This is a genomic window from Kitasatospora sp. NPDC048298 (assembly GCF_043201465.1).
Lineage (GTDB): Bacteria > Actinomycetota > Actinomycetes > Streptomycetales > Streptomycetaceae > Kitasatospora.
On the sequence record NZ_JBICYZ010000022.1, the window covers coordinates 1 to 53,926 of the forward strand.

The 53,926-nt window shown below is 73.1% G+C and carries 59 protein-coding genes and 1 pseudogene (1 of these 60 cut by a window edge); 33 read left to right on the forward strand and 27 right to left on the reverse strand.

What is annotated here, in order from left to right; all coding sequences use genetic code 11:
• Window positions 1–626: 626 nt before the first annotated feature.
• Window positions 627–770, reverse strand: coding sequence for a hypothetical protein (locus ACGF0D_RS18015; RefSeq protein ID WP_392917216.1), 144 nt, complete (start codon window positions 768–770; stop codon window positions 627–629).
• Between the two features lie 324 nt (window positions 771–1,094).
• Between ACGF0D_RS18015 and ACGF0D_RS18020 the strand changes: the two genes are divergently transcribed.
• From ACGF0D_RS18020 to ACGF0D_RS18040, 5 genes and pseudogenes are all read left to right on the forward strand, one after another.
• On the forward strand, window positions 1,095–2,624 hold the full coding sequence (locus ACGF0D_RS18020; protein ID WP_392917218.1) for an APC family permease: 1,530 nt from the start codon (window positions 1,095–1,097) through the stop codon (window positions 2,622–2,624).
• Complete coding sequence (locus ACGF0D_RS18025; protein ID WP_392917221.1) at window positions 2,624–3,061, forward strand: hypothetical protein; 438 nt, start codon at window positions 2,624–2,626, stop codon at window positions 3,059–3,061. The genes ACGF0D_RS18020 and ACGF0D_RS18025 overlap by 1 nt, the downstream gene beginning before the upstream one ends.
• 90 nt (window positions 3,062–3,151) lie before the next feature.
• A complete protein-coding gene (locus tag ACGF0D_RS18030; RefSeq protein WP_392917223.1) occupies window positions 3,152–4,528 on the forward strand; it encodes a dipeptidase in 1,377 nt (458 codons plus the stop codon).
• Window positions 4,529–4,663: 135 nt separating this feature from the next.
• A pseudogene (locus tag ACGF0D_RS18035) lies at window positions 4,664–4,783 on the forward strand (DUF1214 domain-containing protein); the annotation flags it as partial.
• Window positions 4,784–4,882: 99 nt separating this feature from the next.
• Window positions 4,883–5,983 carry a D-TA family PLP-dependent enzyme gene (locus ACGF0D_RS18040; protein ID WP_392917226.1) on the forward strand — a complete coding sequence of 367 codons (1,101 nt, stop codon included), beginning with the start codon at window positions 4,883–4,885 and terminating at the stop codon, window positions 5,981–5,983.
• A gap of 71 nt (window positions 5,984–6,054) precedes the next feature.
• On the opposite strand, the gene tgmC is transcribed toward ACGF0D_RS18040, so the two are convergent.
• The 3 genes from tgmC to tgmA are packed head-to-tail and all read right to left on the reverse strand — an operon-like array spanning window position 6,055 to window position 8,434.
• Window positions 6,055–7,197: an ATP-grasp peptide maturase system methyltransferase gene (gene tgmC / locus ACGF0D_RS18045; protein WP_392917228.1), complete on the reverse strand. Its 1,143-nt coding sequence runs from the start codon at window positions 7,195–7,197 to the stop codon at window positions 6,055–6,057.
• The gene (tgmB, locus tag ACGF0D_RS18050; RefSeq protein WP_392917230.1) at window positions 7,194–8,162 is read right to left on the reverse strand and encodes an ATP-grasp ribosomal peptide maturase; all 969 of its coding nucleotides are present in this window, start codon (window positions 8,160–8,162) and stop codon (window positions 7,194–7,196) included. Before tgmB ends, tgmC begins: the two co-directional genes overlap by 4 nt.
• Window positions 8,159–8,434: a putative ATP-grasp-modified RiPP gene (gene tgmA, locus ACGF0D_RS18055; protein WP_392879022.1), complete on the reverse strand. Its 276-nt coding sequence runs from the start codon at window positions 8,432–8,434 to the stop codon at window positions 8,159–8,161. Before tgmA ends, tgmB begins: the two co-directional genes overlap by 4 nt.
• 462 nt (window positions 8,435–8,896) lie before the next feature.
• Here tgmA and ACGF0D_RS18060 point away from each other — a divergent pair, with 462 nt between their 5' ends.
• On the forward strand, window positions 8,897–9,940 hold the full coding sequence (locus ACGF0D_RS18060; protein WP_392879025.1) for a zinc-dependent alcohol dehydrogenase family protein: 1,044 nt from the start codon (window positions 8,897–8,899) through the stop codon (window positions 9,938–9,940).
• 5 nt (window positions 9,941–9,945) lie between these two features.
• On the forward strand, window positions 9,946–10,620 hold the full coding sequence (locus ACGF0D_RS18065) for a pyridoxamine 5'-phosphate oxidase family protein (RefSeq protein ID WP_392879027.1): 675 nt from the start codon (window positions 9,946–9,948) through the stop codon (window positions 10,618–10,620).
• Between the two features lie 120 nt (window positions 10,621–10,740).
• Here the strand turns inward: ACGF0D_RS18065 and ACGF0D_RS18070 are convergent, their stop codons facing one another.
• Entirely contained in the window at window positions 10,741–11,034 is a 294-nt protein-coding gene (locus tag ACGF0D_RS18070) for a DUF1330 domain-containing protein (protein WP_392917233.1), read from the reverse strand.
• A gap of 258 nt (window positions 11,035–11,292) precedes the next feature.
• On the opposite strand from ACGF0D_RS18070, the gene ACGF0D_RS18075 reads away from it, so the two are divergent.
• The 5 genes from ACGF0D_RS18075 (at window position 11,293) to ACGF0D_RS18095 (ending at window position 14,985) form a co-directional block, all read left to right on the forward strand.
• Window positions 11,293–11,655, forward strand: a complete 363-nt coding sequence (locus ACGF0D_RS18075) for a MarR family winged helix-turn-helix transcriptional regulator (protein ID WP_392879033.1) — start codon at window positions 11,293–11,295, stop codon at window positions 11,653–11,655.
• A gap of 50 nt (window positions 11,656–11,705) precedes the next feature.
• Entirely contained in the window at window positions 11,706–13,100 is a 1,395-nt protein-coding gene (locus tag ACGF0D_RS18080; protein ID WP_392917487.1) for an MFS transporter, read from the forward strand.
• Between the two features lie 633 nt (window positions 13,101–13,733).
• Window positions 13,734–14,099 carry a DUF488 domain-containing protein gene (locus ACGF0D_RS18085; RefSeq protein WP_392879036.1) on the forward strand — a complete coding sequence of 122 codons (366 nt, stop codon included), beginning with the start codon at window positions 13,734–13,736 and terminating at the stop codon, window positions 14,097–14,099.
• Window positions 14,100–14,269: 170 nt separating this feature from the next.
• Window positions 14,270–14,530 carry a hypothetical protein gene (locus tag ACGF0D_RS18090; protein WP_392917234.1) on the forward strand — a complete coding sequence of 87 codons (261 nt, stop codon included), beginning with the start codon at window positions 14,270–14,272 and terminating at the stop codon, window positions 14,528–14,530.
• Entirely contained in the window at window positions 14,518–14,985 is a 468-nt protein-coding gene (locus ACGF0D_RS18095; protein WP_392917237.1) for a hypothetical protein, read from the forward strand. The genes ACGF0D_RS18090 and ACGF0D_RS18095 overlap by 13 nt, the downstream gene beginning before the upstream one ends.
• 71 nt (window positions 14,986–15,056) lie before the next feature.
• Here the strand turns inward: ACGF0D_RS18095 and ACGF0D_RS18100 are convergent, their stop codons facing one another.
• A complete protein-coding gene (locus tag ACGF0D_RS18100) occupies window positions 15,057–15,746 on the reverse strand; it encodes a TetR/AcrR family transcriptional regulator (protein ID WP_392917239.1) in 690 nt (229 codons plus the stop codon).
• A 247-nt stretch (window positions 15,747–15,993) separates the two neighbouring features.
• Here ACGF0D_RS18100 and ACGF0D_RS18105 point away from each other — a divergent pair, with 247 nt between their 5' ends.
• Window positions 15,994–17,400, forward strand: coding sequence for an MFS transporter (locus ACGF0D_RS18105; RefSeq protein WP_392917242.1), 1,407 nt, complete (start codon window positions 15,994–15,996; stop codon window positions 17,398–17,400).
• Window positions 17,401–17,576: 176 nt separating this feature from the next.
• On the opposite strand, the gene ACGF0D_RS18110 is transcribed toward ACGF0D_RS18105, so the two are convergent.
• The 4 genes from ACGF0D_RS18110 to ACGF0D_RS18125 form a co-directional block, all read right to left on the reverse strand.
• A complete protein-coding gene (locus tag ACGF0D_RS18110; RefSeq protein WP_392917244.1) occupies window positions 17,577–18,824 on the reverse strand; it encodes a cytochrome P450 in 1,248 nt (415 codons plus the stop codon).
• An 86-nt stretch (window positions 18,825–18,910) separates the two neighbouring features.
• On the reverse strand, window positions 18,911–20,134 hold the full coding sequence (locus tag ACGF0D_RS18115; RefSeq protein ID WP_392917247.1) for a cytochrome P450: 1,224 nt from the start codon (window positions 20,132–20,134) through the stop codon (window positions 18,911–18,913).
• A gap of 43 nt (window positions 20,135–20,177) precedes the next feature.
• Entirely contained in the window at window positions 20,178–23,234 is a 3,057-nt protein-coding gene (locus ACGF0D_RS18120) for an amino acid adenylation domain-containing protein (RefSeq protein WP_392917250.1), read from the reverse strand.
• 44 nt (window positions 23,235–23,278) lie between these two features.
• Window positions 23,279–23,722: a pyridoxamine 5'-phosphate oxidase family protein gene (locus ACGF0D_RS18125; protein ID WP_392917253.1), complete on the reverse strand. Its 444-nt coding sequence runs from the start codon at window positions 23,720–23,722 to the stop codon at window positions 23,279–23,281.
• 389 nt (window positions 23,723–24,111) lie between these two features.
• Here ACGF0D_RS18125 and ACGF0D_RS18130 point away from each other — a divergent pair, with 389 nt between their 5' ends.
• Both ACGF0D_RS18130 and ACGF0D_RS18135 read left to right on the forward strand, forming a co-directional pair.
• A complete protein-coding gene (locus ACGF0D_RS18130; RefSeq protein ID WP_392879058.1) occupies window positions 24,112–25,077 on the forward strand; it encodes an ATP-binding cassette domain-containing protein in 966 nt (321 codons plus the stop codon).
• A gap of 17 nt (window positions 25,078–25,094) precedes the next feature.
• Window positions 25,095–25,916, forward strand: a complete 822-nt coding sequence (locus tag ACGF0D_RS18135) for an ABC transporter permease (protein WP_392917489.1) — start codon at window positions 25,095–25,097, stop codon at window positions 25,914–25,916.
• A gap of 1,093 nt (window positions 25,917–27,009) precedes the next feature.
• Here the strand turns inward: ACGF0D_RS18135 and ACGF0D_RS18140 are convergent.
• A complete protein-coding gene (locus ACGF0D_RS18140; RefSeq protein ID WP_392879061.1) occupies window positions 27,010–27,372 on the reverse strand; it encodes a hypothetical protein in 363 nt (120 codons plus the stop codon).
• A 1,136-nt stretch (window positions 27,373–28,508) separates the two neighbouring features.
• Between ACGF0D_RS18140 and ACGF0D_RS18145 the strand changes: the two genes are divergently transcribed.
• The gene (locus ACGF0D_RS18145) at window positions 28,509–28,829 is read left to right on the forward strand and encodes an ArsR/SmtB family transcription factor (protein ID WP_392879064.1); all 321 of its coding nucleotides are present in this window, start codon (window positions 28,509–28,511) and stop codon (window positions 28,827–28,829) included.
• 294 nt (window positions 28,830–29,123) lie between these two features.
• The gene (locus tag ACGF0D_RS18150) at window positions 29,124–30,290 is read left to right on the forward strand and encodes an MFS transporter (protein ID WP_392917255.1); all 1,167 of its coding nucleotides are present in this window, start codon (window positions 29,124–29,126) and stop codon (window positions 30,288–30,290) included.
• 682 nt (window positions 30,291–30,972) lie between these two features.
• Here the strand turns inward: ACGF0D_RS18150 and ACGF0D_RS18155 are convergent.
• Complete coding sequence (locus ACGF0D_RS18155) at window positions 30,973–31,947, reverse strand: phosphotransferase family protein (protein ID WP_392917258.1); 975 nt, start codon at window positions 31,945–31,947, stop codon at window positions 30,973–30,975.
• A gap of 484 nt (window positions 31,948–32,431) precedes the next feature.
• Here ACGF0D_RS18155 and ACGF0D_RS18160 point away from each other — a divergent pair, with 484 nt between their 5' ends.
• Window positions 32,432–33,427 (forward strand): zinc-dependent alcohol dehydrogenase family protein, encoded by a 996-nt coding sequence (locus tag ACGF0D_RS18160; RefSeq protein ID WP_392917260.1) that lies wholly within the window; start codon window positions 32,432–32,434, stop codon window positions 33,425–33,427.
• A gap of 37 nt (window positions 33,428–33,464) precedes the next feature.
• On the opposite strand, the gene ACGF0D_RS18165 is transcribed toward ACGF0D_RS18160, so the two are convergent.
• A complete protein-coding gene (locus ACGF0D_RS18165; protein WP_392917263.1) occupies window positions 33,465–33,836 on the reverse strand; it encodes an ArsR/SmtB family transcription factor in 372 nt (123 codons plus the stop codon).
• Window positions 33,837–34,230: 394 nt separating this feature from the next.
• Between ACGF0D_RS18165 and ACGF0D_RS18170 the strand changes: the two genes are divergently transcribed.
• Window positions 34,231–35,025, forward strand: a complete 795-nt coding sequence (locus ACGF0D_RS18170; protein ID WP_392917266.1) for an MBL fold metallo-hydrolase — start codon at window positions 34,231–34,233, stop codon at window positions 35,023–35,025.
• A 184-nt stretch (window positions 35,026–35,209) separates the two neighbouring features.
• Here ACGF0D_RS18170 and ACGF0D_RS18175 read toward each other — a convergent pair whose 3' ends face one another.
• Together ACGF0D_RS18175 and ACGF0D_RS18180 are read right to left on the reverse strand one after the other, a co-directional pair.
• Entirely contained in the window at window positions 35,210–35,665 is a 456-nt protein-coding gene (locus ACGF0D_RS18175; protein WP_392917269.1) for a hypothetical protein, read from the reverse strand.
• A 163-nt stretch (window positions 35,666–35,828) separates the two neighbouring features.
• A complete protein-coding gene (locus ACGF0D_RS18180) occupies window positions 35,829–36,131 on the reverse strand; it encodes a hypothetical protein (protein WP_392879080.1) in 303 nt (100 codons plus the stop codon).
• A 435-nt stretch (window positions 36,132–36,566) separates the two neighbouring features.
• On the opposite strand from ACGF0D_RS18180, the gene ACGF0D_RS18185 reads away from it, so the two are divergent.
• Window positions 36,567–37,178, forward strand: coding sequence for an AraC family transcriptional regulator (locus tag ACGF0D_RS18185; RefSeq protein WP_392917272.1), 612 nt, complete (start codon window positions 36,567–36,569; stop codon window positions 37,176–37,178).
• 227 nt (window positions 37,179–37,405) lie between these two features.
• Here the strand turns inward: ACGF0D_RS18185 and ACGF0D_RS18190 are convergent, their stop codons facing one another.
• Entirely contained in the window at window positions 37,406–38,341 is a 936-nt protein-coding gene (locus tag ACGF0D_RS18190; RefSeq protein ID WP_392917275.1) for an alpha/beta fold hydrolase, read from the reverse strand.
• Between the two features lie 279 nt (window positions 38,342–38,620).
• On the opposite strand from ACGF0D_RS18190, the gene ACGF0D_RS18195 reads away from it, so the two are divergent.
• The 3 genes from ACGF0D_RS18195 (at window position 38,621) to ACGF0D_RS18205 (ending at window position 41,873) form a co-directional block, all read left to right on the forward strand.
• Window positions 38,621–40,108 (forward strand): hypothetical protein, encoded by a 1,488-nt coding sequence (locus ACGF0D_RS18195; RefSeq protein ID WP_392917278.1) that lies wholly within the window; start codon window positions 38,621–38,623, stop codon window positions 40,106–40,108.
• A 455-nt stretch (window positions 40,109–40,563) separates the two neighbouring features.
• On the forward strand, window positions 40,564–41,484 hold the full coding sequence (locus ACGF0D_RS18200) for a hypothetical protein (protein WP_392917280.1): 921 nt from the start codon (window positions 40,564–40,566) through the stop codon (window positions 41,482–41,484).
• 32 nt (window positions 41,485–41,516) lie between these two features.
• A complete protein-coding gene (locus ACGF0D_RS18205) occupies window positions 41,517–41,873 on the forward strand; it encodes a hypothetical protein (RefSeq protein WP_392917283.1) in 357 nt (118 codons plus the stop codon).
• Between the two features lie 75 nt (window positions 41,874–41,948).
• Here ACGF0D_RS18205 and ACGF0D_RS18210 read toward each other — a convergent pair whose 3' ends face one another.
• The 9 genes from ACGF0D_RS18210 to ACGF0D_RS18250 all read right to left on the reverse strand — a co-directional run bounded on the left by ACGF0D_RS18210 (window position 41,949) and on the right by ACGF0D_RS18250 (window position 46,675).
• Window positions 41,949–42,212 carry a DUF397 domain-containing protein gene (locus ACGF0D_RS18210; RefSeq protein ID WP_392917286.1) on the reverse strand — a complete coding sequence of 88 codons (264 nt, stop codon included), beginning with the start codon at window positions 42,210–42,212 and terminating at the stop codon, window positions 41,949–41,951.
• Between the two features lie 100 nt (window positions 42,213–42,312).
• Complete coding sequence (locus ACGF0D_RS18215) at window positions 42,313–42,510, reverse strand: DUF397 domain-containing protein (protein WP_392917289.1); 198 nt, start codon at window positions 42,508–42,510, stop codon at window positions 42,313–42,315.
• Window positions 42,511–42,668: 158 nt separating this feature from the next.
• The gene (locus tag ACGF0D_RS18220) at window positions 42,669–42,995 is read right to left on the reverse strand and encodes a hypothetical protein (RefSeq protein ID WP_392917292.1); all 327 of its coding nucleotides are present in this window, start codon (window positions 42,993–42,995) and stop codon (window positions 42,669–42,671) included.
• A 13-nt stretch (window positions 42,996–43,008) separates the two neighbouring features.
• Window positions 43,009–44,262, reverse strand: a complete 1,254-nt coding sequence (locus tag ACGF0D_RS18225; RefSeq protein ID WP_392917293.1) for an IS256 family transposase — start codon at window positions 44,260–44,262, stop codon at window positions 43,009–43,011.
• Between the two features lie 159 nt (window positions 44,263–44,421).
• Window positions 44,422–44,625: a DUF397 domain-containing protein gene (locus tag ACGF0D_RS18230; RefSeq protein ID WP_392917296.1), complete on the reverse strand. Its 204-nt coding sequence runs from the start codon at window positions 44,623–44,625 to the stop codon at window positions 44,422–44,424.
• Between the two features lie 81 nt (window positions 44,626–44,706).
• Entirely contained in the window at window positions 44,707–44,904 is a 198-nt protein-coding gene (locus tag ACGF0D_RS18235; RefSeq protein WP_392917299.1) for a DUF397 domain-containing protein, read from the reverse strand.
• Window positions 44,905–44,957: 53 nt separating this feature from the next.
• Window positions 44,958–45,554 carry a DUF5919 domain-containing protein gene (locus ACGF0D_RS18240; protein WP_392917302.1) on the reverse strand — a complete coding sequence of 199 codons (597 nt, stop codon included), beginning with the start codon at window positions 45,552–45,554 and terminating at the stop codon, window positions 44,958–44,960.
• A gap of 85 nt (window positions 45,555–45,639) precedes the next feature.
• The gene (locus ACGF0D_RS18245; RefSeq protein ID WP_392879102.1) at window positions 45,640–45,846 is read right to left on the reverse strand and encodes a DUF397 domain-containing protein; all 207 of its coding nucleotides are present in this window, start codon (window positions 45,844–45,846) and stop codon (window positions 45,640–45,642) included.
• On the reverse strand, window positions 45,836–46,675 hold the full coding sequence (locus tag ACGF0D_RS18250; RefSeq protein ID WP_392879104.1) for a Scr1 family TA system antitoxin-like transcriptional regulator: 840 nt from the start codon (window positions 46,673–46,675) through the stop codon (window positions 45,836–45,838). Before ACGF0D_RS18250 ends, ACGF0D_RS18245 begins: the two co-directional genes overlap by 11 nt.
• A gap of 117 nt (window positions 46,676–46,792) precedes the next feature.
• On the opposite strand from ACGF0D_RS18250, the gene ACGF0D_RS18255 reads away from it, so the two are divergent.
• From ACGF0D_RS18255 to ACGF0D_RS18280, 6 genes are all read left to right on the forward strand, one after another.
• Window positions 46,793–46,993, forward strand: a complete 201-nt coding sequence (locus tag ACGF0D_RS18255) for a hypothetical protein (protein ID WP_392917304.1) — start codon at window positions 46,793–46,795, stop codon at window positions 46,991–46,993.
• Window positions 46,993–47,250, forward strand: a complete 258-nt coding sequence (locus ACGF0D_RS18260; protein ID WP_392917307.1) for a hypothetical protein — start codon at window positions 46,993–46,995, stop codon at window positions 47,248–47,250. The genes ACGF0D_RS18255 and ACGF0D_RS18260 overlap by 1 nt, the downstream gene beginning before the upstream one ends.
• Before the next feature lie 14 nt (window positions 47,251–47,264).
• A complete protein-coding gene (locus ACGF0D_RS18265) occupies window positions 47,265–47,732 on the forward strand; it encodes an NUDIX domain-containing protein (protein WP_392917310.1) in 468 nt (155 codons plus the stop codon).
• Window positions 47,733–47,803: 71 nt separating this feature from the next.
• Window positions 47,804–48,373, forward strand: a complete 570-nt coding sequence (locus tag ACGF0D_RS18270; protein WP_392917313.1) for a MarR family winged helix-turn-helix transcriptional regulator — start codon at window positions 47,804–47,806, stop codon at window positions 48,371–48,373.
• Window positions 48,370–49,218 carry an ATP-binding cassette domain-containing protein gene (locus ACGF0D_RS18275; protein ID WP_392917316.1) on the forward strand — a complete coding sequence of 283 codons (849 nt, stop codon included), beginning with the start codon at window positions 48,370–48,372 and terminating at the stop codon, window positions 49,216–49,218. Before ACGF0D_RS18270 ends, ACGF0D_RS18275 begins: the two co-directional genes overlap by 4 nt.
• Window positions 49,178–50,071, forward strand: coding sequence for an ABC transporter permease (locus tag ACGF0D_RS18280; protein WP_392917319.1), 894 nt, complete (start codon window positions 49,178–49,180; stop codon window positions 50,069–50,071). The genes ACGF0D_RS18275 and ACGF0D_RS18280 overlap by 41 nt, the downstream gene beginning before the upstream one ends.
• Window positions 50,072–50,090: 19 nt before the next feature.
• Here the strand turns inward: ACGF0D_RS18280 and ACGF0D_RS18285 are convergent, their stop codons facing one another.
• Window positions 50,091–50,561: a hypothetical protein gene (locus tag ACGF0D_RS18285; protein WP_392917322.1), complete on the reverse strand. Its 471-nt coding sequence runs from the start codon at window positions 50,559–50,561 to the stop codon at window positions 50,091–50,093.
• A 267-nt stretch (window positions 50,562–50,828) separates the two neighbouring features.
• Between ACGF0D_RS18285 and ACGF0D_RS18290 the strand changes: the two genes are divergently transcribed.
• Complete coding sequence (locus ACGF0D_RS18290; RefSeq protein ID WP_392917325.1) at window positions 50,829–51,140, forward strand: hypothetical protein; 312 nt, start codon at window positions 50,829–50,831, stop codon at window positions 51,138–51,140.
• Between the two features lie 102 nt (window positions 51,141–51,242).
• Here the strand turns inward: ACGF0D_RS18290 and ACGF0D_RS18295 are convergent, their stop codons facing one another.
• On the reverse strand, window positions 51,243–51,971 hold the full coding sequence (locus ACGF0D_RS18295) for an SDR family oxidoreductase (RefSeq protein ID WP_392917327.1): 729 nt from the start codon (window positions 51,969–51,971) through the stop codon (window positions 51,243–51,245).
• 306 nt (window positions 51,972–52,277) lie between these two features.
• Here ACGF0D_RS18295 and ACGF0D_RS18300 point away from each other — a divergent pair, with 306 nt between their 5' ends.
• The 3 genes from ACGF0D_RS18300 to ACGF0D_RS18310 all read left to right on the forward strand — a co-directional run.
• The gene (locus tag ACGF0D_RS18300; protein ID WP_392917330.1) at window positions 52,278–52,403 is read left to right on the forward strand and encodes a hypothetical protein; all 126 of its coding nucleotides are present in this window, start codon (window positions 52,278–52,280) and stop codon (window positions 52,401–52,403) included.
• Window positions 52,404–52,633: 230 nt separating this feature from the next.
• Window positions 52,634–53,554 (forward strand): hypothetical protein, encoded by a 921-nt coding sequence (locus tag ACGF0D_RS18305; RefSeq protein WP_392917332.1) that lies wholly within the window; start codon window positions 52,634–52,636, stop codon window positions 53,552–53,554.
• Window positions 53,555–53,658: 104 nt separating this feature from the next.
• Window positions 53,659–53,926, forward strand: partial view of a hypothetical protein gene (locus ACGF0D_RS18310; protein ID WP_392917333.1) — the 5' portion only. Its footprint extends 1,232 nt past the window's final position; only the first 268 of its 1,500 coding nucleotides appear in the window; it begins with the start codon at window positions 53,659–53,661; the stop codon falls past the right edge of the window.

Genomic DNA, 53,926 nt, shown 5'->3' on the forward strand with positions numbered 1-53,926 from the left:
GCGAGCTGGTCCGCCGGCACGATCTGGGCGGCGAGGGCCTGCGGGGAGGCGTCGGCGGCCGAGGCGACGGAGGGGACCACGGCGGCACCCAGGGCCGTCACACCGGCGGCGGAGGCGAGGATCGCGGCAGAGGTGCGCATACGGAGCTTGAAAGCGGGCATGTAGAACCAGACCTCAATCGGGTTGGGCCGGTGTCACGCCCCGCCCCGACCGTGGCCGGACAGGGGCCGAACGGTCGCGGGGTGTGACTCGGCGGTAAGCCGCATCCGGCGGGACAGGAGCCGGTGTGGCTGGCGACGAATGCAAAGTTGCCAGACCGCAACGGGCCCCGCCAAGACCCCCTCGCTACGATCCGGCGTCGTAGCGAGGAGGGCGGCTCCGATTCGAAGGAAGGGCCACGCCGAGCGCGCCACCCCCTTCCGACCTGCGCAAACACCACCCACCCCCTAGCGAAAAGCGGGCAAAGCGGACATTCCTAGCCGTCGTCGTGCCCCGCAACCGCATGTGAGCGCACTCACCGTTTGAACCCCGACGGCATCACCACCCGGCCCGCCCCCGTCGCGCTGAGTCACCGCCCACCGGGCCGTCACTGAGACCGCGGTCACACCCCGGCGACGCCCCCCGGCTCAGGCGAGGTCGGTGGCGGGCAGCGCCTGGAGGTTCCGGAAGTATTGCACGTACAGGTTCAGACCCGCTGCCGCGCCGTTCTCGAAGCAGAACAGGGTCTGGACCGCGCCCGCCCCGTCGCCGGTCAGCCCGTAGCGCCGCACCCGCCGGACGCGCGTCGGCGGCAGCGGGGTGGGCCTGGCCTCGGCGCACGGGGATCACCGCCTCCGGAGGGGGTCGGGTCCCCCTCGCGGTAGGAGATGTACGGCCGGGTGGCGCGGTGGCGTCCGGGGCCGGACGCTCCCGTCCCTGCCCCGCCCGCCCCTTCCGGTGATCCGCCCGGGCTGAGCGCCGGTCACCCACACGGCCGCACGCCGCATGCGGCGGTCTCGGCACCCGAGTGAACTGGCCGGGTACGGCCCGCCCCGGGACGCCTTCCGAACGATGCGCCCCCGCACAGCCGACCAGGCCGTACCGGAGGAGGACCGATGAGTTCCACGGACGCGCCCCCACCTGGTCCCGGAGACGACGCCGGCCCCGCCACCCGGGAGCGCGGCGGGGCGGTGGCCGGCCGGCTGGCCACCGCCCCGCTGATGTCCTGGATCACGCTCGCCCTGATGACCACCAGCTCGGTGGCCAGCCTGCGCTCCGCCCCGACCATGGCGGTGTACGGGCTGGCCTGCGTCTTCCTCTATCTCGTCCCGGCGCTGGTGTTCCTGCTGCCGACCGCGCTGGTCTCCGCCGAGCTGGCCTCCGGCTGGGAGGGCGGCGTCTACCGCTGGGTCTCGGAGGGGCTGTCGAAGCCGCTGGGCTTCCTGGCCGTCTGGTGCCAGTTCGCGATGACGATCTTCTACTACCCGTCGCTGCTGGCGTACGTGGCCTCCACCATCGCGTACGTGGTGAACCCGCGGCTGGCCGGCAACGGCCCGTACACCGCGGTCGTGATCATGGTGCTGTACTGGACCGGCGTCTGGGTCTCCTCGCGCGGGACGAAGGCGGTGGCCGGGCTCTCCTCGACGGGCCTGGTGATCGGCACCCTGATTCCCGGCACCCTGCTGGTCGTGCTCGGCCTCGTCTTCCTCGGGCAGGGCAACTCCTCCGCCGCCCCGATGGACGCCGCGCACCTGTTCCCGGAGTGGACCGGGCTGGCCAGCCTGGTGCTGATCGTCAACAACTTCCTCAGCTACTCCGGCATGGAGATGAACGCGGTGCACGTCTCCTCGCTGCGCAACCCGGCCCGGGAGTTCCCGCGGTCGATGTTCACCGCCTCCGCGATGGTGCTGGCGATCTTCATCCTGCCGGCGCTGGCGATCAGCTGGGTGGTGCCGTCCAGCGAACTGAGCCTCACCGCAGGGGTGATGCAGGCCTTCGACGCCTTCTTCCAGTACTTCGGCATCGGCTGGCTCACCCCGGTCATCGCGGTGGCGCTGATCACCGCCTCGCTCGGCGGCATGCTGACCTGGCTGGCCGGGCCCTCCAAGGGCCTGCTGATGATCTCCCGCCAGGAGGGTTACCTGCCGCCGTTCCTGCAGCGGCTCAACCGGGAGGGCGTCCAGCAGAACCTGCTGGTCGCCCAGGGCGTGGTCACCACCGTCATCGCCCTGCTGTATGCGCTGATCCCCAACATCTCCAGCGCCTACTGGATCTTCTCGGTGATCACCACCCAGGTGTACCTGATCGTCTACCTGCTGATGTTCACCGCGGCGATCCGGCTGCGCCGCACCCAGCCGGACCACCCGCGCGGCTATCGGGCCCCGGCTCTGGTGCCGATCTGCCTGATCGGCCTGCTCTCCTCGGCCGCCGCGATGGCGATCGGCTTCGTGCCGTCCTCGCAGTTCGGCAGCGGCAGCGTCTGGACGTACGTCGAGATCGTCGGCGGCGGCCTGCTGCTGCTCGGCCTGGTCACCCCCGCCCTCTTCCTGCGGCTGCGCAAGCCGAGCTGGCGCTCGCCCGAGGCCGAGACCGAGCTGGCCGCCCAGGAGGCGCACGAACGGCGCGGAACGGAAGGGGACGCGTGATGGCCAGGAGTCCGATGGCCTCCCGGCACCGCTGGATCTACCTCGGTTCGGTCGCCCTGCTGGTCGCGATGCTGATCACCGGCCTGCTGTCGTTCGCCCAGCTGCACGGCACCGACCGGGCCGCCGAGAAGGCGAAGCAGCTCTCGGCCAAGTTGAGTGCGGCCGGCTACCCGGTGCCCACCCAGGACCAGATCGTCCACACCCTGGGCGAGGACGGCGGCGCGGTCTGCGCGGACCCGGCGGGCGCGCTCAACCAGGCGCAGTGGACGTACGGGATGTCCAACGGCGCCGACGGGCCCGGCCAGCGCCCGGTGCTGTCCGACCGCGAGGTGGTGCGGGCCGAGGCGATCGTGCTGTCGGTGTACTGCCCGGACCGCCTCGCCGCCGTCCAGGACCGGATCGACGACCTCGACCTGCGCGACACCGTCCGTGAGTAGGAGCCCCGGATGCCCCAGACACCTCAGACACCTCAGACACCTCAGACACCTCAGACACCCCGGACACCCCAGGCGCCTCAGACGTTCCAGATGTCTCAGGCGACCGGCGAACTCGCCCGCCGGATCGACGAGTTGATGCCCAGGGCGCAGGCCGACCTGGCCGAGCTGGTGGCCATCCCGTCCGTCGCCGACCCCCGGCAGTACCCGCCGGAGAAGTGCCGGGAGGCCGCCGAGTGGGTCGCCGCCGCCTTCGCCAGGGTCGGCCTGCGCGACGTCCACCTGGCGGAGACCCCGGACGGCAGCCACGCCGTGCTCGGCCACCGCCCGCCCCCGCCCGGCGCCCCGACCGTCCTGCTCTACAGCCACTACGACGTCCAGCCCCCGCTCGACGCAGCCGCCTGGGCCTCCGAGCCGTTCCGGCTCACCGAGCGCGACGGCCGCTGGTACGGGCGCGGCACCGCCGACTGCAAGGGCAACATCGTCATGCACCTCACCGCGCTGCGCGCGCTCGGCGACGACGTCCCGGTCGGACTCAAGCTGGCGGTCGAGGGCTCCGAGGAGCAGGGCACCGGCGGCCTGGAACAGTACGTGCCCCCGCACGCCGACGAGTTGCACGCGGACGCCCTGCTGATCTGCGACACCGGCAACGCCGCCGTCGGCGTTCCCACCGTCACCACCTCGCTGCGCGGGGTCGTCAACGTCGTGGTCGGCGTCGAGGCGCTCCGGGGCAACGTGCACTCCGGCATGTTCGGCGGCCCCGCCCCGGACGCTCTGGCCGCGCTGATCCGGATGCTGGACTCGCTGCGCGACGCCGACGGCGGCACCCGGATCGACGGCCTGGACTGCACCGGCACCTGGAGCGGCGCCGGCTACGACGAGGGCACCTTCCGGACCGACGCCGGGGTGCTGGACGATGTCCGGCTCACCGGTTCCGGCACCGTCGCCGACCGGCTCTGGTCCCGTCCCGCCGTCACCGTCCTCGGTATCGACTGCCCTCCGGTGGTCGGCTCCGTCGCCGCCGTCCCGGCCGCCGCCCGGGCCCGGGTGAGCTTGCGGGTGCCGCCCGGCACCGACGCCCGCACCGCCCAGGAGGCCCTGGTCGCGCACCTGGAGGCGGCCGCGCCCTGGGGCGTCCGGGTGTCGGTGGAGCGGGAGAGCGCCGGCGCACCGTTCCGGGCCGACACTGGCGGGCCCGCGTACGCCGCGCTCGACCAGGCCATGCGGGAGGTCTACGGCAAGCCGATGTCCTTCCTCGGCCAGGGCGGTTCGATCCCGCTGTGCAACGTCCTCGCCACCACCTTCCCGGAGTCGGAGATCGTGCTGATGGGCGTTGAGGAGCCGCGCTGCCTGATCCACGCGCCGAACGAGAGCGTCGATCCGGAGGAGATCCGGCGGATGGCCCACGTCGAGGCGCTGTTCCTCCGGTACTTCGCCGACAGCCGCTCATCGGGCCGGAGACCGCGCTGACCGTCGCGTTGTCGGTCGGCGGTAGCGGTCGGCGCCCGGGGTCGGTGGCGGCCAGTTCCCGCCCGTCGGCGCCTTCTGGTCGCTGACCGCCTACGACGCTGACAGCTACCTCATCGACAATCCCCCCTCAACCGGACCAACTGGTTGCCCATCCCCGCCGACGGCGCCTTCTCCCTCACCATGCGGCTGTACGCCCCCGACTCCTCGGCCGTCGACGGGACCTGGCAGCCCCCGGCCCTGCAGCCCGCCGACTGACCGGTCCCGGCCCCGAGCCGAGCCGGCGCGCGGGCATGTGGCAGATTTGCCCGTGCCCGCGCGCCCGCACGGGCGTGGTCCGAGACGACGAGGAAGCCGATGACCAGAGTCCCCGAGGACGTCGACACCCCGGACATCGTGGTCGAGCTGGACGTGCTCCGGCGCAACGTCGACCGCATGGCGGCCGGGCTGCGGGCCAAGGGCCTGCGGCTGCGCCCGCACGCCAAGACCCACAAGATGCCGGAGATCGCCGAGTTGCAGCTCGCCGCGGGGGCCGTCGGGCTGACGGTGGCGACCATCGGGGAATCCGAGGTCTTCGCCGAGCACGGCGCCACCGACCTCTTCATCGCCTATCCGCTCTGGATCGGCCCCCGTCAGGCGGAACGGCTGCGGCGGCTCGCCGCCGGGGCCAGGATCGCGATCGGAGCGGACTCCGCGGAAGCCGTCGGGGCAGCCGGTCGGCAGCTGGGCGACGCGGCCGGTGACATCGAGGTCCTGGTGGAGATCGACAGCGGCCACCACCGCAGCGGTGTCCTCCCGGCCGCGGCCGTGGCGGTGGCCCGCGCGGCCGCCGCCGCCGGGTTCCGGGTCGGGGGAGTGTTCACGTTCCCGGGCCACGGCTACGCGCCGGACATGCCCGAGCAGGCGGCGCGGGAGGAGGAGCAGGCCCTCGGGCGGGCCGCCGAACTGCTCACCGCCGCGGGATTCGACGTCACCCGGGTGAGCGGCGGATCCACCCCCACCGCGGAGCTGGCGGGAACCTCGGCGATCACCGAAGTACGGCCGGGCGTCTACGTGTTCGGTGACGCCCAGCAGCTCGAACTCGGACGGTGCGCGATCGAGGACATCGCGCTGACGGTCGCGGCGACCGTCGTCAGCCGTCACGAAGGAGACGGCACCGCACCCCGGCGGATCGTCCTGGACGCGGGCAGCAAGGTCCTCGGCGGCGACCGGCCCGCGTGGGCCACGGGCTTCGGCCGGCTCATGGACGAGCCCGACGCCCGCATCACGGCCCTGTCCGAGCACCACGCCACCGTGGTCTGGCCCGACGGCGGCGACCTGCCCGCCCTCGGCGAGCGGCTGCGGGTGATCCCCAACCACGTCTGCGTGGCGGTCAACCTCGTCGACGACGTCGCGGTCGTCAGCGGCGGCGAGGTCGTGGGCCGCTGGCGCGTCGCCGCACGGGGCCGGAACTCCTAGGGCGTGTCTGACAATTCCCGTCGCACGCCTGGCGCGAATTGTCAGACACGCCCTGGAAGCCCGGCCCCGGCTCAGATCGGCAGGTCCCAGCCCGGGCCGTCCTCCGTACCGATCCACACCCGTTGCCCGGCAGGTGAGACCGTGATCCCGAAGCCCCGCTGGTGCGGCTCGCCGGCCTGCTGCCAGAGGTGTACGGCCTCCTCGACGCGGTCCCACAGCCGCAGTGGGCCCCGCTGGGTGACGGTCCAGCCCCCGTCGGGACGGGGTGTGGTGCGGGCCTGGGAGCCGGTGGCGACGTCGGAGAGGATCTGGGTCGCGCCGCTGCCCATGCGTTCGGCGGAGGGCGCGGCGAGCTGGGCGACCCAGCTGCCGGTCCAGGTGTCGATGACGGCCGGGTCGATCAGGCTCGGCCGTTCGTCGCCGGGCAGCATGGCGACGGTCGAGCGGGGCGGGCGGTCGTGCGGGCGGGCGATCATGAAGCTGGTGTAGCCGGGCAGGAACCGGCCGGCGGCTTCGCCGGGGCCGGTCACGGTGAGCTCCGCCAGGCCCGAGGCGTAGCTCCAGCCGGACAGGGTGACCAGGATGCGCCCGCCCGGCTTCACCTGGTGGAGCCAGGGCATCGGCAGGTAGCGGACCGAGCAGGTGGCGATCAGCCGGTCGTAGGCGCCGCCGTCCGGGTCGCCGCGCAGCCCGTCGCCGACGAGGAGGCGGGGCGCGTGGCCGGCCGTCCGCAGGGCGGCGGCGGCGCGTTCGGCGACCTCGGGGTCGTACTCGATGCTGGTGAGGTTGGCGTCCCCGAGCCGGTGTGCGCCGAGGGCGGTCGAGTAGCCGGTCCCGGTGCCGATCTCGAGGACGCGGTGTCCGGTGTCCGTTCCGAGCCGCTGCCACATTCCGAGGACGAGGGAGGGCAGGGTGGAGGAGGACGACGGGGCGCCGACCACCGGTTGCCCGCCCGCGTCGTCCGCTCCGGTGCGACCGTCGAGTTGGGTGACGAGCGTCTGGTCGGTGTAGATCCCCTCCAGCCAGCCGGGGTCTCCCCGCCGCACCGCCCGGTAGCCGGTCGGGTTGCTGCCTTCGACCGGGAGGAAGTACGCCCCGGCGAAGACCTCGCGGGGAACCGCTTCGGCCGCCTTGATCCATGCCGGGTCGGACAGCGCGCCGTTCTCGGCGAGGCCGGCCGCCAGGGCGGCGCGCAGCTCTTCGGACGTGCTCATGCGTCGGGGCCTCTCAGTAGCTCGTCGGCGAGGGCGTGGGCGATGCCGTCGGTGGTCCCGGGCGGTTGCCATGCCCACTGGCCGTTGGGGTTGCATTCGAGGAAGGACCAGCTGCCGTCACTCGTCACGGCGAAGTCGAACGCCCCGAACGCCAGTCGGAAGTGGCCGAGGTAGCGGACCACGGACCTCGCGACCGGCTCGGGTACGGCGATCGGTGTGCAGGTCATCAGGTCCTGCCGGCGGCGCCAGTCGAGGTCCGGGCTGTCGATCCGCACGCCGAACAGCCGGTCGCCGACGGCGGTCACCCGGACGTCGAACGCCTTGGGAACCCGGGCCTGGAACATGTGCGGGCAGGCCCGGACCGCGTCCGTGATCTCCTGCGACCCGACCTCCCGCACCCACACGGCCCGCGGCTCACCGTCGACGGAGTACGGGGTGTTCCACACGGGCTTGTAGACCGCCCCGGCCGGCCGGCGCGCCACGAAGTCCCGTGCTTCCTGCGGGTCGTTCGTGATCAGGGTGTCCGGGACGGCGAATCCGAAGCGCTGCGCGGCGGCGAGCTGCGCGGGCTTGTGCTCCGCGGCGCGGTTGGCCCACGGGTGGTTGACGTAGTGCGCTCCGGGAAGGGAGGCGAGGATGCCGCCCGCGCCCCACACGGACTGCGAGGCCGCGAAGCGGCGTTCCTGGCCGTCGAGGTCGACCGGCCCCTCGTACGGGGAGGCCCTGCGCACCCACACGGCCCCCACCTCGGTGAGGTCGAGCGTGCGGCTCCGGGTGCGCAGGGTGCCCCGCTGGTCGCCCGTACGGAACGAGGCGGTCAGCGAGGCGCCCGTGTGCAGGTCGGTGCCGGGGTCGAGACGGACCACGGTGGCGCGGCGGTGCGCGAGGATGCGCAGGACCACGTCCGCGGTGACGTCACACGGGTTGGTCAGCACCAGCACCGGCCGGCGGCGGCGATGTGTCAACTGCCGCTCTGGTCCTGGTCGTAGGACTCGGTGCTGTCGGCGTCGGTCGAACCGCCCGGCCCGGCCCCGTCGCCGGGGCGGGTGGTGGTCGGAGTGAGCCCGCTGGTGCTGGTGCCGTGGGAACCCAGTTCCACCGTTCGGCCGTTCTCGTCCACGACGACCGCGATCTGCGTCTCGGGGTCGATCACGGGCGTGAGCGCCGGGAGCGTGGCAGTGGTGGCCGCGTACGGCCTCATCCTGCCGATGCCCCACGGTACGGGCGTCTGCGTCATGCATCCTCCTCGTATCGATGGTGCCGGTTCACTGGCCCATCACTTTGCCGATCCGCGGGGGTGCTTTCAAGTCCGCTCCGGAGGACGGAATATGCCAGGTTGACGGGGCCGGCACTGCTCCTCACCACGGTCAGCTGATCCCCGGTTGTCGCGGAGGCGGGGGTGCCCCCACCATCACGGTGGCCGCGGTCAGCGCCGGCACGGCCGCGCAGGACGCCACCTGCGTCGTACGCCACCGGCGGATCTTCTCGTTCCGGAGGACCTCGGTGGCCCGCCCCGATGCCCGGGGTGCCGGGCGGGGTGATGCCCACCGGCCGGCGTGGGCGTGCCCGCCGAAGGGCAGGGTGCAACGGGGGCCATCGGTCCCTGGCGACGAGCCCGGCCGCGGAGAACGCTGGAAGTACGAGCGGAACCGGTCCGGCTCCGCCCCGGCCAAGCCCTCCGAGAGGAGCGACCGCCGCCATGAAAGCGCTCACCTACCACGGACCAGGCCGCCGTACCTGGGGCGACGTCCCCGACCCGACCGTCCGCGACCCGGAGGACGCCGTCGTCCGGGTGGACGCGGTGACCATCTGCGGCACCGACCTGCACATCCTCAAGGGCGACGTCCCCGAGGTCGGGCCTGGCCGCGTCCTCGGCCACGAGGCCCTCGGCACCGTCACCGAGACCGGCCCCGGCGTGCGCACCGTCGCGGCCGGCGACCGCGTGCTGATCTCCTGCGTCTCCGCCTGCGGCCGGTGCGCCTACTGCCGGGCCGCGAGCTACGGGCAGTGCACCGGCGGTGGCGGCTGGATCCTCGGCCACCTCGTCGACGGCTGCCAGGCCGAGTACGTCCGCACCCCCTTCGCGGACACCTCCCTGCACAGGCTTCCCGAAGGCGTCCGGGACGAGGACGCCCTGCTGCTCGCCGACATCCTGCCCACCTCCTACGAGGTCGGCGTCCGCAACGGCCGCGTCGGCCCCGGCGACACCGTCGCGATCGTCGGCGCCGGACCGGTCGGCCTCGCCGCCGTCCTGACCGCGCGGCTCTACAGCCCCGCCCGCGTCATCGCCGTCGACCTCACCCGAAGCCGCCTCGCCGCCGCCGAGCGCTTCGGCGCCGACACCGTCCTCACCTCCGCCGAGGCCACCCCCGACGCCGTCCGCAAGCTCAGCCGCGACGGGCTCGGCGTGGACGTCGCCATCGAGGCGGTCGGCATGCCCGAGACCTTCGAACTGTGCACCCACCTGGTGCGCCCCGGCGGCCGGGTCGCCAACGTCGGCGTGCACGGGCAGCCGGCGGTGCTGCACCTGGAGGAGCTCTGGATCCGCGACGTCACCATCACCACCGGCCTGGTCGACACCAGCAGCACCCCGATGCTGCTCGACATGCTGGCCGTCGGCCGGCTCGACACCGGCGGGCTGGTCACCCACCGCTTCGGCCTCGACGAGATGCAGGAGGCGTACGACGTCTTCGCCGACGCGGCCGACACCGGCGCCCTCAAGGTCGCGCTGTTCCGGACGTGATCGCCATGTACGCAGGAGTCGCCGGCACCACCGACCGTCCCGACCCGGCCGACATCGCCACCCGGATCGACCGGCGGCGTGAGCAACTCGGCCTGAGCGAGGGAATGCTGGCCCACCGGGCCGCGATGTCGCCCGCCTACCTGAGGCAACTGCTCTGCTCAGGGCCCGAGTTCGACCCGCCCGGGTTCGTCCGGATCACCGCCGTGCTCGGCATGACCTGGCCCGAGCTGCTGTCCGGTCGACGTCCGGACGCCCCGCCGGGCCAGGCCGACGCCGCCCCGCGCGCCGGGCTCCGCCGCCTCACCGAGCCGCAGTGCTGGGAACTGCTCGGCGCCCGGGGCATCGGCCGGATCGGCCTGCCCGGCTCGTCGGCGCCCGTCGTGCTCCCGGTCAACTACGTGGTGGACGCCCGGACGATCGCCTACCGCACCGCTCCCCGGGGCGCGGCCGCTCCCGACGAGGGGGCGCCCGTCTCCTTCGAGGTCGACCACATCGACGAACACCGCCGCCAGGGCTGGAGCGTCCTCGTCCTCGGCGAGGCCCACCACGTCGACACCCCGGAGGAGGAGCAGCACCTCTCCGCCCTCCCGGGCGCCACCCCCTGGGCCGGCGGCCCCCGCCCGCTGTGGGTGCGCGTCCGCCCGGCGGGCGTCACCGGCCGCCGCGTCCAGGCGGGGTGACCCTTCGCCGCGGCGACCGGGCCGCCGCGCCCGCCGGCGGGATCCACCGGAACAGCGCCTACGCCCGGCGGAAGCGCTCCACTCCAGCGTTTCGGATCACCGGAGTGCCGTGCCCGTCGGTCAGTCGATGCCCTCGACGATGCGGAAGTCGCGCTCGACACCGTCGGAGAGGACCACCAGCGCCTTCTGGTAAGCCTCGCTCTCGTATGCCGCGACGGCCTGTTCGAAGCTGTCGAACTCGATCAGAACGACGCGTTGCGTGTTTCCGGCTTCGTGGGCGACGAGTCGACCACCACGGGACAGGACCCGCCCGCCCCCGGCTCGGACGGCCGGACGGGCCAGCTTGTCGTAGGCAGTCAGCCTCTCAGGGTCGGAAATGGCGCGGTAGACACTGACCCAGTAGCCCTTGGCCATGGAAACCTCCTGTGTTCGGCCGGACATGTCCGACTTCGAATCGACGCTCGGATTGCTCGATCCCGGCGGCGGAGCCGTCCGGCACCGCCCTGCGGGTGGTGATGTCGTCCTCGGCGCGGAGAGATGCATAAAGCATTCATATAAATATCGTATGCTTCGCGCATGAGCCGTCAAGACGCCACTCGTGGCGCTTCCACTGCGATCGGGTCGGCCCTCTACGGGCTGGCCACCAGGGCTGTGAGACGCCTTCCGCGCGACATGAGCATCACGTCCGCCGCCACCCTGGCCACCCTGCACAGGACCGGCCCGCGACGCATCACGGATCTGGCCGAGAGCGAGGGTGTCACCCAGCCCGCGATGACCGTGCTGGTCCGGGTGATGGAGGAGTCCGGACTGGTCGAGCGGAGGGGCGACGCGTCCGACAAGCGGGTCACGCTGGTGTGTCTGACCGAGGCCGGCGCGTCGTACGTCCAGGCGCGGCGCCAGGCGGGCGCCGACGCGTTCGCGCGGCTGATCGACGAACTCGCCGACGACGAGGTCGAGGCCCTGGTGGCGGCGCTTCCGGCGCTGGCACACCTGGCAGAAATCGAAAGCCGGGACCGCGAAGGGCCGAAGCGGTGACGGGGCGCACCCCGGAGCGCTCCGAGGTGCGGCTGCTGGTCCCCGCCCTGATGTTCATCGCCCTGGTCGTGGCGGCGGTCGCCAGCCTCGGGGCACCGCTGATCACCAGCGTGGCGACCACGTTCCACGTCTCGCTCGACAGCGCGCAGTGGACGCTGACCGTCGCACTGCTGAGCGGCGCCGTCGCCACGCCCGTCCTCGGCCGGCTCGGAGCCGGCCCGCACCGACGGGCCACGATCCTCGCCACGCTGGCGATCGTCGTCGTCGGCAGTGCGCTGACCGTGCTGCCACTGCCGTTCGCGGGGCTGCTCATCGGCAGGGCGGCCCAAGGCGTCGGGCTCGGTCTGACGGCGCTGATGATGGGCGTGGCCCGGGACCACCTTCCCGAGGAGCGCAGCACGGCGACGATCGCCCTGATCTCGGTGGTCTCGATCATCGGCGCCGGCGTCGGCTACCCGCTCACCGCACTGCTCGCCGAGATCGGCGGCGTACGGGCCGCCTACGGCTTCGGTCTGTTCGTCACCGCCGTCGCCTTCCTGACCGCGTGGCGTTCCATACCCGCGGCTCCCGAAGGCCGCTCCGCTCACGTGACCGTGACGGGCGCGCTCGTCCTCGCGGGTGGACTGTTCCTCGTCCTGTTCCTGGCCGGCCAGCGGAGCCTGTGGAGCCGTCACCTCGCCGTGGCGGTGATCCTCGCCGTCGTCGCCGTGCTCCTGCTGTGCGTATGGACCGCCTCCGAGCTGCGCGGCAAGGCGCCCCTGGTCGATATCCGGGCGGTACGGCACCCGGCGGTCGCCGGAGCGAACATCGCCATGTTCGTCGGCGGTAGCGGCATGTACCTCCTACTCACGCTCATCACGCGGTACGCGCAGACGCCGCACAGCGCCGGCTACGGCTTCGGGCTGACCACCTTCGTCGCCGGGCTGGTCCTCGTCCCGTTCTCGGTGCTGGGGTTCGTCGCCGGCAAGCTCACGCCCCGGGTTCGGAGGCTGATCGACGCACCCCTGCTCCTGGCCGGCAGCGCCGTCATCGTCGGCGGCGGGTTCGTCCTCTTCGCCGCGGCCCGGTCGAACCTGGCCGAACTGCTCGTCGCGATGGGCGTGCTGGGCTTCGGCGTCGGCAGCTTCTCGGCCGCCATGCCCGGCGTCATCCTGGCCGTCACGCCCAAGAGCGAGACGTCGAGCGCGATGAGCTTCAACTACGTCGTCCGCAGCGTCGGGTACTCCCTGGGCAGCGCGATGGGCGGCCTGGTCCTGGCCACCGGCACCGACACCGGTCATCTCTTCCCGAACGACCACGCCTACACCACCGCAGCGCTGGTCGGCATCGCCGCGATGGCGGTCACCGCCCTGACCGCCACCGCTCTCGCCCGCCGACGCCCGCCCGAGACCAACCCCACCACGGCCACGGCCGGCGTGCCGAGTCAGGGCCGGTCGAGCCGATGACCGGCTCGCCGGAAGAGCGGCGGCCCCGTCGCCCTGGTCGGCGCCGAGGAGACTGGACACCGCCCGCGGCGGTGAGCGCCCCCGGGCGGGGGCCTCGCGTACGGGCGGCTCGGCCCCGAAGGCCGAGAGCACCGCGAGGGCGGAGAGCACCCCGAAGGCCGAGGGCACCGCGAGGGCCACCGGCGGGAAGAAGAGCACCTCGCGCTCCCGCAGCGGGGGCGGGAAGCCGGCCGCGAAGAAGCGGGTCTCCGCCGGCGACGAGGACCTGAAGCAGCTCACCAAGGCCGAGCTCTACGAGAGGGCCACGCGGTTGGACATCCCGCACCGTTCGACGATGAACCGCGACGAGCTCCAGAAGGTGGTCGAGAAGGCCTCCGGTGGACGCCGGCTGCGCATCGCGTCGTGAATCGGCTGGTCGTGAATCGGCTGGTCATGGATCGGATGTACGGCGGAGCCACGGCCAGGTGAGGATCCTCCTGATCCGGGCAGACGCCCTGGTGGGACGTCCGCGGTGTCGCGGGCCGTCCCGGCCGGTCACCGGACCGGCGTCCGGCGGCCCGAGCGCTGCCCCGACCCACACCGCCAGGGTCGAAAGCGCTCGTAGTAGCCGATCGACCTGGAAGGAAGCCGCCCATGGCCACACGGATCGCCTACCGGCGGATCTACGAGGAAGCCTCGCCCCAGGACGGGCAGCGCGTGCTCGTCGACCGGGTCTGGCCGCGCGGGATGAAGAAGGAGGACGCCGACCTGGACGAGTGGCTGCGCGACGTCGCCCCGTCGACCGAGCTGCGCCGCTGGTACGGCCATGAGCCGAGCCGGTTCCCCGAGTTCCGCCGCCGCTACCTGGCCGAACTGCGGGATGCGCGACACCACGAAGCGGCCGGGCACCTGCGCGACCTCGCCGCCCACGACAAGCTCACGCTGCTGACCGCCACCAAGGACGCGGACCACAGCCAGGCCGCCGTGCTCGCCGAATGGCTGGCCCGGCGGAGACACTGACCGCCACGGACACCGAGTCCTGCCACGCCCGCGAACCCTGACCACCGGCGCGGGCCCGACGGCGTCCACGCGGCCACGTGCACTGTCCCGGTCGGCCCGGATTGCGCCCGCCGCCGGGTCCGGCCACCGAGGAAGGCCGGGCCCGGCCACCGAGGAAGGAGGCCTCGGCCTTGATCACCGAACTCGCCCTGGAAAGCATGAAGTTCACTTGCGGCCACCGCCGGCGCCAGTGGAGCACCGGCTACGACATCCCGCACTACCACCACGACGACGGGCGGGAGTGGGAGTACTCCTCCCGGGACGGCACGCCGGCGGACCCGCCGTACACCCCCGAGGGCGCGCCGCCCCGCCCGGAGTGCGGACGCCCACCCGCGGTCGCCCGAGCGGGGAGCCGTCCGGCGGGAGGGGGCGCGAGGCGATGGCTGAGCTGACCGTCGAGGGCGGTGACCTGGTGCTCCGGCTCTCCTGGTGGGAGCGGCTGGTGACCGGGACCGCGCCGGTCCGGGTGCCGCTGACGGCGGTCGAGGACGTGGCGGTCCTCCGGGACCCGTGGCGGGTGTTCCGCGGCTTCAGGGAGCGGGGACTGCTGATTCCCGACACGCTGTGCCTGGGAGTCTGGCGGCATCCCGGCGGGCGGGACTTCCTCGCGCTGCGCACGCGTGCCGGCGGCGGCGTCGTCCAGGTCGACCTGCGCCGGCCCTCGCCGTTCGCCCGGATCGCCGTCCGGTCTCCGCGGGCCCAGCAGACGGCGGCCTCGGTACGCGCGGCGGCGCGTCTGACGGCGCCGACGCCTTCGTGGACGAGGGCACCGTCGTCGCCGGAACCTCCGAAGGCGATGCCCCTCATGGACCGGTTCGCCACCGGCTGGTCGACGTACAGGAGATGAACCCGCTCGGCGAACTCTCCTGGCCGGTCCCCGTCCGGGGGCCTGCCCGCTCGGCTACTGCTCGGGTGCGGCTACCGTGCGGAGTCGGCCCGGGACACCAGGCCGTCGATCAGCGCTGCCAGGGCCGGGCGCAGTTCGGCGCAGTGGGCGCCCGGGCCCAGGTAGGGGGCTGCGGTGCGGGCGAGCACCAGGGCGGGGAGGGTCCGCGAGTCGGCGGCGGCGAGCGCGGCGGTCCGCTGACTGGGCTCGCGCGGGCGGCTGACGGGGTGTTCGGAGAGGAGTTCCCCGACCAGGAGCTGCCAGCAGGAGCGGTGGGCGGCTGCCGCCTGCGGGGGCCGGAGCCCGGCGGCCATCAGGTCGGCCAGGCAGGCGTCGGTGAAGGGCAGGGCCCGCTCGGAAGCGAGTTCACCGCGGATGAGGACGTGCAGGACCCAGACGTGCCCGGCGAGGAAGTCGTGGGCGTCGAGGAGCCGGTGGAGAAGCCTGGCGGTGGGGGAGTCGCCCGGGACGTCCACGGGCATCCCGTCGGCGATCTCGTCGAGGACGGCGAGCAGCAGGCTGTCGCGGTCGGCGACGTGCCGGTACAGCGAGGCGGCGGCGGTGTCGAGTTCGGTGGCCACGGCCCGCATGGTGAGCGCGTCGATGCCGTCCCGCTCGATGAGTCGGCGCGCGGCGGCGACGACGGCGTCCGTGGTCAGTCCCGGACGCGGGCGCCGGGGGCCGTAGCGGCCGCGGTCGATCGTCGTTCCTCGTTCTGCCACCTCGTCATCCTGCCACGCCGCCGGACCGGCCTTCACCTGCGGGGCTTGCGAGGCCAATCAAGTAAGGCTTACCTTACGCGAACACTGTTCGCATCTGGAGGTGGCCGTGCCCGGATCAACCGTTCCCGCATCGTCGACGACCGCGCCCGGGAGGTGCTCCGGGGCCGGGAGGCGCTCCGGAGCCGCCCCGGACGGCCCCGGCCGCTCCGGTCCCCGCGCCGGCCGCTCCGATCCCCGCGCCGGCCTGGTGCTCGCCACGGCGAGCCTGTGCCAACTGGTCGTGACGCTCGACGCGAGCATCGTGAACATCGCCCTGCCCGCGACGGGCCACGCCCTGGGATTCGCCGACAGCGCCCTGCCCTGGGTCGTCAACGCCTACGCGCTCGCCTTCGGCGGACTGCTGCTCCTGGGCGGCCGGGTGGCCGACCTGGTGGGACACCGCCGCGCGCTGCTGGCCGGTCTGGCACTGTTCGGGCTCGCCTCCGTGCTCGGCGGATTCGCGCAGACCCCCGCGCAGCTGATCGCCGCCAGGGCCGGGCAGGGCGTGGCCGCCGCGCTCCTCGCGCCCATCAGCCTCACCCTCATCATGGTCACCTTCGCCGAGGGGACGGCCAGGGCCAGGGCCCTGGGCGTCTGGTCGATGGTGACGGCGGCGGGCAGCGCGCTGGGGGTCCTGCTCGGCGGCGTGCTCACGGACCTGCTCGACTGGCGGTGGGTTTTCTTCGTCAACGTCCCGCTGGTGCTGGCGGCCGGCGTCCTGGCCGTCCGTTCGGTCGCCACCGTCCGGCCGGCGCGCACGGGCAGGCTCGACCTGGTCGGTGCGGTGCTCGGGACCGGGGCGATGTGCGCGCTGGTCTACGGGCTGATGGAGACCGACCGGCACCCGTGGACCTCGGCGCGGACCCTGGCCACCCTCGGGGCCGCCGCGCTCGTCGGCATCGCGTTCCTCTACTGGGAGGCCCGCTTCGCCTCCGCGCCGATCGTCCGGCTCGGTGTGCTGAGGGCCCGGACGGCATGGACCGCGAGTGTGATCGTCACCCTGGTCGGGGCGGCGATGCTGGTGGGCTTCTACTTCTGCTCGCTGCACCTCCAGAACGTCCTGCACTACGGCCCGCTCGCGGCCGGTGCGGCCTTCCTGCCGTTCTGCGCCGGGGTGATGGCCGGCAGCATGGCGGCCGGCCGCATCGGTGCCCGCTTCGGGGCGCGGGCCGCGCTCACCGCCGGACTGCTGCTGGCGGGCCTCGGAATGCTCTGGTTCAGCGGACTCGGCGTCGACTCCGGCTACCTGAGCGCGTTCGTGGGCCCGTGCGTGGTCACCAGCACCGGCGTCGGGATCTGCATGGTCGCCAACACCGCGATGGGCACCTCGGGCGTGGCCCCGCACGAGGCCGGACTGGTCAGCGGGCTGCTCAACGCCGGGCGCCAGTGCGGCGGCAGTATCGGCCTGGCCGTGCTCTCCTCGCTCGCGGTGGCCGCGACCCGCAGCGCGGTGCGCGAGGGACACGAGCCGCTGGAGGCGCTCGCGGCCGGCTACGACCGCGCGTTCGTCGTCACGGCCGGGCTGTTGGCGGTGGCGGCCATGATCGCAGTGCTGTTCGTTCCCGGCCCGGCCCCGAAGCCCGGTCCGGCGCCGAAGCCCGCCCCGCGAGCCTGACGGCGCGCACCTCCTCGGGGGCGGACCGGGCTGACGTGATGGGTGAGTGATGGGCGAAATGTGGCTCTGCACCATTGCCGGCGGCGGAGCTTCGGTGGGGCCGCGCCCGTCACCGCTGTGTTCGACGTGAACAACTGACGCGGTCTCCCCGCCGGCATTGCCGAAGCGACGGGACATCACCAGGGCTGCCGCCTACGCGGCGGACTCGGGGCGCTCCAGCTGACGGGCAGAGTGATGGGTGACTTGCTCGGTGACCCGTCCTCCCAGATGGGCTGGCAGCCTTCGGCCAGGCGCAGGTCGGGGAGCCGGTCGAACAGCGACTCCAGGCACACGGTCATCTGGGCCCGTGCCAGGTGGGAGCCGATGCAGTTGTGCGCTCCGCGGCCGAAGGTGAGGTGCGGGTTGTCCGCGCGGCACAGGTCGAGCCGGTCGCCGTCGGCGAACACACTTCCGTCGCGGTTGGCGGAGGCGAGTACGGGCAGCACGGCGTCGCCGGCGCGGATCGTCCGGCCGTGCAGCTCGATGTCCTCGACGGCCTGGAGGACGACGACGCCGTTCATCACCGGTACATAGCGCAGCAGTTCCTCCACCGCACCGGGCATGAGGTCGCGGTTGTCGCGCAGACGTGCGTACTCGCCGGGCACGGTCAGCAGGGTCAGCACGGCGTCGGCCAGGAACATGGTGCTCGTGCGGTATCCGGCGACCAGCATGGAGAGCCCGAAGCTCACCGCGCTCTCATGGTCCAGCGTGCCGTGCTCGCACTCGCGGACCAGTTCGGTGAGCACGTCGTCATCGGGCTCACGCCGCTTCCCGTCGAGCAGCGAGGTGATGTACGCGCGCAATCGGGAGGTGGCCTCGCGGCCCTCCTCCAGGGTGAGCAGGGCCCCGAGCGCGGCGTCCGCCTTGGGCAGGAAGTACTGGCTGTCGTCGTAGGGGATGCCCACCAGGTCGCACATCACCATGACGGGGAAGGGCTCCAGGAACCGGACGACCAGGTCGCCGGGCTGGTCGCCGCCGACGAACGCATCGAGCAACCGGTCGGCCGACTGCCGGAGGTTCGGCAGCCTGCTCCGGATGGACCGGACGCTGAACGGCTCGCTCAACGCCCTGCGCAGGGCGGCGTGCCGGGGGCCTTCCAGTTCCATCATCGTGATCAGGCCCGGCTCGTCACCGGGGGCCCGACCGGGGCGGGGCGGCCAGTCGTTGATGGTCGGCCGGATCAGCCGGGAGTCGGCGATCAGTTCCTTGACGTCGTCGTACCGGGTGGCGTACCAGGCGGTGGCACCGATCGGCAGCCGGACCTTCGCCAGCGGGCACTCCTGGCGCAGCCGGCCGTACTCCTCGGGTGGCCCCATCGTGCCCGGCGGCGGGAGGGGCAGGTCGATGACGGGCACGTCGACGACAGGTTCCGGCGTGGTGTTCACGGCTGGACCTCCCCTTCTCGTGTGCGACCGGGCGCGGGCGCTCGGTCGACTGGGCCCGACCGGGGGCGAGGGACCTGCGGGCCGGTTCACCAGCTGACCGGGAGCGTCAGTGGTGACTTGGTGACGGACTGGTCGTCCCAGAGGGGTTCGCGCCCGTCGGCCGGGCGCAGCCGGGGGAAGCGGTCGAACAACGCCTCCAGTCCGACGGCCAGTTCGGCGCGTGCCAGGTGGGCGCCGACGCAGTTGTGGGTTCCCCGGCCGAAGGTGACGTGCGGGTTGTCCGCGCGGCACGGGTCGAACCGGGCGGCGTCGGCGAACACACTCCCGTCACGGTTGGCGGAAGCCAGTACGGGGATGACGGCGTCGCCCTCGCGGATGCTCTGCCCGCCTGCCTCGATGTCCTCGGTGGCCAGCAGCAACACGGTGCCGTTCATCACCGGCATGTAACGCAGCATCTCCTCCACCGCCACGGGTATGAGGTCGCGGTGGTCGCGCAGGCGGGCCCACAGCTCTGGCCTCTCCAACAGGGTGTGCACCGAGTCGGCCAGGAAGAAGCCGCTGATGCCGAACCCGACGGTGAGCATGGACAGCCCGAAGGCCGTCACCTCGTCATGGGTCAGCGCTCCGCCGTCGCACTGGCCGACCAACCGGGTCAGGACGTCGTCACCGGGTCGGCTCCGCTTCCGTGCGATCAGCTCGGCCGTGTACTCGCGCAGCAGGCCGGTGACCCTGTTCGCCTCCTCGGAGGTCACCATGCCGTCGAGGGCCGCGTCCAGCACCGGAAGGAACCAGTCCCGGTCCTGGAAGGGGATGCCCACCAGGTCGCACAGCACGAGCAGCGGGAACGGTTCGGTGAATCCGGCGACCAGGTCGCCGGGGCGACCGTCCGCCTCGACCTCCTCCAGCAGGTGCTCGGCGAGTTCACGGATGCGCGCCAGCCGGTCCCGGACGGCTCGGAAGCTGAACGCCGAAGCCATGGCCCTGCGCAGCGCCACGTGCCGGGGGCCGTCCAGTTCCGCCATGGTGATCAGGCGCGGCCCGCCGTCCGCGGCCTGCCCGGGGCGGGGCGGCCAGTCGTTGATGCTCGGCCGGATCAGCCGGGGGTCCGCGAGCAGCTCCCGGACGTCCTCGTACCGGGTGGCGTACCAGGCGGTGGCGTCCATCGGTAGCCCGACCCTGGCCATGCGGCGGCTTTCGCGTAGCCGTGCGCACTCCTCGGGCGGCCCCATGGTGCCCGGCGGCGGGAGCGGGAACTCCAGTACGTCCGGCTCGGGGCCGGGTACCGGCGCACTGGTCGGCTGTGAGGTCATGCTCGCTCCTCTTCCGAGGGTGCGGCTCGCGAGGGTGCTGCGGTCACGGGCGCTCGATGTAGCCGGTGGCGTAGAAGTACTCCAGGTAGCGGTCCAGCAGCTCCGCGTCGACCGGAGGGCAGTGCAGGCCCGCGGCGGCCAGGTCGCGCTCGACGTTGGCCCGTCCGACGGTCGGGAAGGTGCCCTCGAAGTACATCTCCTTGACGGACATGTCCGCCTGCTTGCAGCGGTCCACACACAGGGAGACGAACGGGGCCGTGGGGCTCGTGGGGTGCTGCGCGACATGGCGGACGAGTTCGCCCACCCACTCCTCGTAGGGGAGCCGGCTGATCCGGTGACCACCCGCGTCCATCCGGTCGAGCATGTCGTGCAGGCTCGCCGCGCGGGGATTGGTCAGGTGGTAGGTCCGGCGGGTGGTGCGGTGCCCCGTGGCGATGTGCACCACCGCGTCGGCGAGGTAGTCCACCGGAACGAAGTCCAGCGGCAGCGGGATGTCGGGGGCCAGCCCGGTCTCGCTGATCGTCTTGAACAGCGAGCAGATCGCGGTGTCGGTGTTGCAGGCGCCGGTGTGCCGGTCGCCGGTGATCTCGTACGGCCGGTAGACCGCCACCGGCAGGCCTTGGTCCGCGGCGTTGCGCAGCACCTCTTCGGCGACCCACTTGCTCTCGGCGTAGCCCATGGTGAGCCGGTCGGCGTGGTCGAGCGGCAGGTCCTCGTCGACGTGCCGTACACCGGCGGTTCCGAAGCCGGCCAGCACCGCGATGGTGGAGAGGAAGTGCAGCGGTACACCGCGCCCGGCCGCCAGCCGGACGATCTCCCTGGTGCCTTCCACGTTGGTGCGGCGCAGCGCCTCGTACGGGTAGAGGAAGTTGACCTGCGCGGCCGCGTGGATCACCAGGTCGAGGGTGTCGGCGAGCTCGTCGGCGCGGCCTGGTTCCAGACCGAGGCCGGGCTCGGCGAGGTCGGCGGGGAAGCACACGACGCGGTCGGCGGCTTCGACGGTGGCGAGGTCGAAGCGGGCCGAGGTCAGCGCCACCTTCTGCCGGGCGTGGGCACCGTCCCGGCTTCGAACCGGACAGTGCACCCGGGCATCGGTGCGGCGCAGCAGCGCGGCCAGCAGGAACGCGCCGACGAAGCCGGAGGCGCCGGTGAGCAGCACCTCCCCGGGGTGCCGCCAGTCGGGGGCCGATCCGCGTTGCGCCGGCAGGGTGAAGCCCAGTTGTGCTTCGGCGCGGAAGTCCACCGGTCCCGTGTCGGCGCTCGCCTTGCCGGGCCGGTCCCTGATGGCAACGACGGCGGCGGTGAAGTCCTCCAGCGCGGGGGATCGCAGCAGGCTGTGGACCAGGGTGCGGCCGTGCCGGGCGTCGAGGTCGAAGGCGGTCAGCGTACGGGTGACGGCCTCGGCTGCGAGCAGGGAGTCGCCGCCGATGGCGAAGAAGCTGTCGCCCGGTGCCGGGTGCACGCCCAGTACCACCTGCCACACCTGCGCCACTGTGTCCTGCGGACCACCGGGCCCGGGGCCGTCCGCCGCTGCCGGGGTGGCGGCGGTTTCGGTCGCCGCCGGCCTGCGCAGCCGGTGACGGTCGACCTTGCCTCCGGCGGTGACCGGGAACTGTGCGAGTTCGACCAGCCGCGCGGGTACCGCGGCGGCGGGCAGCCAGGTGGCGAGGGAGTTGTGGATGCGGTCCAGGGGCAGCGCCTGGCCGGGGCGAGCCGGTGTCACGTACCCGATCAGTGCGTCGCCGTCCCGTTCGACGACGGCCTCGCCCACCGCGTCGTCCGCCCGCAGCCGGGTCTCTATCTCCTCCGGTTCGATGCGGTGCCCGCGCAGTTTGATCTGCCTGTCGATCCGGGCCCGGTACTCCAGTGCGCCGTCCGCGCGCCGGAGCACCCGGTCGCCCGTGCGGTAGAGGCGTGTACCGGGCTCGACGGGGTTGTCGACGAAGCGCTCCGCGGTCAGCTCGGGGTCGCCGAGGTATCCCAGTGCGAGCCCGTCTCCGCCGACGAGGAGTTCGCCTTCCTCGCCGGTGCCGGCGGGGGTGCCGTCCGCACGCAGTACCTGGCAGGTGGAGTTCTCCAGCGGGCGGCCGATCGGCACGGCCGTCACCTCGGGCGGCAGGTCGTGTATCAGGTGTGCGGTGGAGACGACGGTGTTCTCGGTCGGGCCGTAGAAGTTGACCACGGCGGTGCCCGGGCAGGCCGCCAGTACCGCGCGGGCCAGCTCCGGGTCCATCGCCTCACCGCCGGCCGAGGCGAACCGCAGGGACCGCAGTGCCGACGGCATGGTGCGGGCGACGAGGTGGAACACCCCGGTGGTCAGATAGGCGACGGCGACGTGTTCCGAGCGCAGCAGTGACTCCAGGGCGGCCGGTGACAGCAGTTCCTCCTGGGAGGCGATCACGATGCAGGCGCCGGCGAGCAGCGCGGGCCAGATCTCGATCGTGGAGGCGTCCGAGGAGAGGCCGTAGGCGTGCAGCACCCGCTCACCGGGCCGAGGTCGCTGGCCGACCAGGTCGGAGACCGCCAGCCGCACGACTCCGCGGTGCGGGATCGCCACCGGTTTGGGGCGGCCGGTCGAGCCGGAGGTGAACATCACATAGGCGCAGTCGGTGGGCCGTACCCGGGGCCGCGGTACGGCGGCCCCGGGTACGGCCGGTGCCGGGCCGCCCAGGTCGACACGGGTGCGCACGCGCCGGATGCGGCGGGCGCTGCCGGGCAGCATGACGACGGTGTGCACCCCCGCGTCCTCGGCCATCGCCTGCAGCCGTGCCGGCGGTAAGGCGTCGTCGAGCGGGACGTACGCTGCGCCGGTCTTGAGGATTCCCAGGAAGGCGACCAGCGCTTCCGGGCACCGTACCCCGCACACTCCGACCATGTCGCCGTGCCGCACACCGGAGTCGTGCAGCCGGGTGGCCAGCGCGTCGGATCGGATCCTCAGCTCGCCGTAGCTGATGTCGCGGCCGTGCTGTGTGCAGGCGGTGGCCTGGGGGCCGTGTGCCGCCCAGGCGTCGAACAGCTCGTGGAGACAGCGGTCGCGCGGATAGCCCGCCTTCTCGGCGTCCTGGTCCACCGCCTGGTGCGCTGTCGCGCGGGTGTTCATCGGAATGTCCCGCTCTCTGCTGCATGTCCGGGTGGCACGAGCAGCTAATGCTCGAACTCCTCGGCGAAGGCCGCGAAGTCGGCGGTCCGCCATCTTTCGGGCCTCATGCGGATGAGGAGGTTGTCGGCCAGTTGCCGGCGGTTGGCCGCCAGGTACGCCGTCGCCGTGTCCGGGTCCAGGTACCGGTGGGCCAGTTCCTCGTGTTCGGCCGGCGGGACCGGGTCCTCGACGGCCACCACGGGCCCCTCCACGCTGACGTACCGGTACGGTGCCGTCTCGTTCTGCGTGCACAGGCTGAACCGGCCCGCCCCGCGGATGAGCCGGGCCTTCAGCGTTTCCCGCCCGGTCTGGACCGTCACCAGCCCGCCGGGCCGGTAGGAGTACCAGACCGGGAGCAGTAACGGCCCACCGCCGTCGCGTGGATCGTCCACCCCCAGGATCCCCACGTGCACTCCGGCGAGGAATTCCTCCCGGTCTTCGACCGACATCCTGAGATCCACTGGTACCGCCTCGATTCGGCAGGGGCCGACAGAAAACGCGTCCGGTGTCGACGGTGTTGATCGTGGTGCGGAGGACGGGCCGACGGAGTCACCTCCGACCGGCCGGCGCGCGACCGCCGCAGGTCCGTGCGGCACCGCAGCCGCCCTCGGCCGGTGCACGCGGCCTTCGGGAACCCGGCGGCTCGGCCGCCCCGGCCCCTCTCCCAGACTTCCACCACACCCGGGTGGCTCGCATCCGGGCGGGCCGCCGGACGGGCCACTGCGAACACGGGGCCCGCCAGCGCGTGGGCTACCGGGGCGCTCCCCGCCGGAAAGCAGAATGAGAGGTCCTGTCAGCGCCGGCCGTCAGGTGGTTCACCGGGAGAAGGAGGAGGCGAATGAGGGCGGCCATCCGAGCCGAGGGCCTGGTGAAGACCTTCGGCGACGTACGGGCCCTGGACGGGGTCGATCTGGACGTGCCGGAGGGGACGGTACTGGGCCTGCTCGGCCCCAACGGCTCGGGCAAGAGCACCACGGTACGGGTGCTCACCACTTTGCTGCGGCCCGACGCCGGCAGCGCTTACGTGGCGGGCGTGGACGTGCTCAGGCACCCGGCCCGGGTTCGCAGTCTGATGGGTCTGTGCGGCCAGTACGCGGCGGTCGACGAGTACCTCACCGGCCGGGAGAACCTCCAGATGGTCGGCCGGCTCTACCAGATGCGGACCAGGGCCGCCAAGGCGCGCGCCCGGGAGCTGCTGGAGTGGTTCAACCTCGCCGAGGCGGCCGACCGGCTGGCCAGGACCTACTCCGGCGGCATGCGCCGCCGGCTCGACCTGGCGGCGGCGCTGGTGGTGCGACCCCCGGTGATGTTCCTCGACGAACCCACCACCGGTCTGGACCCGCGCAACCGGCTGGCGCTGTGGGAGGTCATCGAGATGCTGGTGGCGGAGGGCACCACCCTGCTGCTCACCACCCAGCACCTGGAGGAGGCCGACCGACTCGCTCACGACATCGCCGTGGTCGACCGCGGCCGGGTGATCGCACGCGGCTCCGCCGACGACCTCAAGGCCAGGATCGGCGGCGAACGGGTGGAAGTGGTGGTCCACCAGCGCGAGCTGATCGGTGCGGCCGTCGCGGCGCTCACCCCGTACGGCAAGGGCCGGCCCAGTGTGGAGCAGCACACCCGGCGGATCGCCGTGCCGGTGGACGGGGGTGCCCGGGTACTCGCCGACGTCATCCGCGAGCTGGACGGGCGGGGCATCCTCATCGACGACATCGGCCTGCGCAGGCCCACCCTCGACGACGTCTTCCTCTTCCTCACCGGCCACACAGCCGGGGAGACCGTCCCTGGCAAGGAGGCCTGACCGTGGTCGACACGGTGATGAGGGGACAAGCGATCCCGCACCCGCGCGGCGGAGTCGTCCAGATGGCACGCGATTCCTGGGTGGTCGCCCAGCGGAACCTTCGCCGGATGACCCGGATCCCCGAGATCGTGATCCTCGGGCTGCTGCAGCCGGTGATGTTCGTGCTGCTCTTCTCGTACGTGCTGGGCGGCGCGATCAACGTACCGGGCGGCGGCTACCACGAGTTCCTGATGGCCGGGATCTTCGCCCAGACGGTCACCTTCGCGGTGGAGGGGGCCTCCGCCGGCATCGCGGAGGACATGACCAAGGGCCTGATGGACCGCTTCCGCTCGCTGCCCATGACACGCTCGGCGGTGCTCGCCGGGCGGACTCTGGCCGACCTGGCGCAGAGCGCCTTCACCCTGCTGGTGCTGGCGATCGTGGCGATGCTGGTGGGCTGGGGGGCGCACCGCGGGGTGCTCCGGGCACTGGGTGCCTTCCTGCTGCTGCTCGCGCTGGGCTACGCCTTCTCCTGGATCGGGGCGCTGATCGGTCTGTCGGTGCGCAGCCCGGAGGCCGCCAGTTCGGCCGGCCTGATCTGGCTTTTCCCGCTCACGTTTCTCTCCAACGCCTTCGTACCGGTGGACACCATGCCGAAGTGGCTGCAGACGATCGCCTACTGGAACCCGTTCAGCGCCACCGTCCAGGCCTGCCGGAACCTGTTCGGCAACCCCGGGGCCGACGGCGCGCGCGTCTGGCCGATGCAGCATCCGATCGTGGCGTCCGCGCTCTGGTCACTGCTGATCACGGTGCTGTTCTCCTGGCTGGCGGTACGCAAGTACCGCAACGCGACCGACTGACCGGGCTGCCGCCCCTCCGGCGAGCCCGTTCTCGACGACCATCGCCGGTGCGGCGGTGGCGAGTTGGAGCCCGGCAGCGAGGGCGCCGCCGCCCGTGAGCAGGGCGAGCACGGTGAGTGGGCGGCGAGGCGCCGGGGCGGTGCGCCTGAGCGCAAACGCACAAGTTCCTCCGCAAGTCGACAGAATCGAACAGGACCGTGCGCATCGGAGTCTCAGCCCTCTCCCCGCACCTGCGGGTAAGAGCACCGCGGCGGAGCGCGGGGCCTGGATCATCTTCGAGGACGAAGCCGAGCAGTCGATGACTCCGCCGCGCGCCGGAACCTGGGGCCGAATCGGCCAGACCCCGGTCGTGAGGGTGAGAGCCCGGGGCTCCGGGCGGGTATCGCCCGCGCCGGCCCCGCTCCTTCACCGGCCGTGACCCGGCAGCCGGCCTCGCCCCGGACCTGGTGCGGAGCGACTTCACCGCCGTCGCGCCGAACCGGCTGTGGGTCGCCGACATCTCGCTGATCCCGACCGGCGAGGGGCCGTGGTGGCCGGCCACGACCCGCGACGCCTTCTTCCGCCGGATCGTGGGCTGGCACACCTCCGAACGGGCGGATGCCGACCTCGTGCTCACCGCGCTGGAGTACGCCCTGCACGGCCTGCACGCCCTGCACGGCCTGCACGCCCTGCACGGCCTGCACGCCCTGCACGGCCTGCACGCCCTGCACGGCCGGCCCGTCGAGCCCGGCCGGCTGGTCCACCACAGCCGGCTGGTCCACCACAGCGGCCACGGGTGTCGCTGTGGATGTGGTTGTGCGCGGTCCCGTTCAGGTCGGGGTCCTCGGCCCGGTCTGAGCGCACGGCACCCTCTGTGTCCGGCGGCCGGTGCCCGCCCCTGTGCCCGCTTCGGTGTCCGTGTCGGGTGCTGGCGCCGGTTCCCGCCGGTCCCCGTGCCTGCCCTTCTGTCCCCGGTGCCGGTGCCGGCGCCTGCCCCCTGTGTCCGGCGCGCCGGTGTCCGGTGTTCGGGGGAGGTGTTCACCCCGCCGTGTGCGGGTGGTCCGCGGGTGGCGGGGTGAGGGTGGTGGCCGGGTGTGGGTGGGGGTGGGTGTGGTCAGTTGAAGACGAGGATGTCGGTGCGCATCGGGAGGGGGCTGTTCCAGCCGATGTTGATCTTGAAGGTGACGACGCCGTTGCCGGGGGCGATGCTCGAGACCTGGAACGGCGCGGCACCGACGAACCGGTTGCCGTTGGCGTCGATCTCCGAGGCCGTGATGACGACGGTGGAGTTGATCCCGATGACGTTCCACGAGATCTGCAGGTTGAACGTCCCGTTGCCCGGGCTCCAGAACACCCAGCCCCGCCACACGGCGCCGACGTTGCCGCCGATGTCGGCGAGGCGCTGCTCCGTGTCGGTGGACTGCAGGGCGCCGGTGATCTGCGGGACCTGGGAGGCGGTGGGTTCGGCTGCGGCCATGACGGCCCTCCTTGTGCCGGGAGGGCTCCCACGAGCCCTCCGGATACCCAGAGTGTCCGCCCGTGTTCGTAGTGTCACAATCACTCGTGAGGGTGAACGCCCGGCGTGTCACCGCACCACCCGCCTGCCCGCGCTCCCGGGCCGCACGCCACCCGGCGCGCACCCCGCCCCTCCCGCCCGCACGCCCGCCCATTCGCCCGTCCGCCGCCGTGGCCCTGCCTGCCGACCGCGCCCCGGGCGCCTGTCCTCCCGTCAGCCCGTCGCCGCCGTGCCCCGCCGACCCGCCCGCCTGTCCGTCAGGCCTGCCGAGGGTCGCTGCGCCCCGTCCTGCCTGGGCGCGCCGCCGCTTGCCCGGGCCGGGGGCGGGGCTGACGGCGGTGTGTGGAGGTGTCGGCGCACCCCGCTCGTCCGCTTGGTGTCTCGCTCACTGCTGCGCCCGGCTCACCTGGCCTGCCGCGCGTTGCTGCGCCCCGTCTGTCTGTCCGCCTGTCTGCCTGGCGTCCTGCGTGCCGCTGCGCCCCGGCCGCCCTGGGTGCGTCACCGCTTGCCTGTGGTGGGGGTGCGTCCGGTGGCGGTGTGTGGGAGGTGTCGGCGGACTCCGCCTGCTGTCTGGCCTCGGTCGGGCCGGCGTGTCGCGTCGTCGCCGGTCGGCTTGGGCCCGGACTGTCCGGGGGTGTCTTGTGGGGGGTCGGTTCGGCTGGTGTCTTCGTCGGTGGCCGGCGCGGGGTCCCGTGTTCGAGTGCCGGCGTGCCGGGGTTCGTGGGGAGTGGTGGGGTCCCGTTTGCCGGGCGCGGCGGGTTTGCCGTGGTTGCGCTTGCCGGGTGGGGTGGTGGGACCGGGTGGTCCCGGGGGTCGGTGTGGTGCCGTGCTGTCGGGGTGTGTGTCGCGGTCCTCGTCGGTGGCGGGGGTTGCCGCCGTCTGCTGTGGGTGGTGTGTGTCGGGTGCGGGTGCCCGGGGCCGGTCGTTGGCCGGTGCTGTCCTGGGCGGAGTCCACCGGACAGGCCCTGTCCCGTTCTCGCGCCGTCCTGCGGGGGGTGCTTGGTCGTCGGGGTCTGTCTTGACACCCCGGGTCGTATCCAGAATATTAGATACGTCCCGGGGGTCGGGGTGGTGGTCGGTCGCCGGAAGGGGCGTGTGTGGTGGATCTGGATCCGCTGGCCGTGCACAAGGCACTCGCCAATCCGGCGCGTGCGGAGTTCCTGCGCTGGCTCAGGACGCCCGAACGCTATTTCGACGAGGCGTACTACCGTGAGCGCGGTGTCGGTTTCCATATCGGGGTGTGTGTCACCGACTTCTGTGAGCGTTCCGGGCTGGCCCAGTCGGTGGTCTCCGGGTATCTGCAGATCCTGCGTGAGGCAGGGCTGCTGGTGTCCGAGCGTGTCGGCAAGTGGACGTTCTACCGGCGCAACGAGGAGACCATCGCCGCTTTCGCCGCGTACGTGCGCGACGAACTCTGACACCCCCTCGCACCACCCCTCGGCGCACCATTCCCCTGTGTCACCGGCTCCCGCGCCCCCTCCCTCGCGTCACCCGCTCGCGCGTCACCGCCCTCGCGTCACCCGTTCCCGCCGCCGACTCCCGCGCCATTCCCTCCCGCATCACCCGTTCCCGCACTGTCCCCTTCCTGGTGGGGGCGCCCGTTCGGCGTCCCCAGTTTTTTCTTCGGCCAACGCATTCAGTTATCTAGATTTGTGTATCTGTTGGAGGTTGTTGCCGTGCTCCGTACCGCTCCTGCCCGTACCGCTTTGGCCGTGCCCGTCCTGGCTTTGGGTGTGTTCGGCATCATCACGACCGAGATGGGCGTCGTCGGGGTCCTGCCCGCCATGGCCCGGCGCCTGCAGGTGGCTCCTGCCACCGCGGGTTGGCTGGTCGGCGTGTTCGCGCTCACCGTCGCCGTCACCGGTCCCGCCGGTGTGCTCCTTGCTTCCCGTCTGCGCCGGAAAACCGTCCTGGCGGCGGCACTTGCCGTTTTCGCCGCCTCCAACGCGCTCTACGCGCTCAGTGACTCCTTCCCGCTCGTCCTCGCCTTCCGGGTCCTGCCCGCCCTGTTCCATCCGGTCTTCTTCGCCCTCGCTCTCACTGCCGCCACCCGCCTTGCCCCGCCCGGCCGCAGTGCCCGTGCCGCGACCACCGTCTTCGCCGGCGTCAGTGCCGGCTTCGCGTTCGGCGTTCCCCTCACCTCCTACCTCGCCGACCACCTCGGCCTGCCCGCCGCGTTCTGGAGCACCGCAGCTCTCGACCTCCTCGCCTGCGCCGCCGTCCTTGCCTGTTTCCCCGACCTGCCCGAGACCCAGCACCCCACCTACCGCGGACAGTTGGGCATCCTGCGCCGCCCCCGCCTGTGGCTGGCCGTCGCCGCCGTCACCCTTCTGTTCGCCGCGATGTTCAGCGGCTACGGCTACATCGCCGAATACCTCGAACACGTCACCGGTCTCGACACCTCCCTCACCGGCCCCGCCCTGATGGCCTTCGGTGTCGTCATGACCGCCGGCAACCCCGTCTACGGCCGCCTGCTGGAACGCCACCCGCTGCGCACCGTCACCGCCTACCCGCTCCTGTGTCTGGCCCTCTACCTCCTGGTCGACGCCGCCGGCCCCCACCGCGTCCCCATGCTCGCCACCGTCCTGCTCTGGGGCGCCGTCCACTGCGGTGGCCTCGCCGTCGCTCAGTCCTGGCTCGCCCGCGACGCCACCGACGCCCCCGAGTTCGGCAACAGCCTCTTCATCTCCTTCTCCAACCTCGGCATCACCCTCGGCACCGCCCTCGGCGGAACCGTCGTCACCACCGCCGGCCCCCGCCACCTGCCCCTGGTCGGCGCCGCCCTGGCCGCCGCCGCCCTCGCCACCGTCCTCCTGCGCCGCCGCCTCGGCCCCGGCCACCCCCGCCCGCACGAGACCCGCCCCGCCACCACCCCCTGACCCACCCCCGGCCCCGGGCCGGCCTCACCCCCGGGCCGGCACGGTGGCCGAGAGCAGTCCGCGTGTCCCGGCCCGGGCGGTGACGCGGCCACGGACGGCAGCGCCGCCGACTCCCTCCGACACCCCGACCGCCCCAGCCGCAGGAAGCGGAAACACACCCCGGCCCCGGCCCCGGAAGCACGCCCCCGCCCCGTGCCGCGTCCTGCCCCGCGCGGGGCCATGACACGCGCGCCGCCCGGCCCGCAGCCGCTGAAGGCCGGCCAACCGGCGGTGACGCCACGACCGGTGGCGGCGGCGCCTTTGGGAGTGGCCGGTCGAAGACCGGGATGGTGCCACGCATCGGCAGCGGGCTGTTCCGGCCCGTCCGCAGCAGGGCCCCCGCCCCGCCCCGCCCCGGGCCCGGGGCCCCACCCTGCCCCGTCCCGTCCCGTCCCGGCCCGGAGCCCCACCCACGCCCGCACCCCCCGTGCTGCGCACCCCCCGTGCCGCACCCCCCGTGCTGCGCCCCACCACCTGTCCGGGCGCGGGGGCGCGGCGTGTCCGGGAGCTGGGGGCGGCCGGTCGTAGGGGTTTTGGTGGTGGTGGTTGGGCGGGATCCGGATCCGCGGGGCGGGTGAGGCGGGGGGCGGTGTTGGTGGCGGGGTGGTCGCGTTGTGTGGTGGTGGCCTGGCCGGGGGGGTGTTCAGGTGTGGTGGTCGAGGAGGGCTTGGAGGTAGTTTTCGAGGCGGGTGGTCAGGAGGGTGGGGGTGAGGTCGGTGCGGCCGAGGTCGTGCCAGGGTTCGGCGACTTTGCGGGCGTCGGGGGCGAAGGCGAGGGCGTCCAGGAGTCGCCAGTAGAGGTGGGTGGGGCCGGTGGCGAGGGTGCGGCCGCCGGCGGCGGTGTAGCGGTCGGGGAAGGCCAGGGCTGTTTCGGGGCCGTGGAGCAGGGCCAGTGCGGTGGAGCAGTGGGCGACGTCCAGGTCGGCCGGTCCCCAGGAGGTTTCGACCCAGTCGATGACCGCGCTGACCTTCAGGTCCGGGCCGTGGCCGGTGAACAGTACGTTGCCGGGGTGGAAGTCGCGGTGCAGGAAGCACGGCCGGTGTGTGGGCGCGGGGTGGCGGATCGCCTCGATCGCCCGGGCCCACAGTGCGGGGCGTGCCGTGTCGGGGGGTACGGTGACGCGTTCGGGTGCCGTCCACGGCTGCCAGGTGCGCGGTCGGTCCCGTTCGGTGACGGGCAGGGCGTGTACGGCGGCGAGTTGTGCGGCCAGCAGGTCCGTGCGTGCCGCCCGGTCCCGGTCCTGGGCCACGCGTACGGTGCCGGGCAGGTGGGTCATCACCAGTGACGGGTGCTCGCACACCGCCCCCTGCGCGTCCACGGCGACCAGTCGCGCCGCCGGGATGCCGCTGCCCTCCAGCAGGCGCAGCACGCCCGCCTCGCGGGCCAGCAGTGCCGGGGCGTGGCGGCGGTAGAACGGTTTGACGAAGGAGCGCAGTACCAGCGCGTACGGGTCGGCCCCGCCGGGGCGTTCCACGTCCAGGCGGCGCATCCGTGAGGTCCACCCGCCCTTCAGTGCGCTGACCGCGCCGATGCGCTCGCCGGGTGCGAGGTGCCCCTCGACCCACCGGCGCGTGGCGTCCCATCCCTGGCCCCAGTCCCCACCCTCGGTCACGGACACCGAGCCTACGCCCCGGCCCGCCGGACGGACGCGCCCGGCCCCGCCAGGACCCCGGCCCGCCGTACCCGGTCCGCCGTACCCGGCCTCCACCTGGACCCGCCCGGTCCCCGGCCCGCCGCACGCCCGCGCCGGTCCCCGGCCCGCCGCACGCCCGCGCCGGTCCCCGGTCTGCCGTACCCGGTCCGCCGTACCCGGACCCCGGCCCGCCGTACCCGGCCTCCACCTGGACCCGCCCGGTCCCCGGCCTGCCGCACGCCCGCGCCGGTCCCCGGTCTGCCGCACGCGGCACCCGCCCGGTCCCCGGTCTGCCGCACCTGGCCTGCCGGGGCCCTGGGCGGTGCTGACGGCCTGTCAACTTCCGTGCAGCCGTTGCCCGAAGTCCCTTGTTCCGACGGTTGTCGAAGTTTGACAGGTGGGGTGTGTCCGGGTTGGCTGGGCGTGGATCCGCGTCGCCGGCGGTACGTACCAGGGGGAGGGGCTCGTCATGCCCAGGACTGTTGTCTTCGAGAGCGTCGGGGGGCCGGAGGTGCTGGCCGTGTGTGAGTGTGTCCTGCCCGAGCCCGGGCCCGGTGGGTTGCGTCTGCGTGTCGCCGCGATCGGTCTCAACCGTGCCGAGGCCCTCTTCCGTGCCGGTACCTACCTGGAGCGGCCGCGCCTGCCCGCCACCCTCGGCTACGAGGCCTCGGGCACGGTGGAGGCCGTCGGCGAGGGCGTCACCGCCTTCGTGCCCGGCCGGCGCGTCGACACGGTGCCCGCGTTCTCCCAGAACGACTACGGCGTCTACGGCACCCACGTCCTGGTTCCCGCCCGTGCCGCCGTCCCCCACCCCGAACACCTCACGCCCGTTCAGGGCGCCGCCGTGTGGATGGCCTACCTCACCGCCTACGGTGCGCTCGCCGAGGACGGCCACCTGCGCCCGGGCGACCACGTGTTGATCACCGCCGCCGCCTCCGGCGTGGGCCTGGCCGCCATCCGTACCGCCCGCCGCCTGGGAGTCCACCCCATCGCCACCACCCGCACCCGCGTCAAGGCCCGGCACCTGCTGGACGCCGGCGCCGGCGCTGTCGTCGTCACCGGCGAGGAAGATCTCCTCGCCCGCGTCGAGGCCGTGACCGCCGGACGCGGTGTGCGCACCGTCTTCGACCCCGTCGCCGGACCCGGCGTCCTCGCTCTCGCGCGAACCCTCGCCCCCGGCGGACGCCTGATCGTCTACGGCCGTCTCGACCCGCGCGACACCCCGCTGCCCGGCCAGGACACCTTCGCTCCCGTCACCAGCCGCTTCTTCAGCATGCACGAGGTGACCCGCGACGACGAACGCCTGCGCCGTGCCCACGCGTTCGTCACCGCGGGCCTGGCCGACGGCTCGTTCACCCCCGTCATCGACCGTGTCTTCGAGGGCCTGGACGCCGTCGCCGAAGCCCACCGCCACCTCGAATCCGGCACCCGGATCGGCAAGATCGTCCTCACCGTCCGCGACTGACCCGCCCTCACGCCCCCTCCCGGGGCCCGGGTCGCTCTCACGCCCCCGGGGCCCGGGTCGCTCCCGAGGCCCGGCGTGCTTCCGCGTCCGCGGCGGCCACCACCGCCGACAGCAGGCCGGGGAAGCGCCGTTCCAACTCCTCGGCGCGCAGCGCGTTCATCTTGGTGGTGCCCACGTAGTACTGGCGCAGTACGCCCGCCTGGCGCAGCACGCTGAAGTGGTGGCTGGAGGTCGAACGCCCCACCGGCAGGTCGAAGGAGCCGCAGCTGAGGTCGGCTCCGGAGTGCGCGAGTGTGCGCACCACCGTCCTGCGGGCCGGATCAGCGAGCGCCTCCAGCACCTGCTGGACGCTCACGTCCTCCACACCAGGGTGCACGATCACCCGCGCCGCCACGCGTGCCCGTCCCACACCCACCACCCCTTCCCAACACTCGACCCCCGTCCGTCCGATGGCCAAAGACCGCGCGGTGCGCGCGACTTCACGCACACGACGCTACCAGGGCCGATCGCCTGGCCCTCCCGGTGTTCAGTCCGGTGGGTGAAGCCGCCCGCCCCCGCCGTGGCATCCGCGAGCGCGCCCCCGCCCCGCGGTGGGGGCGTGCGACCCGCCGCGAACGACCCGCCGCGAACGACCCGCCGCGAACGGGGACGGGCAGGGCAGGGGAGGGGAGGGGCAGGGTGAGGTGAGGTGGCCCTGCGGTTTTCGGGTGCCGGGGGGAATCCCGTGCCGCCCGGGGTGGTTGCCGTCGAGAGCCCGCGTGTGCGGCGGGCCCATCGACGTACGGTCACGGGAGGGCGCGCGGATGAGGATCGGTGACATCGAGGTTCTGGCGGTCATGGACGGAACGGGCACCGAGAGGGCCGCCGACATCCTCACCCGTCCCGGCGTCGACGATCCGTGGGCCTGCCACCGCCACCACCTCGGACCCGACGGTACCCTCACCCTGCCGCTCGGCGCCTTCCTGGTGCGCGGTGGTGAGCGTACGGTGCTGGTCGATGCCGGGGTCGGCCCGCACGACGACGGCCGTTACCGCGGGGGCGCCCTGCTGGACTCGCTCGCCGCCCACGGCACCGCCCCCGGCGACGTGACCGATGTCGTCTTCACCCACCTCCACTTCGATCACGTCGGCTGGGCCAGCGTCGAGGGCCGGCCCGTCTTCCCCAACGCCGTCTACCGCGCCCACCGCGCCGACTGGCAGCACTTCGTCACCGGTGACATCGCGACCCCCGAAGCCGTCGCCAAACTCAGCCCCGTCGAGGGCCGGTTGGAGCTGTTCGACACCGACTTCACCCTCGCTCCCGGTATCGATGCTCTCCACCTGCCCGGCCACACCCCGGGTACCACCGTCTACGTGCTGTCCGGTGGCGGGCGCCGGGCCCTGTTGCTCGGGGACGTCGTGCACTCCGTCGTCCAGTTCGGTGAACGGGACTGGCAGGTCGTCTGGGACGTCGACCCTGCCGCCGCCTCGGCGGTGCGCAACCGCATCGCCGACCGGGCGGCCGACACCGACGACCTCCTCGTCGCCGCCCACCTGCCCGGTATGCGCTTCGGCCGCATCCTCGCCGCCGACGGCCACCGCCGCTTCGTCGCCGCCTGAACCACCGCCCCCGGCACCGGCACCGCCCCGCCCCCGGCCCGGCCCCGCCCGCTGTGACTGGTCGAGATAGTTGTCACTGAGGGCAGCAGCCGGCCTGGGGTTTTGGGCAGTTGCGGTCGCTGTAGTTGTCACTGTCTGGTCGTTCTAACTGTCACAACCGCGAACGTTCCTGCAGGAGGGACGGTCAGAAGCTCCAGCTGTAGAGGCCGCCACCGGTGTGCACCGCTGACGCCGCGAGCCGGGCAACGGCTTGGAGGACCGCCAGGAGATCGTCGTCCGTCATCTCGTCCCCGTCCTCGGACCAGAGCCGCGCGGTCCAGCGATCGGCGAGCTCCTCGAGTTCGGCGAGGCTCGCTTTGGCCAGCGCATGGGTCAGTCGCTTCGGTAGAGCGATCACCTCAACGCCATCGTTCAAGGGAGGAACGACCCACTCCGGCCATGGCCGCCACGCGTACAGCTGCTCAGACGAGGGGGCCTCTGCCGAGGGCTCCTCGAAGTACATGTCCCACTCGGCAATGGCCGTGTCCGGATCGATGAAGCGGCAGCTCACGGACTCGAAGGCCGCACCAGGTCCCCGCAGGCGCGTGGCAGCTGCAGCTTTGTCGTCGGCAGCGAGGAAGAACAGGATGTCGTGGGCCATCCCAGCATGATCGTGTGACTCAGCACGCTACTTGTCGCCAGGAGCGGTGCTCGGCGTGCGGTTCTGTGGTCGGGTCAGCATGACAACTGTCGCTGAATCGGCGAGGGATCTGACGGCTGGCTGATCGTTCGGCAAGCAAGTTGTCGCCAACTTCGAAGAAGCCTCAGCTCACCGAGGCACCCGGCGCCAGCACCAAACCCGCTGCTGCGAGGAAGTCCTCAAGGCTGATGACACCGCCGTCGGTGCCGTCGTCCCATTCGACGAGGAGCCCCGAGAGGCCCTCGTTCCACGAGTCCGGCGTGTCGGCATCATCCTCAGGCCCAGGGTGCCACTCGACGCAGCCCTCACCATGCCGGTATCGGAGGTACAGGTACTGGCCGTCTGCCGTCCAGGCGTCCCACTGCGACGGGTAGGCAGAACACGTCTGCACAACCCGAACCAGCTTCCGACCCTCACCCGTATCCATCCGACGATGGTCGCGCAGCAGCAGATCTCTGGCAATCGACTTCAGGCCGCCGCCACAGGCGCCTCAAGCAACAGCCAGAGCGCGCCACCAATGATCGGCCGGACAGCTCCTAACGTGTCACGGTTCCCCTCGCCGACGAGATCGACGCTGACCCTGGACGACAGAATCCGCGCTGACACGACAGTTAGCCTGCCGAGTCACAGATCGCAGCCGGCGAACCGGCGCAGCCAGTGACAACTACCGCGGCCAAGTGACAACTATCTCGACCAGTCACACCCGCCCCCGGCACCGCCCGTCCCCGGCCCGGCCCCGCTCACGTGCCGTCCCGGCCCCGGCCCGGCGCCGTCCCGCCCCCGGTACCGGTGCCGTCGTGCCTCGGTTGCGGGGCGCGGCACACTGGGGGCCGGACATGTGACGCCGTATGAGGGAGCAGTGATGGCACAGGTCGCCGTGGTCACCTTCGACGGGTTCAACGAACTCGACAGTTTCATCGCCTCCGCACTGATCAACCGCTGCCGCAGCGACGGTCTGGAGGCCTTCATCACCACACCGACGCCGCAGGTGACCTCGATGAACGGTGTCCAGGTCGCCGGGCAGCGTCCGATCGAGTTCGTCGCCGAGGCCGACGTCGTGCTGATCGGCAGTGGGGTGCGGACCCGCGACGTGGTCGCCGACGCCCCGTTGCTCGCCCGGCTGCCGCTGGACCCCGCCCGGCAGCTGATCGGCTCCCAGTGCTCCGGCGCGCTGGTGCTGGCCCATCTGGGGCTGCTGGGTTCCATGCCGGCCTGTACCGACCCGACGACCCGGCCCTTCCTCAAGGCCCTCGGTGTCACCGTGCCCGACGCGCCGTTCCACGCCGAGGGCAACATCGCCACCGCGGGCGGCTGCCTGGCCTCCCAGTACCTCGCCACCTGGGTGATCACCCGCACCCTGGGCGAGGACGCCGCGCGTGCCGTCCTCGACTACGTCGCCCCGGTCGGCGAGCACCGGGAGACCACCGCCCGCGCCCTGCGCGCCGTCGGCGTGGGGGAGCCCGCCCGCGCCTGACGGGCCCTGCCGGCCGACGGGCACCGATCCGCCCCCGACGCCCCCGGTGTCGCCACTGCGCTCCGGTGCCGTCACTGCACCGCGGTGTCGCCGTACCGGGAGTGGTGGCACCGGGGCGCGGACCGCCACCACCCGTCCGTCCCCCGCCGCCCGTCCGTCCGGGGTTGTTTGCCGTGGGTCCCCGGCCGGTGGTGACGGTCCCCGGGGCCGGTCCGCCGTACGGGGTGTCAGGGGGCCGGGGTGGGCCGGGTGCGGGGGAGGTGGTCGAGGAAGGCGCGGACGTGGTGGGCGAACGCCTGGGGGGCGTCCGCGTACAGCCAGTGTCCGCTGTCCGGGATCTCCACGAGGCGGGTGTTCGGCCGCTCGGTGGCCATCCGTCGGGCGGTGGCGGGGGTGAGCAGGAAGCTGTCGCCTGCGCGCAGGAGCAGCGCGGGTTGGCGGGTGGCGTTCCACACGGCGCTCAGGTCTCCGGTGAGGTGTTCCTGGGAGGCCGTCATGTCGGCGGTGTCGAAGAGGAAGCCCCAGCCGTCGTCGAACTCGGCCGCGCTGTCCATGAGGTAGCCGGTGGGGACGCCGTGTTCGGCCAAGGCGTCTTCCAGGGCCCGGCGGGTGCGGGTGCGGCGGGGCCAGCCGGTCACGTCCAGGACGGGACGGGTCTCGGGTTCGTGGTTGAGTGTCGTCGTGTCGGCGACGACCAGGGCGGGGACGAGGTCGGGGCGGCGGTGGGCGAGGTGGAAGGCGACCGCGCCGCCCATCGAGTGGCCCAGGAGCGCGGCGGGTGCGAGGCCGAGCGTGTCGAGGAACGCCGCCGCGTCGTCCGCGTAGTGCGGGAGGGTGAACTCGCCGCCGTTGTCGGACAGTCCGTGTCCGCGCTGGTCCAGCGCCACCACCCGGTAGCGGCCGGCGAGCGCGGCGGCCAGCGGCGCGAAGATGCGGCCCCGCCCGAAGTGTCCGTGCAGGGCGAGTACGGGCGGCCCGTCGCCGCCGAAGTCCAGGTACGCGAACCGGCGCCCGCCCAGCTCGACGAACGACTCACCGCCGACCGCGCCGCCGCCCGCCCGTCGGCTCCCGGGCCGGCACGGGAGCGGCCCCGGCGCCGCGGCGCCCGTACGCCGCTCGAGCGCGGTCGGCTCTTCCCCGGACAACGGTTCGTCACACGGCATGCCCGGATCCTCCGCCGCCCCCGGCCCGCCTGTCCAGGGCCGGCCCCGCCGCGGGTGCGCCGGCCGGTCGCGCGCGAAGCGACCGCGCCGGGGTGTCAGCAGGCGGTGGTGCCCTCGGGGCGCGGATCCGGGAGTGGAACCCGCGCCCCGGGCTGTCGGGCCCGGGGTCCAGGGGTCGCCGGGTCCAGGGGTCGTCGCGGACGGGCGGACGCCGTGTCGTCCCCGCTGAGGCCCGGCCCGGTGCCGCCGTCCCGGAGCCCGCATGGCATCCTGGCTCGCATGGACGCCGACGCCCCGACCCCGGCCCCGACCCCGGCCCACCTCGACCGGCTGGTGAACGCCCTGGCGGTGAACCCGGCCCTGCCCGCCGCCCTGGTGCGGCGGCTGATCGCCAGGCGCAACGGCCTGGGGAAGGTCGCGGGCCGCCCGGACCTCACCGAGGACACGGTCGCCGAGATCATCGCGACCGACGACCCGTGGCTGCTGCGCGGCCTGGCGCTCAACGACCGCCTGCCGCACCGGTTCCGCCTGGTCCTGGCCGACCACCGGGACAAGGGGGTCCGCGCCGCGCTCGCCCGCCGCGCCGCGAGCGCGCCCCGGCAGGTGCTGGATCGGCTCGTCGGCGATCCCCACCCGACGGTCCGCGAGTACCTGGCCCAGCAGGACGCCACGCCGCCCGACCTGCGCGCGCGCCTGGCCGCCGACCCCGAACCGGCCGTACGGGCCGCGCTGGCCAAGTACTGGACGCAGGCCCCGGAGACGGTGCGCCGCATCCTGCTGACCGATCCCGAGGCCGCCGTCCGCGCCGCCGCCTGCTCGACGTACTACGCGCGCCTGCCGCACCCGGTGCCGCCCGCGGACCTGCTGCCGGCGCTGCTGGCGGACCCGGTGACCCGGGCCGGCGCCGTCGTCCACGCCGTCCTCGACACGCACCTGCTGCGGCGCCTGGCCGACGACCCGGACAGCGCGGTGCGCGCCGAACTCGCCCGCCACCCCGACCTGCCGCCGGCCGTGCGCGAGGCCCTCGCCGACGATCCGGCCCTGAGCGTGCGGGTGAAGGTCTTCGCCCGGCCCGACACGCCGGAGCACCTGCGGGCGCGCATCCACGCCCAGGCCCGGGCGTTCGCGCATGCGGCGGCCGAGCCGGCCCTCGACGCCGACGACGAGACGTTCCTGCGCTGGGTCGAAGACACCGCCGCCAGCGCGGAGTTGAGGACCCTGGGCCTGGCCTGGGTCACCGACGACCCGCTGCCGCACGTCGGCTCGCCCTACGTCGCGTTCCGGGCCTGCGCGGCCCTCAGTACGGCCCTGCCCGCCGACGCGGTGGCCCGCCTGCTCCGCGACGAGGAGGAGACCGTACGCCTCACCATGGCGCACACCGCCCCGCACCTGGTCGACCCCGCGACCGCCGAGGACATCGAACGCCGCTACCGCCCGCGCGCCGACAAGTTCACCTTCTGGTGGGACAAGGCGCAGGTCCTCACCTTCCCCCCGCAGACCCTGCGCCGCTTCGCCACCGACCCCGTGCCCCGGCTGCGCTCCCTCGCGCCCCGCGACCCCGGCCTGCCCGCGCACCTCGCCGAACAGCTGGCCCGCGACCCCGAGGAGCGCGTGCGCCTGGCCGTCGCCCCCCACCGCAACCTGCCCCTGCCGGCGCTGCTGGACCTGCTCGCCGACCCTTCCCCGCGTGTCGCGCAGGCCGCCGCCGCCTCGCCGTTCCTGCCCGTCGAGCACATGGAACGGTTGCTGAGGCGGGCGGGCCTGTAACGGCACCGGGCCCGCCCGGCGCCGAACCCGCCCCCCGGCCCGCGGACGGGCCTGCCACCGGCCCCGGCCCGCCGCTTGCCCCTGCCCGCTGCGTTGCCCGCGCTGCCCGCTTGCCCCTGCCCGCCGCGCCGCCCGCGCTGCCCGCTTGCCCTGGCCCGCTGCGCCGGGGGTGCCGGGGGTACCGGGGGTGTCGGGGCTGAGGTGTGCGACGTGCGGGTGGCGTTGAACCGCTGGGACGACATCCGGTCGCCGCCGCCGCGCGGCGGGGTTCCGGCCTCCGCGGGGGCGTGTAGAAACGGCCGCACCGGGCCGGGCGGCGCACCCCGTGGCGCACGCCGTGGCGTCGCCGTCGTCCCGGCCCCGCGTCGGGACGGGCCCCTGCGGTGGCGGACCGGCCCGCCGGCGCCCGAACCCCCCCCCACCCCAGCCACTCCTCGTCCATGGAGAGCGGACACATGCTGAGAATCACCGCGGACGTCTACTCCGGCCGCCCTAACCCCGTCGCGGACATCACCGACACGGCACAGGCCCGCACCGCCCTGCGGGAGCTGACGCGGGACCGGACACTGTTCACCGACCCGCGCTCCGCCGAACCGCCCGCCGGCCCGCTGGGCCTGCGCGGCTTCTGGCTGGAGACCTTCGACGACGAACTCGCCCACGACTTCGACGTCGACTCCCGCCTGTACCTGCCCGCGGGCCCGCAGGCGCCCGCCGGGCGCGGCGCCGAGGTCGCCGAGCGGCTGGCCACCGTCGCGGACTGGGGCCAGGGCCCCGCCACGCACGCCGGGCCCGCGCTGCCCCTCGACGCGTCCTTCCGCCAGTTCCTGCTCGAACAGCTGGCGAGCGGCGCCCGCACCTCCCTGAAGGACCGGGTCGCCCCGGCCGGCGGCGGGCAGCAGGAGGAGCCGGCGGTCACCTGCACGATCGAGGTCGGGGCGTTCAACCCCGGGTTCTGGAACAACGACCCGACCACCCTGTACAACAACAACTGCTACAACTACGCCAGCAACTGGCGCACGAACACCTTCGCGCAGCCCGGCCGCGGCTGCGGCAACATGTACACCCAGATCACCTGTGACGAAGTGGCCCGCGCGGCGCTGTGCGACGGCATGCACCACCGGTTCGACTGCTTCCCCGACAGCGAGGCGCCGCGCCCGCTGGTCGCCCTGGTCGTCATCCCCGGCGGCGGCGACTACCACTGGTACCGCAAGCAGAAGGAGGGCTTCTGGGGCCACAAGCCGGGCGGGACGGCGGCCCGCAACTACGACAACAGCGGGAACGTGATCTACGACCCGGAGACCGCCGACCGCGGGCCCTACACGATCTTCTGCGGCTACTTCTACGGCTGTCTCAGCCAGCGGCAGAGGATCAACTGACCGGCCCCGCGGGCCCTTCGGCGGTCGTCGAGGTGGACCTCTACAGCGGACGTCCCAACCCTCGCTTCCCCCTGGACGACGCCGCGGCCGACGAACTGGCGCACCGGATCGGCACACTGGCCCCGGCCCCGGCCCCGGCCCCGGTGGCCGGGGGCGGGCCGCCGCACGACGGGCTCGGCTACCGGGGCCTGCGCGTCCTCGCCGGCCCGCACGCCGCCGCCCCCGGGATCACCGTCGGCGGCGGGGCCGTGACCGTGTCCGCCGCGGACGGGCCGCCGCGCCGCCTGCGGGACCCCGGGCGGGCCCTGGAACGCTGGCTCCTCGACCAGGGCGCGGGCGTCCTGGACCCCGCGGTCCTCGCCACGGCCCGCCAAGAGCTCGCGCGGTAGCCCGCAGCGGAGGGGCGCCGGGGGAGGGGGTGCGGCGTCGCCGCCCCGGCCCGGGGCGGCGACGCGCAGGTGCCGTCAGGCGGCGCCGGGTCCGCCGGTGCGGACGGCGGTGACGAAGGCCCGCCAGGCGGGAGGGGAGAAGTCGAGGTGGGGGCCGTCGGGGTCCTTGGAGTCACGCACCGGCGTGAGGCCGGGGACGGCGTCGGCGACCTCCAGGCACCGGCCGCCGCCCCCCCGCTGTGGGTGCTCGTGCGCCAGGCGGTGGGGGTGCCGCGGTTCATGGCGGTTGCCCTCCTGGACGGGCTGCGGAGCGGGAAGTCGGCGGGGTCGACTTCTCATGCGGGGTGTTCGGAGGGGGAGGATGGGTCCTGCCCGTGCGGTACGGGGGAGGGTTCTCCGGCGTCGCCGCCCCGGCCGGGGCGGCGACGCACAAGTGCCGTCAGGCAGTGCGGAGTTCGCCGGTGCGGACGGCGGTGACGAAGGCCTGCCAGGCGGAGGGGGAGAAGTCGAGGCGGGGGCCGTCGGGGTCCTTGCTGTCCCGCACGCGGCCGGGGCGCGCGTCGTCCACCTCGACGCACTGGCCGCCCTGTCCGCTGTGGGTGCTCTTGCGCCAGGTGGTGGGGGTGGTGCGGTTCATGGCGGTGCCTCCTGGTCTGGGTAGGTGGTGGAGCAGGAAGTCGGCGGGGCCGACTTCTCATGTCGAGTGTTCGGACGAGGGCCCTGGCTGTGCGGTGTGGGAAGGGTCTTCGGCGTCGCCGCCCGAGCAATCGTCAATACCTGTGGATCAGTGGTTCCTCAGTTTGCAGAAGATCTGAGCCGGGTGAGTCCTTCGACCGCCGCGAGCTCAGCGTTCAGCGACTCTGCGTCGACTGGTGACGTGACGAGGAGGAGGACCGTCATGTCCGGGTGCTCGTCCTCGTAGAGATCGTCCTCGCCGTCGTCTCCGGGAATAGCGTTCGGCTGGATCTTGAGGCTGGTCGTGTCGGCGAGGGTAGCGAGGAAGTAGCTTCCGATCCAGTAGCTCTCGCGTTCGATGAAGGTCGCCGCGAGTCGGCTGGCCAGCAGGTCGGACAGCTCGCGTGGCGTGTAGGCGCTCGTGCCGTAGGTATCGAAGGCGGTCATGGTGGCATTCTCCTCAGGCCGCGAAGGCTTCGACACGTTCGACCAGTTGGCCGTTTTCGAAGCGAGCGCCGGCGCGGACCAACGCCACCAGGTGGGACCCGGTGATCGCCCGCCAGCGGGCCTGGGCGGACTCGACGAGCTTGAACACCATCGCGAGGGCGGCGGCGGGGCTGCCGGCGCCGCGAGTGACCTTGGTGCGGAGCTTGACCGTCGAGAAGGTGGACTCGATCGGGTTCGTGGTCCGCAGATGGATCCAGTGCTCGGCCGGGAAGTCGTAGAACGCCAGCAGTTCGTCGGCGTCGTCGGTGATCTTCGCGACGGCTTCGGGCCACTTGGCGCCATAGGTTTTGGCGAACGCCTCGATGGCCTTCGCAGCGTGGCCGCGGTCCTCGGCGTTGTAGATCTCCTGCATCGCCTTCGTCGCGCCCGGCTGCGCGGACTTCGGCAGGGCGTTCGTGACATTTCGGGCCTTGTGGACCCAGCACCTTTGATGCCTCGCGGCGGGGAACACCTCGGCCAAGGCCCTCCACAGGCCCATCGCGCCGTCGCCGACGACCAGCTCGGGGTCGCGCATGCCGCGGCGGCGGCAGTCGCGCAACAGGTCGGCCCACGACTCTGTCGACTCCCGCAGCCCTTCCGCGAGCGCGATCAGCTCCTTGGTGCCGTCGACGCGCACGCCGAGCAGGACCAGGACGCACGAGTGCGCCTGGCCGAGCCGGATCTTCGGGTGCACGCCGTCGGCCCACACGTAGACGAAGTCGCGGTCCGCCAGGTCGCGGGCCTGGAAGCCGGCGTGGTCCTCGCCCCACTGCTTCGTCAGCCGGGTCACCGTGGCCGGCGACAGCCCGGCCGTCGAGCCGAGGAACTGCTCCAGCGCGGGCACGAAGTCGCCGGAGGACAGGCCGTGCAGGTAGAGCAGTGGCAGCACCTCGGAGACCTTCGGGGATTTGCGGCACCACGGCGCGAGGATTTTCGAGGAGAACCGCCTGCGCTCGCCGGTGGCCTCGTCGACGCGGCGGTCGTTCACGCGCGGCGCGGTGACCTCGACCGGTCCGGCCGCGGTGGCCACGGTCCGGGGCCGGTGGTGGCCGTTGCGGACCACCAGGCGACGGCCGCGTTCGTCGGTCTCGGCGGCCAACTCGGCTATGTACTGGTTGACTTCCGCCTCCAGAGCGGCGGCGAGCATCCGCCGGGCGCCTTCACGGACGATCTCGTCGATCAGGGAGCCGGACTCGGTGGAACCGTCGGCATTCACTACGCTGAGCACGGGCGTGCCTTCCCGACCCGCGCTGCAACGCGGGCCTACTCGGTGACCATCACAGGATCATTCGGGAAGGTACGCCCTCCGCGTCCCTTCCAGCACCGATCCACAGGTTCCGAGCATTGCTCCGCCGCCCCGGGCCGGGGCAGCGACGCGCAAGTTCCGTCAGGTGGTGCCGAGTTCGCCGGTGCGGACGGCGGTGACGAAGGCCTGCCAGGCGGGGGCGGGGAAGAGGAGGACGGGGCCGTCGGGGTCCTTGGAGTCGCGGACGGGCGTGAGGTCGGGGATGCTGTCGGCGACCTCGACGCATTGGCCACCGCTGCCGCTGTGGGTGCTCTTGCGCCAGGTGGTGATGAGGGCGGGGTCCATGGGGGTTTCCTCCGGGGCGGGACGTGTGGGTGGAGTGGGAAGTCGATGGGGTCGACTTCCCACTCCGGGGGCCAAGTAGGCCTATCGGGCGTCGAACTCGCCGGTGCGGACGGCGGTGACGAAGGCCTGCCAGGCGGAGGGGGAGAAGTCGAGGCGGGGGCCGTCGGGGTCCTTGCTGTCCCGCACACGGCCGGGGCGCGCGTCGTCCACCTCGACGCACTGGCCGCCGCCCCCGCTGTGGGTGCTCTTGCGCCAGGCGGTGGGGGTGCTGCGGTTCATGGCGGTTGCCTCCTGAACGAGCTGCGGAGCAGGAAGTCGGCGGGGCCGACTTCCTATGCGGGGGTGGGGCCGGTGCGGATGACGCTGCCCCGGGACCAGAGCTCCTCGATGTGCTCGGCGAAACGGTCGAACATGCCGTTCTCCTCGCTGCGCCGCAGGTGCATCAGCGGGGAGTCGTGGCCGATGGCACGGGCCAAGTGCGGGGTGACGAGGGCGTGTTCGTCGAAACGGGAGACGGACAGGCCGATGTGGTTCGGGCCGTCCTCCGGGGAGCTGAAGCGGCCCTCGATACCGTCGGTGTCGGGGAGCTCGGCCAGGTGCTCCAGTGTGATGCGGATGCGGGTGGACACCGTGAGGGTCACGTCCTCGATCCGCTCCCGCCGGCGTGTCGTTTCGGAGTCGGGATCGCCGAGGAGGAAGCGGACGCGGCAGCCGCTCTCGGCCTTGCGGCGCAGGGTCCGGAGCAGGGCGGGCTGCTCCAGCCAGACGAAGTAGTTGGTGTACCCGGCGAGGAAGATCTCGCTGCGGGCCTCGGCGAACAGCTGCGCCCACACCGATCGAGGGCAGGCCGACCGGTACGGGTGGACGGCGAGGACTTCACGGTCGTGCCCGGTCTTGAGGACGGACTGGAGGGCGTCGGGCCACGGCACTTGCTCATCAACCCCTCGCGCTGGACCGGCGGTGGGACCGCTGTGCGCCGCCGCCCCGGGCAGGGGCGGCGGCGCACAGTCGGGATCAGCCGGCGTCGAACTCGCCGGTGCGGACGGCGGTGACGAAGGACTGCCAGGCGGCGGAGGGGAAGAGGAGGGCCGGGCCGCTGGGGTCCTTGGAGTCCCGTACGGGCATGACACCGTTGAATCCGTCGGCGACCTCCACGCAGCCGTTCGACCCGCCGCTGTAGGTGCTCTTTCGCCAGCCAGCGTGGGTCAGGTCAACATCCATCCTCATAGTCCTTCCGTACCGCTCGCATCTTCTCCACCGACGCGGCCTGGTTCAGCGCCTCGATCTGAAGCCGATCGTAGCCCCTGGCAAGCGGAAGAACAGCGTTGATATCGCGATCAAGGTACCCGCGCAGCTCGGTTTCCGTGTATCCGAGCAGCTTCCGGTCGGGCATGGTCAGGAGAATCACGGGAAGTGTGAACGGACGGTCCTCGCCCAGGGAGAAGGGGGCTACCTGCAGCAGGATGTTCGGAGACGCGGCGAGCTGTTCAAGGTGCAGCAGCTGTTCGATCATCACCTTCGGCCCGCCGACAGGTCGGCGCAGGCAGCTTTCGTCGAGAACCGCATGAAGCAGCGGCGCCGGCGTGCGGGCCAGGAGTTGCTGGCGCGTCATGAGGAAGTTGACCCGTTCCTCGGCCTGTTCGGGAGTCGCAGTGCCGCGCCTGACGTTCGCCGCTTCCCAGGCGTCGGCGTAGGCACGGGTTTGCAGCAGCCCGGACACGATGTCGATCGAGAACAGCCTGACCTCTGAGGCGCGGTTCTCGTGGTTGGCGTACTCCGGGAAACCCGGCACGAGCGCGGTGTGCTTGTGCTGCCACCACATCAGCATCAAAGTCCCGCCCGTTTCCAGGACTTCGTCGGCCTTGGTAGCAAACTTTTCACTCGGCGGTCGACGCGCAAGTTCAACGAACGAGACGTACGACGCGCTGACTCCGCACTTGCGCGCGAGCTGGTGCTGCTTGAGGCCCTTCGCCCGCCGTGAGTTGCGGAGTTGGATGCCGAAAGGGGCCCAGGGGCTCGACGACGGCTCGATTTCCTTGATGTTGACCATGGGTACTCCGACTTAACGCAGCCTCGAAGTCAAGTTGTTTGCGCTTCCGATGCTAGGGGTTGCCGGGCCACGATGTACACAGAACGTGAAACTCCGATCGCAGAGGGTTCCATTCGTATGCCCCACGACCAAGCCCCCCGCCTCCACGGCTACGGCGTCCGCTTCGACACCGACGCCCAGCGCTACCGGGTCCGCAACGAGCAGACCGGGGAGTGGCTGCGCCAGGCCACCGGCGAACTCGCCGCCTTCGTCTTCTTCGGCGACGCCTACAGCGCCTGGCGCGCCTTCGAGGTCCACAAGCGGCCGGGGGAGCGGTGATGTCCACCCTCTCCCGCGCCACCGCCGAGCAGCGCCGGCAGGCCGCCGACGTCCTGGACGACCTCACCACCGTCCTCGACCTCGGCGGCGTCCGCCTCCCCACCCTCGAAGTCGACTGGGAGGGCGGCCGCCTGACGTGCAGCTACCTGCTGCGCCTCACCGCCCGCCCCCTCGACCTCGTCCGCCTGGTCGACCTGCTGCGCAAGGGCCTGCGCTACGAACGCCTCACCCACGACCACCACGACCGCGACGACTGAAAGCGACCACCCCCATGCAAGACCCCCGCCTGCTCGCCAAGCCCCCCGTCTGCCGGCTCGGCTGCCTCGTCCTCGTCCGCAACCCCCGCGGCGACGTCCTGCTCGTCGACCCCGACTACATGGACGGCATGATCCTCCCGGGCGGCTCCGCCCGCCCCAACGAGCCCCCGCACCTGGCCGCCGCCCGCCACCTGAACGCCGAGACCGGCCTCCACCTGCGCCTGAGCGACATCCTCGCCGTCGACTTCACCCCCGCCGACCGCTACCTCCAGCGCCTCAACCTCGTCTTCGACGGCGGCACCGTCCCCGACACCACCCCCCTCACCGTCCCGCCCCGACACCACAGCGGCCTGCTCGGCGCCCGCTTCGTCCCCGTACGCCAACTGCCCGACACCATGGCCCCCGCCCAGTACGCCCGCACCAGCGAAGCCCTCGCCAACCGCACCCTGCCCGCCCTCGTCCACGGCCAGCGCGCCACCTGACAACCCACCCACCTGAGACCCCCCCCGCACACACCCGACCAATACCTCCCACTCAGAGATAAAATGGCCACATGACCGCGACAGAGCCCGCAACGCTCGACGTCGCGCTGGCCGACGAGTTCTCCACCCTCCTCGTCGGCATCCAGCGCCTGGTCCGCCGCCGCCTGCGCCAGAGCACCACACACGAACCCCGCCTGCGCGGCGCCCAGATCGAACTGCTGCGCCTGGTCCACGACACCCCCGCACTGCGCGTCTGCGAAGCCGCCGACGAGCTGTGCCTGGCCGGCAACTCCGTGTCCACCCTCGTCAACCAGCTCGTCGCCCAGGGCCTGCTGCGCCGTGAGAGCGACCCCGCCGACCGCCGCGCCGCCCTCCTGCACGCCACCCCCGAGGCGGCCGAACGGATCGAGGACTGGCGCCGGCGCCGCCGCGCCCTCATCGGCGACGTCGTCACCGGCCTGCCGCCGGCCGAGCGTGAGGCCCTGGCCGCCGCCCTGCCCGCCCTGCGGCAGGTCGCCGACGCCCTGCGCACCCCACCGGCCGTCCCGCGTATCCCACCCGACGCGCCGCGCACCCCACCGGCCGTCCTGCGCACGCCGTCCGGCGCCCCGCGCACCCCGCCAGGGCAGGGGGAGCGATGAGCACCGACGCCCCCGACGCCGTGGTGTGCCAGGGCCTGACGTACGTCTTCCGCCACGGCCGCGGCAAGGCCACCCGGGCCGTCGACGGCATCGACCTGACCGTGCGCACCGGCGAGGTGTTCGGCCTGCTCGGCCCCAACGGCGCCGGCAAGACCACCACCATCCGCGCGATCACCACCCTGCTGCCCGTCGGCGCCGGCATGGTCCGCGTCTTCGGCCACGACGCCACCCGCCACCCCATGCAGGTACGGCGCCTGCTCGGCTACGTCCCCCAGCAGTTGTCCGCCGACGCCGCCCTGACCGGACGCGAGAACGTCGCCCTGTTCGCCCGCGTCTTCGACGTCCCGCGCGCCGAACGCGCCCGCCGCGTCGACCAGGCCCTGGCGGCCGTCGACCTCACCGACGCCGCCGAACGGATGGCCGCCACCTACTCCGGCGGCATGGTGCGCCGCCTCGAACTCGCCCAGGCCCTGGTCAGCGCCCCGCGCCTGCTCGTCCTCGACGAACCCACCATCGGCCTGGACCCCATCGCCCGCACCGGCGTGTGGGAACGCGTCGACGCCGTGCGCGCCGCCACCGGCATGACCGTCCTGGTCACCACCCACTACATGGACGAGGCCGACCGCCACTGCGACCGCATCGCCCTCATGGACCGCGGCCGCATCCGCGCGCTCGGCACCCCCGCCGAACTCAAGGACCGGGTCCGCCACACCGACCCCGCCCACGACAACCCCACCCTGGACGACGTCTTCCGCCACTTCGCCGGCCGCCAACTGGCCGACGCCACCGAAGGAGACTTCTCCGATGTCCGCCGAACCCGCCGCACCGCGGGCCGCGTCGGCTGAACCCGCCGCACCGCGGGCCGCGTCCGCCGAACCCGCCGACCCGGGCCCGGATCTGTCCCTGCTGCTGGTGCCCCCACGGGCCCGCACCGGCTGGCGCCTGGTACCCGCCCGCGTCGGCGCCATGTGCGCCGTCGAACTGCAGAAGCTGCGCCACGACCGCACCGAGCTCTACACCCGGGCGATCCAGCCGGCACTGTGGCTGCTGATCTTCGGCCAGACCTTCACCCGCCTCAAGGCGATCCCCACCGGCGGCATCCCCTACCTGGACTTCCTCGCGCCCGGCATCATCGCCCAGTCCGCGATGTTCATCGCGATCTTCTACGGCATCATGATCATCTGGGAGCGGGACTCCGGCGTCCTCACCAAACTCCTGGTCACCCCGACCCCGCGCGCCGCCCTCGTCACCGGCAAGGCCTTCGCCGCCGGCGTGAAGGCCGTCCTGCAGGCCGCCGTGGTCGTGCTGATCGCCGCCGCCCTCGGCGTCGCCATGACCTGGAACCCGCTGCGGCTGGCCGGCGTCGTGGCCGTCGTCCTGCTCGGCTCGGCGTTCTTCTCCTGCCTGTCCATGGCCATCGCCGGCATCGTCCTGACCCGCGACCGCCTGATGGGCATCGGCCAGGCCATCACCATGCCACTGTTCTTCGCCTCCAACGCCCTCTACCCCCTCGCCCTGATGCCCGGCTGGCTCCAGGCCGTCAGCAAGGCCAACCCGCTCAGCTACCAGGTCGACGCCCTGCGCGGCCTGCTCATCGGCACCCCCAGCCACCTGCCCCTGGACTTCGCCGTCCTCACCCTCGCCACCCTCCTGGGCATCGGCGCCGCCTCCGCCCTCCTCGGCCGCCTCGCCCGCTGACACCCCGTCCCACGGCCGCTCACTCGACCCGGAACCCGCCGTGGGCCGCCGCACGGGTGAGGTAGTCGACCCACCCCTCCCAGCGCGGCGTCCGGGCGAACGTCCCGGCCCGGGCCGAGGCGGGCTGCGCCGCGAGGGCGGCCAGGGCGGCACGGATCTCGGCGGGCGTCACCAGCCAGCCGTCGTTGGTGCCGCCGATCTTGTAGTCCGGGATACCGGTGGGCCGCTCGGCCTGCCAGTCGCTCACCGCCCGGGAGGCGGCCCGGAAGGCGAGCACGGCCGGCGACACCTCGCCGGCGCGCTCGGCGGCGAAGTCGGCGGCCGTCAGGCCGAAGTCCTCGATCCTCGGCCAGGGCAACGGCTCATGGCCGTGCGACAGCATCCCGAGACGGTCCATGGCCCGCTTCGCCGGACCCATGCTGGAGAGGCTGAACCGGTACTCCGGGTCGCCGGCGCCTTCCGGCCGCTCGATCGTCATGTCCCAGCCCACGCCGCCGCCCCTGTCCGCCCTGTCCGCCCTGTCCGCCGTGCGGCACCCGCGCGATGGCCGGACACACCGTAGGGCCCTCGAGGGCGCCCGGCCCACCGGTTTTCGCGCCCGGCCCACCCGGCCCACCGCGCGGACCGCCACCGCCGCGCGGCCGGGCGAGAGGAAGCGCACCGGCGGATCCCGGTGACACCCGGCCGCCGGGCGAGGAGACTGCCCACCGGCACACGGACGCGGCGACGCGGCACGGACCGACCGGAAGGCAGCACAGTGACCCTGGCCACGAAGGGAACCCGGCGCATCGTCGTCGACGGCGCCGAGTACCGCTGGCGCGTCAGCCGCCGGCACTGGTGCTGCGACTACGAGGGCGCCACCCTCGGCTACGCCGTGCAGGACGCTCGACACCCCGCGACCACACTCGTCGTGGACACCGGCCGGCCCACCGCCCGCACCCCGGCCGCGGTACCGGCACAGGTGGTCATGCCGCGGGAGGTCGCCGCCGGCATCCGCCGCGCGCGGGCGAACGGCTGGACACCGCGCACGGCCGGGCCGCCGTTCAGGCTGCGCCTGTCCGCGCTCTGACCCCCCCCGGGCGCCAGGCCCCTCCCCGGGCGCCAGGCCCCTCCCGGGCGCCCGGCCCCTCCGGGCTCCTCGCCGGGGTCCCGTGGGTCGGTGCGGGGCGGGTCAGGAGAGCCAGTCCGCGTAGCGGGTGGGGGCGAGCCGGGCGTTCCGGTCGGTGAGGACGTCGCCCGGGACGGCGGCGAACATGCCGGCGGTGGGGTCGGTGACGACGGTGCGGTGGTCGCCCTTGGCGGCCAGGGTGATCCGGCCCAGCTCGTCCAGGGGGAAGACCTCCGGGCCGGCGATGTTGCGGATGCCGTTCAGCGGGGTGCCCGCCGCGACCAGCGCCACCGCTTCGGCGACGTCCTTGGAGGCGATCGGCTGGATCGGCGTGGCGGGCAGCCGGACGGTGTCGCCCTCCGCGGTCCAGGACAGGATGGCGTCGACGAAGTCCATGAACTGCGTCGCCCGGACGATCGAGTAGGGCAGCGGCCCGGCCGCGAGGATCTCCTCCTGGAGCGCCTTGGCGCGGTAGTAGTCCAGCTGCGGCACCCGGTCGGTGCCGACGATCGACAGGATCACGACGTGGCCGACGCCGGCGCGCTCGGCGGCGGCCAGCAGGTTGTCCATCGAGGTCCGGAAGAAGGCGGGGGAGGCCTCGTCGAAGGTCGGGGAGTTCGTCAGGTTGACGACGACGTCGGCCCCGGCCACCGCCTCGTCCAGCCCCCGGCCGCTGATGACGTCGACCCCGGTGGACTTCGAGTGCGCCACCGTCTCGTGACCCGCGGCGTTCAGGTTCCTGACGACCTGCGACCCGATCAGCCCGGTGCCGCCGATGACTGCGAACTTCATGACCTGCCCTTTCGTCGTGACCATGTCCGCAATATGGCACAGCGGCACCGGGCGGGCGCGGCATTGCCGCCGGACACCGGCACGGCCCCGACCACGCCGGGGACGCGCCGGGGACGCGCCGCCGGGACACCGGGCTGACACCAAGCTGACAGTCCCGTTGGTGACAACCCGAAGCCATTCCACCCGCCGCCCCGGGCCCACAGGATGGTGACCACAGGAACGGGGGCGAGGACGACTCCCCCCGCGATCCGGGCGGGTCCGCGCCGGCGGCCCGCACCACCGAAACGCTTCTCCGGGGGAACCACCATGCTCCGCGCCGTCCCGACCACCACCGCCACCACCGCCACCGGCCCCGCCCTCCCGCACGCCGCGGCCGGGACCGCGGTCCGCGCCGACACGGGCTCCTCCTCGACGGTCATCGGCTGGGACTGAGCCCCCGCCCGACCCTGGACGGCCACCCGGCCCGCCCCCTTCGCACCACCGCCCCCCTTCGCACCACCGCCCCCCTTCGCACCACCGCCCCGAACGAACGCCGCACCGGCCCCCGGGCGCGCCGCCGGCGCCGATCCGATGCGCCCGGCCGGACGGGCGGCCGGACGACAGCGCCGACCCGCCCTCACCTCCCCTCGCCTTTCACCGACCTCCTCGACCAGGGATCCGCCATGCCCGCACGCACCCGACGACCGACCCTCACCGCGGTGTCCGCCGCGCTGGCCCTGTGCACCGCCGTCCTGACCGGCTGCGCCGCCGCGACCGGTACCGGAACGCCCGCCGCAGGAGCAGTGGGAGCGTCAACTCCGGCCGACGGCAACCGAGTTGCCACCAGGGGCGCCACCCCGGCCGCCGGCCCGAGCGCCGCGTCGACACCGTCCGCGGACACGGCGAGCGCCACCACCGGGACACCGGCGGACACCGCGACCACCGGAACACCGGCGCCCGCCGCACCAGCACCCGCCGCACCAGCACCCGCCGCACCAGCACCCGCCGCACCCACGTCCGCGGCCGGGGCCCCGCTGAGCGCCGCCGTCCAGCCGGCCGCGCTGGCCGCCCTGCCCATCGCCCCGGCGTTCGGCTGGACACCCGACGGTCCGTTGAGCAGCCAGGACGTGCGGGGGCGGACGGTCACCCTCAACGAGTGCGCGAGCGTCACCGGCGCCACCACCTGGCAGCAGCAGGGCTACCTCAGCGCGGCCCGCAACCCGGCCGGGCAGCAGCTGTTCGCCTTCGCCACCCCCGAGGCCGCCCGCGCCGCCTTCGACCGGCTGTCCACCGGCATGGAAGCCTGCCAGGAGGCCTCCCGCCGCCTGCAGGCCGACCACGCGGCGCCCCAGGACGCGACCGTCACCCGCACCGCCGCCGCGGACGCCAGGGCGTCGTGGTCCAGGACCTGGACCGGCACCGGCGGCATGTCCGCCGACCAGCGGCAGACCAACCACCTCTACGCCCTCCACCAGGGCGCCGTCCTCACCCTCTTCGGATTCGACGAACTGCAGGAACGCCCCGGCCCGGCCCACGACACCGGCACCGACCGCGCCGTCCTCGACGCCCTCGCCGCGCTCCCCGCCGCCGACTCCGCGCACTGAACCCGCTCCGAACCCGCACGGAACCAGCTCCGAACCCGTTTCGAACCCGCTCCGAACCCGCTTCGCACCGCCCGTTCACTCAGCTCCTCACCGAAGGACGACCCATGCGCATCACCAAGACGTCACGCCTGGCCGGCATCCTCGCCGGCGCCTGCCTGGCCTCCGTGGTCCTGGCCACCGCCCCGGCCCAGGCCGACTCCGTCCAGGGCACCTCCTACACCGCGACCTCGACCGGCACGCTCGGCAACAACGCGGCCCCCGGCGGCACGGTCACCCGCAGCCAGGTCCTGGCCCGCGCCCAGGCCTGGGTCGACCAGCACGTCCCGTACAGCACCAACGGCCTCCAGGCGCCCTACAGCTGGTGGTCCGACA

Bases quoted from the DNA above. Each gene is read 5' to 3' on its own strand.
- ACGF0D_RS18020 (WP_392917218.1), top strand. From the start codon at position 1,095: ATGAGTTCCACGGACGCGCCCCCACCTGGTCCCGGAGACGACGCCGGC.
- ACGF0D_RS18025 (WP_392917221.1), top strand. From the start codon at position 2,624: ATGGCCAGGAGTCCGATGGCCTCCCGGCACCGCTGGATCTACCTCGGT.
- ACGF0D_RS18030 (WP_392917223.1), top strand. From the start codon at position 3,152: ATGTCTCAGGCGACCGGCGAACTCGCCCGCCGGATCGACGAGTTGATG.
- ACGF0D_RS18040 (WP_392917226.1), top strand. From the start codon at position 4,883: ATGACCAGAGTCCCCGAGGACGTCGACACCCCGGACATCGTGGTCGAG.
- tgmC (WP_392917228.1), bottom strand. From the start codon at position 7,197: ATGAGCACGTCCGAAGAGCTGCGCGCCGCCCTGGCGGCCGGCCTCGCC.
- tgmA (WP_392879022.1), bottom strand. From the start codon at position 8,434: ATGACGCAGACGCCCGTACCGTGGGGCATCGGCAGGATGAGGCCGTAC.
- ACGF0D_RS18060 (WP_392879025.1), top strand. From the start codon at position 8,897: ATGAAAGCGCTCACCTACCACGGACCAGGCCGCCGTACCTGGGGCGAC.
- ACGF0D_RS18065 (WP_392879027.1), top strand. From the start codon at position 9,946: ATGTACGCAGGAGTCGCCGGCACCACCGACCGTCCCGACCCGGCCGAC.
- ACGF0D_RS18070 (WP_392917233.1), bottom strand. From the start codon at position 11,034: ATGGCCAAGGGCTACTGGGTCAGTGTCTACCGCGCCATTTCCGACCCT.
- ACGF0D_RS18075 (WP_392879033.1), top strand. From the start codon at position 11,293: ATGAGCATCACGTCCGCCGCCACCCTGGCCACCCTGCACAGGACCGGC.
- ACGF0D_RS18080 (WP_392917487.1), top strand. From the start codon at position 11,706: ATGTTCATCGCCCTGGTCGTGGCGGCGGTCGCCAGCCTCGGGGCACCG.
- ACGF0D_RS18085 (WP_392879036.1), top strand. From the start codon at position 13,734: ATGGCCACACGGATCGCCTACCGGCGGATCTACGAGGAAGCCTCGCCC.
- ACGF0D_RS18095 (WP_392917237.1), top strand. From the start codon at position 14,518: ATGGCTGAGCTGACCGTCGAGGGCGGTGACCTGGTGCTCCGGCTCTCC.
- ACGF0D_RS18115 (WP_392917247.1), bottom strand. From the start codon at position 20,134: ATGACCTCACAGCCGACCAGTGCGCCGGTACCCGGCCCCGAGCCGGAC.
- ACGF0D_RS18120 (WP_392917250.1), bottom strand. From the start codon at position 23,234: ATGAACACCCGCGCGACAGCGCACCAGGCGGTGGACCAGGACGCCGAG.
- ACGF0D_RS18125 (WP_392917253.1), bottom strand. From the start codon at position 23,722: ATGTCGGTCGAAGACCGGGAGGAATTCCTCGCCGGAGTGCACGTGGGG.
- ACGF0D_RS18130 (WP_392879058.1), top strand. From the start codon at position 24,112: ATGAGGGCGGCCATCCGAGCCGAGGGCCTGGTGAAGACCTTCGGCGAC.
- ACGF0D_RS18135 (WP_392917489.1), top strand. From the start codon at position 25,095: ATGAGGGGACAAGCGATCCCGCACCCGCGCGGCGGAGTCGTCCAGATG.
- ACGF0D_RS18140 (WP_392879061.1), bottom strand. From the start codon at position 27,372: ATGGCCGCAGCCGAACCCACCGCCTCCCAGGTCCCGCAGATCACCGGC.
- ACGF0D_RS18160 (WP_392917260.1), top strand. From the start codon at position 32,432: ATGCCCAGGACTGTTGTCTTCGAGAGCGTCGGGGGGCCGGAGGTGCTG.
- ACGF0D_RS18170 (WP_392917266.1), top strand. From the start codon at position 34,231: ATGAGGATCGGTGACATCGAGGTTCTGGCGGTCATGGACGGAACGGGC.
- ACGF0D_RS18175 (WP_392917269.1), bottom strand. From the start codon at position 35,665: ATGGCCCACGACATCCTGTTCTTCCTCGCTGCCGACGACAAAGCTGCA.
- ACGF0D_RS18180 (WP_392879080.1), bottom strand. From the start codon at position 36,131: ATGGATACGGGTGAGGGTCGGAAGCTGGTTCGGGTTGTGCAGACGTGT.
- ACGF0D_RS18185 (WP_392917272.1), top strand. From the start codon at position 36,567: ATGGCACAGGTCGCCGTGGTCACCTTCGACGGGTTCAACGAACTCGAC.
- ACGF0D_RS18190 (WP_392917275.1), bottom strand. From the start codon at position 38,341: ATGCCGTGTGACGAACCGTTGTCCGGGGAAGAGCCGACCGCGCTCGAG.
- ACGF0D_RS18195 (WP_392917278.1), top strand. From the start codon at position 38,621: ATGGACGCCGACGCCCCGACCCCGGCCCCGACCCCGGCCCACCTCGAC.
- ACGF0D_RS18200 (WP_392917280.1), top strand. From the start codon at position 40,564: ATGCTGAGAATCACCGCGGACGTCTACTCCGGCCGCCCTAACCCCGTC.
- ACGF0D_RS18210 (WP_392917286.1), bottom strand. From the start codon at position 42,212: ATGAGAAGTCGACCCCGCCGACTTCCCGCTCCGCAGCCCGTCCAGGAG.
- ACGF0D_RS18215 (WP_392917289.1), bottom strand. From the start codon at position 42,510: ATGAACCGCACCACCCCCACCACCTGGCGCAAGAGCACCCACAGCGGA.
- ACGF0D_RS18220 (WP_392917292.1), bottom strand. From the start codon at position 42,995: ATGACCGCCTTCGATACCTACGGCACGAGCGCCTACACGCCACGCGAG.
- ACGF0D_RS18230 (WP_392917296.1), bottom strand. From the start codon at position 44,625: ATGGACCCCGCCCTCATCACCACCTGGCGCAAGAGCACCCACAGCGGC.
- ACGF0D_RS18235 (WP_392917299.1), bottom strand. From the start codon at position 44,904: ATGAACCGCAGCACCCCCACCGCCTGGCGCAAGAGCACCCACAGCGGG.
- ACGF0D_RS18245 (WP_392879102.1), bottom strand. From the start codon at position 45,846: ATGGATGTTGACCTGACCCACGCTGGCTGGCGAAAGAGCACCTACAGC.
- ACGF0D_RS18250 (WP_392879104.1), bottom strand. From the start codon at position 46,675: ATGGTCAACATCAAGGAAATCGAGCCGTCGTCGAGCCCCTGGGCCCCT.
- ACGF0D_RS18255 (WP_392917304.1), top strand. From the start codon at position 46,793: ATGCCCCACGACCAAGCCCCCCGCCTCCACGGCTACGGCGTCCGCTTC.
- ACGF0D_RS18260 (WP_392917307.1), top strand. From the start codon at position 46,993: ATGTCCACCCTCTCCCGCGCCACCGCCGAGCAGCGCCGGCAGGCCGCC.
- ACGF0D_RS18265 (WP_392917310.1), top strand. From the start codon at position 47,265: ATGCAAGACCCCCGCCTGCTCGCCAAGCCCCCCGTCTGCCGGCTCGGC.
- ACGF0D_RS18270 (WP_392917313.1), top strand. From the start codon at position 47,804: ATGACCGCGACAGAGCCCGCAACGCTCGACGTCGCGCTGGCCGACGAG.
- ACGF0D_RS18275 (WP_392917316.1), top strand. From the start codon at position 48,370: ATGAGCACCGACGCCCCCGACGCCGTGGTGTGCCAGGGCCTGACGTAC.
- ACGF0D_RS18280 (WP_392917319.1), top strand. From the start codon at position 49,178: ATGTCCGCCGAACCCGCCGCACCGCGGGCCGCGTCGGCTGAACCCGCC.
- ACGF0D_RS18295 (WP_392917327.1), bottom strand. From the start codon at position 51,971: ATGAAGTTCGCAGTCATCGGCGGCACCGGGCTGATCGGGTCGCAGGTC.
- ACGF0D_RS18300 (WP_392917330.1), top strand. From the start codon at position 52,278: ATGCTCCGCGCCGTCCCGACCACCACCGCCACCACCGCCACCGGCCCC.
- ACGF0D_RS18305 (WP_392917332.1), top strand. From the start codon at position 52,634: ATGCCCGCACGCACCCGACGACCGACCCTCACCGCGGTGTCCGCCGCG.